The following is a 57,671-nucleotide window of genomic DNA, read 5'->3' on the forward strand; positions in this document are numbered from 1 at the left end:
GCTGCTACGGGAGCGATTACCCCAAGCACGAGTACGGCAGGTACGTATACGGTAACGTACACGATTCCGGCCAGTGGCGGTTGTGCGGCAGTTCCTGTAACGACCAGTGTGACGATTTACCAGGTTCCGAATGCAATAGCAACTCCAGCTTCACAGACGATTTGTTCAGCTACGGCTACCAATATTGCCTTGTCAAGTGCGGTAAGTGGTACCACTTATGCCTGGACAGTAGTTCAAACAGGGGTGAGCGGAGCATCAAACGGCAACGGAAATTCAATTATTCAGACATTAACTGCAACCGGATTTGTTTCAGGTACAGCGGTTTATACGATAACGCCAACGGCTAACGGATGTGCCGGAACCCCAATAACGGTTACCATAACGGTTAATCCTACGCCAAATGCGATAGCAACTCCAGCTTCACAAACGATTTGTTCAGCTACGGCTACCAATATTGCCTTGTCAAGTGCGGTAAGCGGTACCACTTATGCCTGGACAGTAGTTCAGACGGGAGTAAGCGGAGCATCAAATGGTAGCGGAAATACAATTGTACAGACATTAACCGCAACCGGATCTGTTTCAGGAACCGCAGTTTATACGGTTACTCCAACGGCCAACGGTTGTACTGGAACTCCGATGACGGTTACAATAACAGTTACTCCGATTCCGAATGCCATAGCAACTCCTTCTTCACAGACGATTTGTTCGGGAACGGCAAATAATATTGCTTTGTCAAGTGCTGTAGCCGGGACAACCTATACTTGGACGGTAGTTCAGACAGGTGTTACAGGAGCTGCAAATGGGGGTGGCGCTGCCATTTCGCAAACACTAACCACAACAGGGATTACACCGGGAACCGCAGTGTATACTGTTACACCGGTTGCCAACGGATGTATCGGATCTCCAATAGACGTGACAATAACAGTTAATCCTGCCCCGGTTGTTACCGCAACACCGGCTTCGGAAATGATTTGTTCGGGACAGTCTACAGGAATAACATTAAGCAGTACTATCACAGGGACCACTTATTCTTGGACAGTGGTTCAGACAGGGGTGACGGGAGCTTCAAACGGTAGTGGTAACATGATTTCTCAGTTATTGACTACAACAGGTGCCGCTATAGGAACCGTTGTTTATACGGTAACTCCTATGTATAACGGATGTGCGGGAGCGCCGCTTACCATTCAGGTAACTGTAACTCCAAAAGTAACAATGACGGCAACGGCTGTTTCCTCTAATATCTGTTCCGGAGAAACGGCTACTATTACTTTTGCCAGCAGTTTGCCTAACACGGTGTATAACTGGAATGTTGTTCAAACGTATGCCACAGGAGCCAGTAACGGAACGGGAACATCGATTTCCCAGATGTTAACGGCTACCGGTAATGTTCAGGGGCAGGCGGTATACACCATTACACCGGTTGTTAACGGATGTGAGGGAATACCGGTAACGGTAATTGTGAATGTGAATCCGATTCCGGTTGTAACCGCGAATCCTTCAAGTTCAACAATCTGTTCAGGAACCGCTACCAATATTGTGTTGACCGGTAATTTACCGAACACCACATTTACCTGGTCGGTGATTCATACTGGTGTTTTCGGAGCGGTTTCCGGCAGTGGTTCGGTAATCAACCAGACGTTAACGATAACAGGCTCGGTTCCGCAAACGGCAACCTATATTATTACGCCATCGGCAAACGGATGTACGGGTACTCCGATAACGGTAACAGTTACCGTGAATCCGACACCGGAAGTATTCGGTACGCCTTTAAGAACGGTAATCTGTAGCGGCGATAATGCGGAGTTCTCACTGACACCTAATATTCCTGGTACCACATTTACCTGGACGGTGAATCAACAAGGGGTGAGTGGTGCTTTTGACGGCAGTGGTAACGGTAATCCGCAAACGGTAAGTCAGCAATTGCAAACCACCGGTAATGCCATAGGAACAGTAACCTATACTGTTACGCCATCGGCTAACGGGTGTGACGGAACTCCGATTACAATTACCTTTACGGTTCATCCGCTACCTACCGCTGATATTCCTGACGGAATGGTATGTGTTGATGCGGGAACAGGCAGTTTGATTTACGGATATCCTATGAATACCGGTTTAAGCGACGCGACTCATGACTTCCAATGGTATTTCGGAACGGATCTGACAACGGTTATCGGTACGGGCAGTTCGTATACGGCTACCCAAGCGGGTCAGTATACGGTTTCGATTGTGAGTACGACCGCGCCGGGATGTTCCAATGTGATCATCGTTGATGTAACGGAGTCGAATCCGGCAAGCGCCTTAAACTTATATGTAAATGAAGCCTTCAGTAACAATCCGACCATTACGGCTATCGTAACAGGAGGATCGGGTAACTATCAATACCAACTGGATGGTGGGGCTTATCAGACTTCGAATGAGTTTACGGGAATCTTACCGGGCTTGCATGAGGTTCATGTGATTGATCTTGACGGCTGTACCGATTTGACACAAACGATATACGTGATTGGGTATCCGCATTTCTTCACACCAAACGGAGACGGATACAACGAAACATGGAATATTTGGGATTTACAAGACCAGCCTAATGCAGAGATCATGATCTTTGACCGTTATGGTAAGTTTATCAAACAGATCAGTCCTGTGGGAGAAGGGTGGAACGGAACCTATAACGGAGAACTTTTACCATCAACCGATTACTGGTTTACCGTTAAATTCAAAGACGGTGTAAACAAAGAGGAGCGAATTTTCAAAGCGCATTTCTCGATGAAACGTTAAGAATTAACACAATCATATTATTAAAAAGTCGCCTTTGGGCGGCTTTTTTTGTATAAATAACAAATTAATTGAAATTTGTTTGACGTTTAGTGGTATAAAATTTAATTTTAATACTAAGATGTGCTATTTTTGCGTTTTATGGTTTAAATTTCAAAAGATGAAAAATAATTACCTTTTTCTTTTATTTTTAGGGTTAGTACTGTTTGTTTTTGATGGAAGGGCCCAGGTGAACTTAGGGGTGACGGCAGGAGGGACTTCTGAAATCTGTCAGGCAGGAACAGCGGTTACATTGAATTGTACCTATGTGAATGCTTTTAATACAAACGGATATACCGTTTCTTCGATACCTCCTAATAGCCCCTTCAGTACCAATCCTCCCTTTTCGACTTCACTTGTTACAGACGATACTTGGTCGCAGGTAATTGATTTGAAAGGAGCTGGGACGACACCATTTAATTTTTGTTTTTTTGGGAATACCTATTCTAAGTGTTTACTTAATACGAATGGAGTAATAAGTTTCAGTATAGGTTCGGGTCCGTTTGCTGTTCCCGGTGGGGTTTATACACCCGGAAGTGGTGCGGGTTATACCCTTTCTCAGCCAATTCCATTTAATCCTGGTGCATCCAATGCTCCTTATCTGAATGCGATTCATGGAGTGTTTCAGGATACTGATCCAAGTAATTCACCCATACCTGCGACTAATATTAATTATTATGTTGACGGTACTTATCCTAATAGAGCATTTATATTCAGTATGAATGAGGTTCCGAATTTTTCATGTTCTACTGTGAGACAATCCAGTCAGATAGTGATGTATGAAGGAACTAATATCATTGATGTTTATGTTATTAAAAGAAATAATACCTGTTCATGGCAAGGCGGTAGAGCGGTCTTAGGTATTCAAAATAATGCCGGTTCGGTTGGGTTTACTCCTCCAGGACGAAATACAGGATCGTGGGCAGTTCCGGCTACATCACCGGAAGCATGGCGATTTACACCAACAGCCGGTGCTCCAGTTCCAGTAACTTTTGTTTGGAAAGACCCATTAGGGAATATTGTGGGTACAGGCCAAAGTCCGACGGTATACCCAACAGCGACCACTACTTATACGGTAGAGGCAACATATACTATTTGTGGTTTGAATTATACGGTATCGGATGATGTAACGGTTACCATAACCGATATCCAAACCGGTACACCTTCTAATATAACGGATTCTGATTGTGATAATTTCTTTGATTTAACACAAAATACGCCTACAGTTATGGCTTCGCTGAATCCTTCTCAGTACGTTATCAGTTATCACACTACAGAGGCAAGTGCAAATGGCCTTAATGATGCTGAAATACCTGCCGGGATGCTTTCTAACTATTTTAGTTTGGGACAACCGATTTGGGTTGCTGTGGAAGATTTTTTCAGTTCTTTTGCCTGTAGAAAAGTTCAATTATTTAATTTGATTCCGTGTGGGGCAACACCTTCGGTTACTGTTAACAGTCCGGAAGTTTGTCAGGGCACATCAGCAACTGTAACGGCCACTCCTCTAATACCGGGTACTTATACCTACACGTGGACCGTTCCTGCAGGATTTCCTGACCCAGGCAGCGTTCCTTCTTTTTCAACAACAGTGGCGGGCACATATAGTGTAATCATAACCGATACGGTTAGTGGTTTGTCAAGTAGTAGTGCTTCAGGGGTTGTGACGATAAATCCTTTGCCTACAGTAACTGTTGATAGCCCTACTGTTTGTGCAGGAAATAATGCCACAATTACAGCCACACCAGGTTCCGCGGGAGCATACGTATATTCATGGACGGTTCCTTCTGGAGCAACAGATCCTGGAAACACACCAAGTTTTTCAACCGCAACTGCAGGTACTTATAGCGTAATAATTACAGATACGGGAACCAATTGTTCGAGTGCTTCAGCTAGTGGGATCGTTACTATTAATGCCTTACCAACAATTAGTGGAACGTTGTCAGCGTGTCAAAACGCTACGTCACAATTGACGGGTAGCGGAACACCTGCGACTTCAAATCCTTGGACTTCATCTACAACGGCAGTTGCTACAGTTGATGCAAGTGGATTGGTTACGGCAGTTTCAGCAGGTACAACAACCATTACTTATACTGATAATAACGGATGTTTTATTACAGCTACATTTACCGTTAATCCGTTGCCAACAATCAGTGGAGTCCTATCTGCTTGTCAGAATGCAACGTCGTTATTAACTGCTACCGGAACTCCTGCAGCAGCAAATGCCTGGACGTCTTCCAATACAGGAGTGGCAACAATTAATGCTGCAACAGGATTGGTTACCGGAGTTTCAGCGGGAACAACAACAATAACTTATACAGATGTGAACGGATGTTCGCGTGCCGTAGTATTCACTGTAAATGCGTTACCAACGGTTTCTGGACCAAATGTTATTTGTGTTAATGGTACTACTTCTTTAACGGGTACAGGAACACCGGCGGCGGTTAATGCATGGACATCATCCAATACAGCAGTTGCTACCGTGAACGGAAGTGGTGTGGTAACCGGTGTTTCAGCAGGTGCCGCTACAATCACTTTTACGGATGTTAACGGATGTGCAAATACAATAAATGTTACGGTTAATGCATTACCAACAATTAGCGGAACGTTATCTGGATGTATTGGGACAACCACTCAATTAACAGGTTCAGGAACTCCGGCTGCACTTAATCCATGGACATCATCAAATGCTGCAGTTGCAACTGTTAACGCATCTGGATTGGTGACTTTCACAGGTGCCGGATCTTCAGTAATCACTTATACGGACATCAATGGATGTTCTGCAACTGCAACTGTTACAACAACTCCGAGTGGAAGTCTTTTAAATTTATATTGCGGACCTTATAATAATAATCCGACTTATCCTAATGCGATTTATATGGACTGGTCGAATATTGTCGATTCCTCTGGTAATACGATTGTAATGACTTTCAATTACAGTTATTCCATTAACGGAGGTCCAACCATCACTGGAAGTCAAGTCAGTCCGAGTTCACTTTATGTAGTTACCAATGGATTACCTATAACATTTACAGTATCGGCAGTTGGACCGGTGTGCGTACAGACGGAAACAGTTACATGTAGTTGTCCGACTCCAAACGTAACCGGAACCTTGTCTGCTTGTGTAGGATCTACAACATTATTGACAGGAGCGGGAACGCCTCATCCGGTTAATCCATGGGTATCTTCAAATACAGCTGTGGCAACTGTAAATGCTTCAGGATTAGTTACCGGAGTTTCAGTAGGAACCGCGAATATTACATATACCAATGACGATGGTTGTTTTAGAACAGTAACCGTAACCATAAATGCTTTACCTACAATTTCAGGAATTAACGTTATTTGTGCCAATGGTTCAACTACATTAACAGGTACCGGTACACCAGCTGCAACAAATGCTTGGACTTCTTCGAATACTGCGGTAGCTACCGTTAACGGCAGTGGTGTTGTAAGCGGAGTTTCAGCAGGAACAACAACAATTACATATACTAACAATCTTGGATGTACAGCTACGGTTGTAGTAACTGTTAACGCATTACCAACAATTAGCGGAACCTTATCTGCTTGCCCAGCAGGAACAAGTACTTTGACTGGTTCAGCTACCCCTGCAGCTACAAATGCTTGGACATCTTCCAATACAGCAGTGGCTACAATTAATGCAACAACGGGTGTGGTTACCGGAGTTGCTTCAGGTACAACAACAATCACGTATACAAATGCAAACGGATGTTCGATTACGGCTGTGTTTACAGTAAATACATTGCCAACAATATCAGGAACGCTGTCTGCTTGTATCAATGGAACTTCGCTTTTATCAGGTACAGGAACTCCGGCAGCAGTTAATGCCTGGACATCATCGAATACCGCTGTGGCAACAATTAATGCTGCAACAGGATTGGTTACCGGCATTTCAGCAGGAACAACAACTATAACCTATACCAATACAAACGGATGTTCTGGTTCGGTAACATTTACCGTAAATGCATTACCTACGGTATCCGGCCCTAATGCTATATGTATTAACGGGACAACACAGTTATCAGGTACGGGAACACCAGCAGCTACAAATGCGTGGAGTTCCTCAAATACAGCGATAGCTACCGTGAATGGTAGTGGACTTGTAACAGGGGTTTCAGCAGGAATTGCTACAATCACTTTTACTGATGCTAACGGATGTTCCAATACAAGAGCCGTTACTGTTAATGCATTGCCAACTATCAGCGGCACTTTATCGGCTTGTATCGGCGCCACAAGACAATTAACCGGCTCGCCTTCACCGGCAGCAGCAAATGCTTGGACTTCTTCAAATACAGCTGTAGCTACAATAAGTGCGGCAGGCTTGGTTACCGGTGTTTCGGCAGGTACAACAACCATCACTTATACGAATAATAACGGATGTCAGATTACGGCAGTATTTACCGTAAACGCTTCGCCAACCATATCGGGAACGTTATCGGCTTGTGTGGGTGGTACTACGCAACTGTCAGGTTCAGGAACTCCTGCGGCAGCAAATGCATGGACTTCATCCAATACTGCAGTGGCTACAGTAAATGCAACAGGATTAGTAACAGGAGTAGCGGTTGGAGCAACAACTATTACTTTTACAGATGCAAACGGATGTTCAGGTACTGCGATTTTAAACGTTTTACCGACACCGACAGCAACAATCGCAATTACAGGACCGTCAACAATCTGTAGCGGAACAACAGCTAATATTACTATTACAGGAACTCCAAATACTACGGTTAACTATACCGTGAACGGAGCTTCGTCTTCTGTTAATTTACCAGCGTCTGGAACTGTAACATTTGCTACGGCTAGCTTATCGGTGCAAACAACATATCAATTGGTAAGTGTATCTACCGGCTCGGGATGTACCGGAACATTATCTCAATCGGTGGTTGTGAATATTGCTCCTCAGCCTACAGCATTGATCTCAGGTACCACTACAATTTGTAATAATTCCTCAACAACGATTACCTTCTCGGGTACTCCGGGAGCAACAGTTGAATATACCGTTAACGGAGGAGGAATTCAGACAGTAGTAATCGGTGCGGGAGGAAGTACTCCGGTTAATACGGGGGCTTTAAACGCAGATACTACGTATGCATTGGTTAACGTTATTGCCGGTACCGCTCCAAACTGTACACAGTCTTTAAGCGGTTCAGCTATAGTGACGGTAGTACAAACACCTACAGTTACTGCTCCTGCAACGGTTTCTTTATGTTCAGGGCTATCAACAGGCATTCAATTAACAGGAACAGTTCCTAATACCACTTTCACTTGGACTTATACTCAAACGGGTGGTGTAACGGGCGCTTCCAATGGCTCAGGAAATATAATATCACAGGTGCTTACAGCCGGAACTACAACCGGAACAGTAACTTATACCATAACACCGTCAGTTGGTTCTTGCGTTGGCACACCAACTACCGTGACAGTAACTGTTACTCCGATTCCAGTTGTAAATACCAACCCTCTCGCGCAATCGATTTGTTCAGGAGAGACAACAAACATTCTGTTATCAAGTAATAATGCGGCTACAACATTTAGCTGGAACGTTGTTCAGACAGGTGGTGTAACAGGTGGAACAAGCGGAACAGGAAATGTCATTGCAGATGTTTTGGTTGCTTCCGGAAATACCGTAGGACAGTTAGTGTATGCTATTACACCAATGAATAACGGATGTCAGGGAATTACGAAAACGGTTACGGTATCGGTTTATCCGAAGCCAATAGTAACAGCAACTCCTCCATCAGAAACAATTTGTTCGGGAACGAATACGAATATAGTGTTGAGCAGTAATGTTGCAGGAACCACATTCAGTTGGACGGTTGTTCCTAACGGTGTTTTTGGTGCAGCTTCCGGAAATGGAGCTCTGATTAACCAGACGTTATCAATAACAGGATCAACACCTCGTACGGCAATCTATACGATTACGCCTGTAGTGAACGGATGTGTCGGCGATCCAATTACTGTACCGGTAACCGTGAATCCGACACCGGAAGTATTTGGTAGTCCGGGTACTACCGTAATTTGCAGTGGTGCTAATGCAGAGTTCTCACTGACACCTAATATTCCCGGCACCACATTTACCTGGACGGTGAATCAACAAGGGGTGAGTGGTGCTTTTGACGGCAGTGGTAACGGGAATCCGCAAACGGTAAGTCAGCAATTGCAAACTACCGGTAATGCCATAGGAACAGTAACCTATACAGTTACACCATCGGCTAACGGATGTAACGGAACTCCGATTACAATTACCTTTACGGTTCATCCGCTACCTACCGCTGATATTCCTGACGGAATGGTATGTATTGATGCGGGAACAGGCAGTTTGATTTACGGATATCCGATGAACACCGGTTTAAGCGAAGCGACTCATGACTTCCAATGGTATTTCGGAACGGATCTGACAACGGTTATCGGTACGGGGAGTTCGTATACGGCTACCCAAGCGGGTCAGTATACGGTTTCTATCGTGAGTACGATAACACCGGGTTGTTCCAATGTATTGATTATTGATGTGGTGGAATCGAATCCGGCGCAAAGCGCAACGGCTTATGTTAGTAATTATTTTGAAGACAGCCAGTCCATCACGGTAAGTGTGGTTGGAAACGGAAGTTATCAGTACAGTTTGGACGGAGGTCCGTTCCAGACCAGTAACGTGTTCCCTAATGTTTTACCGGGAGAGCACACTGTAACGGTTCAGGATATCAATGGTTGTACGGATATAGTGATTACCAATATTTTAACAATTGGTTATCCGCACTTCTTTACACCAAACGGTGATGGGTATAACGATACCTGGAACATCTGGTCTTTAGAGGGAATTCAGCCAAATGCCGAGATTCATATTTATGACCGCTACGGTAAATTAATCAAACAGATGGTGCCGGCAGGTACAGGATGGGATGGAACGTATAACGGACAGTTATTACCATCTACGGATTACTGGTTCACGGTTAAATATTTGGAGAATGGTGTGGAGAAATTATTCAAAGCCCACTTCTCAATGAAACGATAATCAGAAAAATTTCAATAAAAAAATATCCCGTTATAACAACGGGATGTTTTTTTTTAAGGTGTTTCCAAAAAAGAGGGGTTAAGGCAGCGGCATTTGTTTTATAGCCCTGATGGGAGCGGCATCTTTTTGTTCCGATAGCTATCGGAACAAAAAATACAGCGGACAGCAGGTAGAGGGTTGTTATGAAACACCAAACGTGTAGCTCCTTAAAATAAAAAAGCCTCTTTTAACAGAGGCTTTCTTTTTAGTTGTTGTAAGCTTTTAAGGCTTCTTTTAATATCTGAACGGATTTGATTAAATCTTCCTTTTTCAAAACGTAAGCGATTCGTACTTCGTCCAATCCAACGCCTTTGGTGGAATAGAATCCGGCGGCCGGTGCAACCATAACCGTTTCTCCGTTAAAATCATACGACTCCAATAACCACTGTGCGAAGTCATCGGCATTTTTTACCGGAAGTTTTGCTATGCAGTAGAAAGCGCCTTTTGGAGTAGCCACTTTTACACCTTCAATTTTATTCAACTCGGCGATTAAGGTATCGCGACGGTCTTTGTATTCGGTAATCACATCATCAAAATAGCTTTGAGGTGTGTCTAAAGCCGCTTCACTGGCAATTTGTGCGTAGGTTGGCGGGCTCAATCGGGCCTGTGCAAATTTCATGGCCGTTGCCATTACTTCTTTGTTCTTGGAAACTATACATCCGATACGGGCACCACACATACTGAAACGTTTGGAAACCGAATCAATCATGATAGCGTGTTCTTCCAGTCCGGGAACGTTCATCACCGAATGGTGTACAAAACCGTCATAAGCGAATTCACGGTATACTTCGTCTGCGATTAAAAACAAATCGTGTTTTTTTACCAATTCGGCCAATTGCATGATTTCTTCCTGTGAATACAAATAACCGGTTGGATTTCCCGGATTACAGATTAGAATCGCTTTTGTTTTTGGCGTGATCAGTTTTTCGAAATCGGCAATAGGAGGTAAGGCGAATCCGGTATCGATTGTTGAAATTACCGGTACCACTTTTACTCCCGATGCAGTTGAAAAACCATTGTAGTTCGCATAGAAAGGCTCCGGAATGATGATTTCATCGTCGGCGTCCATCGTACTTCCCATGGCGAAAAGTAAGGCTTCGGATCCTCCGGTTGTGATAATGATATCCGCAGTATTTATTGGCAGTCCTTGTTTCTGATAGTAAGCCGCCAATTTGGTTCTGTAGCTTTCAAAACCTGCGGAATGGCTGTATTCCAAAACCGTAATATCGGCATTTTTTACAGCATTTAAAGCTACTTCCGGTGTTTTGATATCGGGCTGACCGATATTCAAATGATATACTTTATGACCTTTCTTTTTTGCGATTTCTGCGTAAGGAACCAATTTACGAATTGGTGATTCAGGCATTTGTTGGCCTTTTAACGAAATTTTAGGCATGGTTTGTTTATTTTGAGATACAAATTTGCAATATTTTTTAGAAACTATGTAATTCGATTTGTTATTAATTTTTTAAAGTTTTAGGAAATTAAATATTTATGTAGTAATTTTCACAAAATAACTATTTTATGAGATTAATTTATTTAGTCTTTTTGCTTTTTGTCAGTCTTAACTACTATGGACAAACTGGTTTTCAATGGGAATCGGACAAAGAGAAAATTACGGTTCCTTTTACGTTTGTAGACAATCTGATTATCATTCCGGTTGAAATAAACAACACGAAATTAAACATGCTTTTGGATTCGGGTTCCGAACCCTCTCTTATTTTCAGTTTTCCTGAAAACGACACCATTCAGCTTTACAATACCAAAAAGATAAAAATTTCCGGACTGGGGAATGAAGAAATGGCAGAAGGCATTTTTTCGGATAAAAACACCGCCAATGTGAGTGGGTATGTCAATAAAGGGTTTGATTTACTGGTTATTTTGGATGAGAGTCTGAATTTTTCTTCCCGTATCGGTATCCCGGTAAACGGAATTTTAGGCTATTCATTTTTTAAGAACAACATCATCGAAATCGATTATCAGAAAAAAAAGGTAACCATTTACAAGGACAGAAAAATTCTGAATAAAAGCAGGATAAAATCGTTTACTCCTTTGCCTATAAGCGTGGTAAATGACAGGGCCTACCTGAATGTCCGTGCCAGGCTGGACGATAAGGAGCTGGATTTGAAACTGTTGGTGGATACGGGTTTGGGTGACGGTTTGTGGTTGTTTGAAAATGACAAGATTAAATCCAATTCCAATTATTTTGAAGACGTTTTGGGTGAAGGAATCGGAGGAACCGTCTTTGGGAAAAAATCACGACTGGATGAAATTGCGTTTTCCAAGTTCCGATTCAAATCGCCTTTGGTTTCCTATCCGGACACCGCTTCGTACAAGCAGTTACGGTTAATCAAAAACAGAAACGGTTCTCTGGGAGGCGCGATGCTTAAACGGTTTTCCATGATTATGGATTATAAAGGAGAACAATTGTTTTTAAAAAAGAGTATTTTTTACGACGATCCGTTTAATTACAATATGAGCGGAATTGAAGTCCAACATGGCGGTATCGAATGGGTGAAGGAAGAGTTAGTAAGGGACTCTAAACCAGGAAATATGCTTAATGTGAATGACTTGATATTTGAGAACAGTAATCTGAAATATAAATTCACTTTAAAGCCGGTTTATGTAATTGCTTCGGTTCGTAAAAATTCGCCTGCGGAAATGGCCGGACTGTTAACCGGCGATAAGCTTTTGAGAATCGACAGGAAAAACGTCAGTAACCTTAACAAGCAAAAAATAGATGAAATGCTTCAGGCAGAAGACGGCAAATCAATAGAAATTGAGATTGAAAGAAAAGGCGTTCGAAAGAAAATGGAATTCAAACTTAAAAAGTTATTATAAAAAAAGTCCCCGCTTTCACGGGGACTTCCTATTTTATGTAAAGTTGGTTACGATTGCGGTCCTACTTTTTGTTTTTCAAGTACATTTTTCTCTTCTTTCACAATTACTTCTCCTTTGATACGTAACGCTACTTTACCACCTTCATAGTTTACCGCATTCGACTCCACGGTGATTGTTTTAGAAATTCTACCGGGATTCATGTTGTATTTCACATCAATTTTTCCTGTTTTGCCAGGCATAATCGGCTCAGTTGGTTTAGATGGAACCGTACATCCACAAGTAGACTGTACATTGGTAATGATCAGAGGAGCATCACCCGTATTGGTGAACTCGAAAGTTCTCATTCCATTGTCCGAATCTTTAGAAACAGTTCCGTAATCAATAGTGTTGTCTTTTGCTTTGAACTCTATCTTCGGTCCTTTTTGGGCATACGATGCAACGCTAAATGCTAAAATTGCAACTAATCCTAATAATTTTTTCATCTTTTTAAGTTTTAATAGTTATCGTAAAATTACATTGTTTTAATAAATGAACAAATAATTTAACGCTCTTTTTTTATTTGCTCAGTTATAGCTATTTTTGCAGATATAATTACAAAAAGCATACCAAAGTTGTCATTGCGAGAAAACGTGGCAATCAGGAGCGAAAGTTTCGGGTTTTTCCGTAAACCATTTTCCCGCTGTACGTTACAATCTTTCCTTTCGTTAAGAGTAACGAAAGGAAAGGATTTCCACTGCCATCGGGGCTAGTAAGGAAACTATTCGCATTTTTGTAAACTTAAACTAAGAAAATCATTGCGGGACAACTCGATTGAATCCGTATAACCAAATAACCGAAATAAACGAATATGACAATTCCGGCGCAATTTGAAGCGAAAGCAGCAGAACAAAAGTGGTACGATTACTGGATGAAGAACAACTATTTTCATTCCAAACCCGACCACAGAACCCCATACACCATAGTAATCCCGCCACCCAATGTGACCGGAGTACTGCATATGGGGCACATGCTGAACAATACGATTCAGGATGTATTAATCCGTCGTGCCCGTTTAAAAGGGTTTAATGCCTGTTGGGTTCCGGGAACGGATCACGCCTCAATCGCAACCGAAGCGAAAGTGGTCGCCAAATTAAAAGCAGAAGGCATCAATAAAAACGATTTGTCCCGTGAAGAGTTCTTAAAACATGCGTGGGAGTGGACCGAGAAATACGGAGGCACCATTTTGGAGCAGTTAAAGCAATTGGGTTGTTCCTGCGACTGGGACAGAACGAAATTTACCATGGATCCGGACATGTCGGCATCCGTAATCCGTTCCTTCGTGGATTTGTACAATAAAGGATTGATTTACCGTGGGTACCGAATGGTAAACTGGGATCCGGAAGCAAAAACAACCTTGTCGGACGAAGAAGTGATTTTCGAGGAAAGACAAGGAAAATTATATTTCATCAAGTATCAAATTGAAGGAAGTCAGGAATTCTTAACAGTGGCAACGACACGTCCGGAAACGATTTTCGGGGATACTGCCATCTGTATCAATCCAAACGACGAACGTTTCGCCCATCTGAAAGGTAAAAAAGCCATTGTTCCAATTTGCGGCAGAGTAATCCCAATCATCGAAGACGAATATGTAGACGTAGAATTCGGAACCGGATGTTTGAAAGTAACACCGGCACACGATATGAATGATAAGGAATTGGGTAACAAGCACCATCTGGAAATCATCGATATTTTCAATGAAGATGCAACGTTAAATTCTTTCGGATTGCATTATGCCGGAAAAGACCGTTTCGTGGTGCGTGAAGAAATTTCCAAAGAACTGGAAACTATCGGCGCTTTAGCTAAAACGGAAAACTATTTAAACAAAGTGGGTACTTCCGAAAGAACCAAAGCGGTAATCGAACCAAGATTATCCGATCAGTGGTTCTTAAGCATGGAAGAGTTGGTAAAACCGGCCATCAAAGCCGTTTTGGAAACCGAAGAAGTGAAATTGTATCCGTCCCGTTTCAATAATACCTACCGTCATTGGATGGAAAACATCCGCGACTGGAACATTTCCCGTCAGTTATGGTGGGGGCAACAGATTCCGGCGTATTTCTACGGCGAAGGAAAAGAGGATTTCGTGGTTGCGGAAACGCCTGCGGAAGCTTTGGAATTGGCAAAACAAAAAACAGGAAACGCTTCGTTACAGATTTCCGATTTAAAACAAGACGCCGATGCGTTGGATACCTGGTTCTCGTCATGGTTATGGCCAATGGCTGTTTTCGGCGGCATCATGGATCCGGAGAACGAAGATTTCAAATACTATTACCCGACGAATGATTTGGTAACCGGTCCGGATATCTTATTCTTCTGGGTAGCCCGTATGATTATCGCCGGTTACGAATACGCCGGTGAAAAGCCATTCAATAACGTGTATCTGACCGGTTTGGTTCGTGACAAACAAGGTCGTAAAATGTCAAAATCACTTGGAAATTCTCCGGAACCGTTAGGCTTAATCGAGAAATTCGGTGCTGATGGGGTTCGTTGCGGATTACTATTAAGTGCTTCGGCAGGAAATGATATTTTATTCGATGAAGAATTGTGCAACCAAGGTAAAGGATTCGCCAATAAAATCTGGAATGCGTTCCGATTGATAAAAGGGTGGGAGGTTGCCGATATCGCGCAACCGGAATCTTCGAAAGTGGCCATCGAATGGTACGAAGCGAAATTGCAAAGAACCTTAGCGGAAATTGAAGATAACTTCGAAAAATACAGAATTTCAGATGCTTTAATGGCAACATACAAATTGGTTTGGGACGATTTCTGTTCGTGGTTCCTGGAAATGATTAAACCGGGTTACCAACAACCGATTGACCGTGCCACTTTCGACAAGGCAATTGAAATGCTGGAAACGAATCTGAAATTGTTGCATCCTTTCATGCCGTTCTTAACGGAAGAAATCTGGCAGCACATCGCCGAAAGAACTCCGGAACAGGCTTTAATCGTAGCGGAATGGCCAAAAGCAAAATCGTATAACGAAGTCTTAATTGCCGATTTTGATTTTGCTACGGAAGTGATTTCAGGAGTGCGTACGATCAGAAAAGACAAAAACATTCCGTTCAAGGACACTATTGAATTGAAAGTGGTGAATAACGAAAAAGCGTCTGCTTATTTTGATTCGGTAATTACCAAATTAGGAAATATCACGTCATTGGAATACGTTTCCGAAAAAGTGGATGGTGCTTTGTCATATCGTGTGAAATCCAACGAGTACTTTATTCCGATTACCGGAAATATCGATATCGATGCTGAAATTGCGAAGTTAACCGAAGAGTTGAATTACAACAAAGGTTTCCTGAAATCGGTTCAGGCAAAACTGTCTAACGAGAAATTCGTAGCCGGTGCACCGGAGAAAGTAATCGAAATGGAACGCAAAAAAGAAGCCGATGCTTTGGCAAAAATCGCCACGATTGAACAGAGCTTAATGAGTTTGAAATAAAAAATAAAAGCCCCGAATTTCGGGGCTTTTTTATTATATGAAGAAGGTTAATTGTTATTTTTTTTCAATAACTTTTTTCAGTGTTTTGCCTGAAGCGGTTACCGTTACATTATAAATCTCTTTGCCTTTTTTTACTTTCACTTTATAAACGGTTCCATTATTTGAGGTTTCGGCCATATTGGCTTTCTCAACGCTAAAACCTGCAAATTCTTTTGCGATGGTTTGACTAACTTCTTTTGGTAATTCCGCAATTTTGATTTCGGTTTCGGTTTCCATCCATTTTCCGGATTTGGTAAACTTAGCGGAATGTTTTGTTCTGTCAATCATGAATTCGGCTTCATATTCGCTTTTGTTTTCCATTTCCCAAGTTGTTTTTGTTGCAGCCGGGAATTTGGTTTTAAAACTTACTAAGACAGCGGTAGGAATTTTATTTTCTGTTATTTTTTGTGCGAATGCGGTGGTGTTAAGCATTGCAGTAGCTATGAATATTAGAATTGATTTCATGTTTTATGTTTTATAGTTAAATATAATCTTTTTAGTTTGAATACAAAAAATCCGTTCTGCAAAAGCAGAACGGATTCTCGTTTGATTATGATGTCAAGGATTATTGCTTCACCACGCGTTTCATGGCTTCCAGATACTTTTTCTCCACAGCGGTCCAATTTACCACATTGAAGAAAGCTGAGATGTATTCCCCTCGTTTGTTTTGGTATTTTAAATAATAGGCATGTTCCCAAACATCAAGTGCCAGGATCGGCATTCCTGAAATGGGCATGTCCGGCATTAACGGGTTGTCTTGGTTAGGCGTACTTCCAACCATCAATTTACCCGTTTTATCCACAACCAGCCAAGCCCATCCGGAGCCAAACTGTTTTCCTGCCGCGTCAACAAATTGTGCTTTAAAGGTGTCATAATTACCAAAATCACGATTGATGGCTGCTGCCAGACTGTCTTTAGGTTGACCGCCGGCTTTAGGAGCCATTACTTCCCAATATAGATTATGATTGTAATAGCCTCCGGCATTGTTACGAATCGCCATATTGTTCGGATCCGATTTTTTTAAGATGTCTTCCAGGCTCCATTGCTCCAAATCGGAACCGGCAATGGCTTTGTTTAAATTGTTACAGTAACTCAAATGATGACGCGAATAGTGAATTTCCATGGTTCGTGCATCCATATAGGGTTCTAAAGCGTTGTAGGCATAAGTTAAGCCACGCATTTTGAATTTACCTTTTTCGGCTTTCACATCGGCCGGATTTCCGTAAACCGATTGGGTTTCCTGTGCTTCCGGTTCGGGAATCTGAATCACTTCTTCCAGATTGTTTTTTTGTCGGCACGCAATTAACGTTAAGAATGCAAAACTGAGTAAGGCGAACTTTTGAATTTTCATGGTAATTAGTTTAAAAGAAAAAACGAAACCTTTTTACAAATTTCGTTCTTTCATGAGTTTATTAATAATCTCGATATATTGTTTTTTTGCTTCTTCCGGTGAAATGTGATTTACCTGCATCCAGGCGTTGAGTTTAAAAGCACTTCGTAGATTTTGCGATTCCTGTCGGAAATAAAAACGATCCGAATTATTGGAAGTGGCTTGTTTGTAAAGGCCGTACAATATCAACTGCAAATCTATCGGAACGGAAGACTGCGGGATCAATTGCGCATTTTCAAACGCTTCATCAAATAAGGTGTCTAAATCTTTCTCCATTGTTTATTTAATGGCAATGATGGTTTTTCCGCCAACGGCTTTCTGGTTAAGTTTTACATTAACTTGGGTACCTAAAGGTAAGTATAAATCTACTCTCGAACCAAATTTAATGAAACCGGCATCCGTTCCCTGAACAACCTGCATCCCTTCTTGTGCATAGTTTACAATGCGTCGTGCCAAAGCACCGGCAATCTGGCGGTATAAAATTTCACCGAAAACACGGTTTTCAACAACTACTGTTGTTCTTTCGTTTTCTTCGCTGGCTTTTGGATGCCATGCCACTAAATATTTTCCAGGATGGTATTTGCTGTATTTTACCAACCCGTTTACGGCATAACGTGTAACGTGAACATTAATTGGTGACATGAAAATTGACACCATCAAACGTTTCTCTTTGAAATATTCCGGTTCGAACACTTCTTCAATTACCACTACTTTTCCGTCCACGGGAGCAATAACATGATTGTCATTTATGGCTACTACACGTTTTGGATTTCGGAAAAACTGCAATACCATGATTAACATGAATAATGCAAAAATCTGAACTGCTTTTTTCAGCCAGAAAACCGGAATGAAAGCATCCGCTAAAAATACAACCGCTACTACAGCAATTGTTGTTCCTAAAATAATTTTAGCTCCCTCTTTATGAAATTGTATGAACATAGTTTAAGATTTGATAAAACAAATAAAGAAATGGTATTGCAAATATAACACTATCCAACCGATCTAGAATACCTCCATGGCCCGGCATGATTTTTCCGCTGTCTTTTACTCCTGCTGTACGTTTGAATTTCGATTCGATTAAATCACCTATAGTCCCGAAGAACCCAACAATCAAACCGGTGCAAATCCAAACCATGGGGGAAAAGAAAGTAAAATACATGCTTAAAACGTAACTGCCAAGCATGGTGAAAATCAATCCGCCAATAAAACCCTCGATGGTTTTTTTGGGTGAAATGCGCTCGAAAAGTTTATGTTTCCCAATGGATTTTCCAACAATATAAGCAAAGGTATCGTTCACCCAAATAAGAATAAAAATACCGATTATGATTTTCGGATTAAAATGTGGTCCGATATTCGGGATCTTCATCAATAAGACAAATGGCAGAATGATGTAACCAAACAAGGTAACGTATTTTGAGTTGCGATCCGACTTGGGTTTCAGTTTTTCAGTGAACAGATCAACAATCAGATTGACAGACACAAAAAGGGCTGCCAGGTTAAGTAAAATGTCTGTTGTGAAGTTGTTTTTATTAAAAAAGACAAAAAGGATATAACTTCCCAATGCTAAGAGAACGGGAAGGTTTTGGTTTAGGTGAGTCAGTTTACAGAATTCGGATACCGTGATAAACATGAAAATGCCAAAAAGCAGCGAGAAACTGTATTCAGAATATAATGTTGCTGAAACAAGAAGTAAAATATAAAGTAAACCCGAGAGGGTTCTTGTTACACTTTCATGCATACTATAAGTCTTCTAAAAGAAGCAAATATAAGTTTTTAGGACAACTTCCGTACTGTAAAAAGTCCTCTTCTTTTGCCTTTTCAAAATATTTGAAAGTAGTGATGTTGGTAGGGTATTCTTTGTCGTATCGTTTTTTGATTTCGCGCAAACCATCACTTTTGTTGCCGATAATCTGACTGGTTGTGGCAAGAATTACGATATGGGAAGGTAAATCATTGGGTTTGTTTTGTCTGATTTGGTTTGAAGAGAATAGAATAGAACCTTCATCGGCAATCAGATTTTCACAGGAAGCCAGTAAAAATGTTGGGTTTTTAGGATTTGTGTAGTTTAATTTATTTTCATCCAACAGGCTGAAAAGTTTTGGTTCCAGACACATCACTTCTTTTTCAAACCAATCATTTTCTTCTAAAATGCTTTCGAAATTATCGTGCACTTCGTTTAAGTTTTCGCAATACAAAAACTTACCCCCGTTTTTTTTGAAGTTGAATGTAAAAAGTTCGTCTATGGGCATTTGAGGCTCCGGATGATAAGGGCTTAATTCACCTTCTTTATCATCATGAGAACCTTCTGAAGCGGCACCAAAAAATTTTCTGAAAAGATTCATAAATTATATAAAATCTCGAAATTTTGCGTTTGAAAACACTCAAAGATAAAAAAATCTTAATTCAATCGTACAATTGCCTTAAGATTTTTCTAAATTTTTATTAAAATAAAATATTACATTTCTGTAATTGCTTCACTCTCTGATTTTTCGAAAGGACGCTTCCCAAAAATAGTTTCAAGGTCATCTTTGAAAATCACTTCTTTTTCAATCAAAATGTCCGCCAATTGCATTAATTTATCGCGGTTTTCATTTAGAATCTGAATCGCTCTCTGATACTCGTTTTCAATCAAACCGGAGATTTCCTTATCAATTACCTGAGCCGTTTCTTCCGAATACGGTTTAGAGAAATTGTAATCACTCTGACCCGAAGAATCGTAGTAGGTAATGTTTCCTAATTTATCGTTCAAACCGTAAATTGTTACCATTGCACGGGCTTGTTTGGTTACTTTTTCCAAATCACTCAATGCTCCGGTTGAAATTTTATTGAACACCACTTTCTCTGCGGCACGACCACCCATAGTAGCACACATTTCATCCAGCATTTGTTCCGGACGAACAATCAAGCGCTCTTCCGGTAAATACCAGGCAGCTCCTAAACTCTGGCCACGTGGCACAATGGTTACTTTTACCAGTGGAGCAGCATGTTCCAGCATCCAACTAACGGTGGCATGGCCGGCTTCGTGAATCGCAATAGCGCGTTTTTCTTCCGGTGTAACGATTTTGTTTTTCTTTTCCAATCCGCCTACAATTCGGTCAACGGCATCAAGAAAATCTTGTTTGTCCACCGCTTTTTTGCCTTTTCTTGCTGCAATTAAAGCCGATTCGTTACAAACGTTGGCAATATCCGCACCCGAGAATCCCGGTGTTTGTTTTGCTAAGAATTCGGTATCAAGTTCCTCTGATTTTTTCAAAGGTTTCAGGTGTACTTCAAAAATTTCTTTACGCTCACGGATGTCCGGTAAGTCGACATAAATCTGTCTGTCAAAACGTCCGGCACGCATTAACGCCTTGTCTAAAACATCGGCACGGTTGGTGGCTGCCAATACAATTACGTGTGTATTGGTTCCGAAACCATCCATTTCCGTTAATAACTGATTCAACGTATTTTCACGTTCGTCGTTCGATCCTGACATGTTGTTTTTACCACGAGCACGACCTACGGCATCAATCTCATCAATGAAAATGATAGATGGTGATTTTTCTTTAGCCTGTTTGAATAAGTCACGTACACGGGAAGCTCCGACACCTACGAACATTTCCACGAAATCCGATCCGGATAGGGAGAAGAAAGGTACTTGTGCTTCACCCGCAACGGCTTTCGCTAATAAGGTTTTACCGGTTCCCGGAGGACCAACCAATAATGCACCTTTTGGAATCTTACCTCCAATTTCGGTATATTTTTCAGGGTGTTTTAAGAATTCAACGATTTCCTGAATCTCTTCTTTGGCACCTTCTAATCCGGCAACATCTTTAAACGTGGTTTTAACATCGGTCTTTTCGTCAAATAATTTGGCTTTCGATTTTCCGATAGAAAAAATTTGTCCGCCACCGCCACCGGCACCACCACCTGACATTCTGCGCATCATGAAAATCCAGAATCCGATAATGATGATCAGCGGAAGGAAATTGATTAGGATATCGCCCCAATTGCTTTCGGGTTCCGATGAATAATCACTTAATTTTCCGCCAGTACGGGCTTCATCCAACTTCTTTTGGAACAGTTCGGGATTTCCGATATCCAAAGAATAGTGAGGACCTACATTTTCTTTTCCTAAAATGGTTTGTTTTTCAACCTTGTCATGTGTTTTACTTTTTAAAGCTTCCTTTTTCAGATAAACTTTAGCAGTCGTTTTATTAAAAACCACTTTGCTTACCTGACCGGAATCTAAATATTGGTAAAATTTGGACAATGAAGTAGGGCGGACTTCCTGAAAATTGGAACCGCTTGAAACTAATTGTATCGTAACTAAAATTAGAAGTACCGCACCATAGATAATCCATGGACTTACCTTAATTTTGGTAGGATTTGGTTTTTTATCTTTTGACATGTAATATGACTATTAGTATTTGTTTTCGATTGTGGTGATTTTCGCATCACCCCACAAACTCTCGATGTTGTAGTACTCACGGATGTGTTTCTGAAAAACATGAACTACAATGTTCACATAATCCATCAAAACCCATTCGCCGTTTTCGTTGCCTTCAACATGCCAGGGTTTGTCCTTTAATTCTTTTGAAACTACTTTTTGAATAGAGCTAACTATTGCGTTAACCTGTGTATTGGAGTTACCGTTACATATTACGAAATAATCGCACACGGTATTATCGATTGCTCTTAAATCCAGTATATCTATATCGTTACCTTTTACTTCTTCAATTCCTTTAATGATGTTTGCCAACAGCTCATCATTGTTAATCTCCTTTTTCGCCATCTATTATTTAATATGTTTTTCGCAAAGTTACCAATTTTTGTCTTTATTTTTGAACCTTAACATAAGATTAAACTTCATAAAGCAAAAATAGTTACATGAATATCATCAAACTCGATGCCACACCTTCAACGAATGACTTTTTAAAAGCGTTACTGACAAACCAGTTTGTTGAAAACTTCACAGTTGTCACTGCGGAAAACCAAACTTCCGGCAGGGGGCAAATGGGTGCGAAGTGGGAAGTGGAATCCGGTAAGAACCTGACTTTTAGCGTACTGGTTAAGGATGTATTGGTCGAAATCACTTCGATTTTTCATTTGAATGTCTTGGTTGCAGTCAGTATTACAGAAGCCTTACAGCGCTTTACTATTTCTAATTTGGCGATTAAATGGCCTAACGACATTTTGGCAGAGAATAAGAAAATTGCCGGTGTTTTAATTGAAAACAGTTTGAAGAGCAATGGCGAAATTTTTTCTGTGGTGGGAATCGGTCTGAATGTCAATCAAAAAAACTTTGATGATTTGCCCAAAGCGACATCGCTGAGTTGTATTTTGAATCACGATTTAGACAAAGAAGCGGTTTTGGTTTCGATAATCCAAAACCTGAAACGCAATGTAGCCTTACTCCAAATTGGCGATTATGATAAATTTTGGGAAGCTTACAATCAGAAATTATTCAAAAAAGGGATTCCGATGCCGTTTGAAGATAAAAACGGTGTTCGTTTTATGGGGATTATCCAAGGAGTAACCGCAAACGGAAAACTGGAAGTACTGCTTGACAATGATTCTTTGAAAACCTTTGACATTAAAGAAGTTCAAATGTTGTACTAAATAAAAACGACTTTCAGATAACTGAAAGCCGTTTTCGCATTCCGAAGTTCGGAATTATAATTTATTCATGTTGGCTGCCAAAGTTTCAATGAACTTGCTGATTGGTCCTTTAATCATCATAGCCATCATAGGGTTGAAATCGCCATCAAAAAGCAATTGTACTTCCGAAGTGTTTGGCGTCAGTGAATTGATGTTGGCCGTTAACGTAAACGGTAATTTATCACTCGCAGCTCCCAAAACCACTTTGTTTGGCGCTACTTTGTCTTTCATTTTCAATTTGATTTCCGGCATACCTTTCAATCCGAAGATAAAAGCATTTTCATCCAATACCTCAAATTTAGCAATGGAATCCGGCATTAATTTTTCAAAATTCTTAACGTCTGTCAGAGAAGTAAACAAATATTCGGCTGATTTTTCGACGTTAACTTTTGGGCTTTCTAAATTCATATTCTTATATGTAAATTTTGTATGTTCTATTCAACTTCCACACCCCAGGTTGACGGACTTTTACGCCATTCTTTCAGTGTGTCATACTCGTCTTCGGTAATGTATTGTCTGGCAACAGCTTCTTTTAAAAGCATGTCGTAATTGCCAAGCGTGTACACTTCGATATTGGCATCTTTGAAGTTTTTTTCTGCGATATCAAATCCGTAAGTGAAAATGGCTACCATTCCTTTAACGTTCGCACCGGCTGCTTTTAAAGCTTCGATTGCCTGCAGGCTGCTTTTTCCGGTACTGATCAAATCTTCCACTACCAATACGTTTTGCCCTTTCTGTAAAAAGCCTTCCACCTGATTCTCGCGTCCGTGTTTTTTGGGTTCCGGACGAACATATACGAACGGAAGTCCCATAATTTCGGCTACAAGCATCCCGATTCCGATGGCCCCGGTGGCCACACCGGCAATTACATCGGGTTTGCCAAATTGTTTTTCGATGTTTTTGGCAAATTCCTCACGAAGGTAATTTCTAATCGGTGGAAATGAGAGGGTTATACGATTATCGCAGTAAATAGGCGATTTCCATCCAGAAGCCCATGTAAAAGGATTTTTTGGATTTAATTTAATTGCGTTTATTTGTAAAAGCAATTCGGCAGTTTTTTTAGCTGTGTCTGTGTTAAAAATCATACTACAAATGTATAAAGTTTTTGTAAACGATAAGCCTCTTTTCTTAACAAATCAAGTTGTTAAAGAAACCGATTTTCAACTTTTTCTTTTGGAAACCGTTGATATCAAGCAAATTATTGTGAAAATGTTTCAGAATAAAATTCAAAAAGCATTTTTATACCATCCCGATGAAAAAGAGATTCTTACCAAATTAAAAGAAAAAATTCCAGCTGTAAAAGCCGGTGGCGGTTTGGTTTTCAATAAAAACGGTGAAGCTTTATTCATCTTTCGCAACGGAAAATGGGATTTGCCAAAGGGCGGAACCGAAAAAGGGGAAGTGATCGAAGAAACGGCCATTCGTGAAGTGGAAGAAGAAACCGGCGTTACCGGATTAAAAATCACCCAAAAACTGCAAAAAACCTATCACGTTTTCAAACGCAACGGACGCTATAAACTGAAAATCACGCATTGGTTTGAAATGAAAACCGATTTTGACGGAATTCCGGTTGGTCAGCAAGACGAAGGAATTGAAAAAGTAGCCTGGCTGAAACCAGAGGAAATTAAGGAAGCGCTTGGCAATTCGTATGAAAACATAAAATTACTGTTTCAGGAAGAAAAAGTGGTTTAATGGCTTTTGTTTTTTTTCTGGCAGGTTAGTTTAACCGCAAAGCGCGCAAAATTTTACGTGAAGAACACGAAGATTTTTTTAATTTAACCGCGGATTAGTTAGTTGATTGAGATTTTAATCTGCGAATCTGCGTTGCAAAGAATGTGTTGCTTTTTTCCAACCATCCAGAAGGTTTTAAAGCCGGCTTGATAGCCCTGATGAGAGTGGAAATCCTGGCGTTGTGAGATTGCTTCGCGAGCTCGCAATGACAGATTGTAACGTACAGCAGGAACAGGGAATCCAAAGAAGCCCGAACCTCCCGATAGCTATCGGGACGCTCCCAAAATCTTAAGAATATTGATTTTCAAAATACACTACCCGCAAACCGCGACTGACCGCTGAAAACTTTTTCCTTACCTTTGCCGCATGTATAAAAATCCCCGTTCCAATAATATTCTTCTCAATTTAGGAATTGAAAGTCTTAACGAAATGCAGGAAATGGCACAGGATGCTATTTTGAATGACCCTAATGTTTTACTGCTTTCGCCAACAGGTTCCGGAAAAACACTGGCTTTTTTATTGCCTATTTTCGAAATGTTGCAGCCCGAAATCCATACGGTGCAATGCTTGATTATTGTACCTTCAAGAGAATTGGGTTTGCAGATACAGCAAGTCTGGAAACAAATGACCGTCGATTACAAAGTCAATGTGTGTTATGGCGGACATAATATCGAAACCGAAATTAAGAACTTAAGCAATCCACCTGCGATTTTAATCGGAACGCCGGGACGTATTGCCGACCATATCGACCGTGAGACGTTTAAGATCGATACGATTCAGACGTTGGTTTTGGACGAATTCGACAAATCCCTGCAATTGGGTTTCCACGAGCAGATGTCGTATATCATTGGCAGATTACCGAAACTGAGCAAGCGTATTTTGGTATCGGCAACTTCCGATATTGAAATTCCGAAATACACTCGCGTGGTGAATCCGACGGTTTTGGATTTTGTTCCGACCGAAAAGGAAAACGAAAATCTTTCGATGAAAATGATCGTTTCCAAGGAGAAAGACAAAATCGGAAGTCTGTTCCAATTGCTTTGTTCGTTGCAATCGGAATCGGCGATTATTTTCTGTAACCATCGTGATGCAGCGGAACGTATCAGCGAAACGTTAAACGAAAAAGGAATTTACGCCACCTATTATCACGGAGGCATGGATCAGGACGAACGCGAACGCGCTTTAATTCAGTTTCGTAACGGCAGTGTGAGTTATCTGGTGACGACCGATTTGGCAGCGCGTGGTTTGGATATTCCGGAAATGAATCACGTTATTCATTATCATTTACCTTTGAAGGAAGATGAGTTTACGCACCGAAACGGTAGAACAGCCAGAATGTTGGCTTCGGGAACGGCTTATATTATTGTTCACGAAAGCGAGAAAAAATTGGAGTATATCGATTATCAGATGCCGGTTTTAAATGTGGACAATGCCAAATCCTTACCGAAACCACCCGAATTCCAAACCATTTATATCAGCGGCGGAAAGAAAAACAAGCTGAATAAGATTGATATCGTGGGCTTCTTTTCGCAAAAAGGAAAACTGGAAAAAGGCGATTTGGGACTGATTGAAGTCAAAGATTTCGTTTCGTTTGCGGCAGTGAAATTCAAAAAAGTAAATGAATTGCTACGTAACATTAAAGACGAAAAAATGAAGGGCAAGAAATTCAAAATTGAAGTCGCCCGTAATGTAATCAAGAAGGAAGAAGAGAAATAGTTTCGACTATCGGAATAAAAAAAGGTCACAAGGAAAATTTTCGTTGTGACCTTTTTTAGTTATTGGACGATTAATAACGCATTACTTTGTAAACCGGATATTGCAAATGCTCTTTTTCATAGTATTTGGAATGTTTATACACCCAGTCCAATTGTGCATCGCCATTTTCGGCAAACTTTTTGTCTTCCTGACGTTTCTTTTCCAGTTCGGCTTTTAATTGTGGATTTTCATCCAGAATCTTTTTGGCCAGATCTTCAAAAACATAGGCAGAATAATATTCTTTCTGTTGTAAAATCGTATCGAAGAAATTCCAGTTAAAAAACGAATCGGTAGCTTCCGGTTCTAAGGTTTCTAAAAGATATTTTACGTTTTTCTGATTGGTTTTTATCACAAAATCGCCCTGACTGAATTTTACTTTCTCACGCGTGGTAGTTACCGAAGTGTTGTAATGTCCGTAATGTCCCTCAAAGGCTTCTTTGGAAGTTTTATACTCCGTGATTTTATAACTGTCAACGCTAAGAATGGTGTCTTTTTTTAGCGGCGTCATTTCAATTCGGTTTAATTTCAACAAGTCGATTACTTCCCAGTGCTGTTTCGGGACAATGTACGATTCCGGAATGAGGATTTCCTTTTTTGCTTTATAGACTTCGTAATACGGAATCATTTTGCTGAACGGCTTCGTACGGTCATAATACAAACGTTGTTTTCCAGAAACCTCGCTGGTTTTGTATTTTCCTTCATAACCTAAAAACGGAATCTGTTTCACTTTTGCAGAGTCAATTTCCCATTGAACGGTATAGCGACTGTGCGGATAGTAACCCGTTGCATTTTCCTGACGCAGTTTCTTGATTTCAGCGGTATTTTGATCGGTATAATTTAAAGTGGACAACATGTATTCGTAAGTCACTTTAACTCTGTCGCTGTATTTTTTCAACATGTGTGTTTCCACCATAGTTCCCAAAGTATTGAACATGGAAGCATATCCGGTGGAAAAACGAGGCGTTTCCATACTCTTTGCAAATCCTTTTTCCGGAAGATTATTGTGAACGTTTACGTAAGGAACCGATTCGATTTTCTTCGCTTTCAGATCTTTCAGGATGGTAGGCATCATCTTTTCGTTAAAAAATGTTCCTAAATTTCCGCCTAATTTCTGATAATGCGTGGCAATGTAAGTTAGCGTATATTGGTAATCCGCGCCATTACTTACATGGTTGTCGATAAAAACATCCGGATTTACCACATTGAAAATTACCTGAAAGCTTCTCGAGTTTCTGGTGTCTGATTTGATAAAGTCACGGTTTAGGTCGAAATTTCTTGAATTGCCTCTGAAACCATAAGCTTCCGGTCCGTTCTGATTCGCGCGGGAAGTCGAATTCCGGTTCATAGCTCCACCGATATTATATACGGGAATGGCAACAATCACCGTGTTTTTCGGAGCCGCAATTTTTCCGCTGGCCAAATCTCTCATAAGTAACATGGTTGCATCAATTCCGTCAGTTTCTCCGGGATGGATACCGTTGTTGATCAGAAGTACAGCTTTGTTCTGCGCGTTGATTTTATTGAAATCAAAAACTTTGTCCGCGTTGAAAGTCACAATATGCAGCGGTTCTCCGTTATCGGTTAATCCCATAGTTTTCATCGCAATCGTTTCGAAACTTTTATCAAGAAGCTGATAATAATTGATGGACTCCTGATAGGTTGCCGATTGGTTTCCGTTTCCTTTTTCAAAAGGCGTTTTTAAATCGGGTTGCTGTGCAAAAAGCATGGAAGTGCTTAAGAGAAATAAGTTAAGTATGTTTTTCATTGTTATTTTATTTTTACAGATTGGGGAACAAGAATGGTATAATCGCCGCCGTTTCGAATAACATCACGAACAATGCTCGAACTGATATGTGAGGTGTCTATGGACGTTAATAAAAATACGGTTTCAATGTCTGAAAGTTGACGGTTGGTGTGCGCAATCGCTTTTTCAAATTCGAAATCGGCCGGGTTTCGTAGTCCGCGCAGGATGAATTTAGCGTCCAATTTGTGGCACAAATCGATGGTTAACCCTTCATAGGTTACCACGGATACTTTGGGATCGTCTTTAAACGAGGCTTCGATGAATTTTTTACGGTCTTCCAGAGAAAACATGTATTTTTTTTCGGCATTGATACCGATGGCTACCACGATTTCATCAAACAAGGGCAACGCTCTTTTGATGATGTCAAAATGACCTAAGGTGATGGGGTCAAAAGATCCGGGAAATATGGCTTTTCTCATAATGTTGCGTATTATACTAATGCCAATTGAATAGCATTATCAAACAATTCAGTTAATGAAATTCCGGCTTCTTTAGCCTGTTGCGGTAAAATACTCTCGGTGGTCATTCCGGGAATCGTATTCATTTCCAGCATGTACGGTTCTCCGTTTACGATGATGAATTCGCTTCTTGAAAAACCTTTCATTTTTAAGACTTCATAGACTTTTTTGGAAACCGCTTCCACTTTCTGACGGATGTCATCTGAAATTCGGGCCGGTGTGATTTCCTGTGATTTCCCTAAATATTTCGCTTCATAGTCGAAGAAATCATTTTCCGATACAATTTCCGTAATCGGTAAAACCGTAGTTTCTCCTTTGTAATTGATGACGCCAACCGACACTTCTGTTCCGTCAAGGAAACTTTCAATAATGATCTCGTTATCTTCTTTGTAAGCGTTTTCAATGGCCGGAAGCAATTCTTCTTTCGATTTCACTTTCGAAATTCCGAAACTCGAACCGGATTTGTTAGGTTTAACGAACATCGGCAACCCAACGGTTTTGATGATTTCGTCCTCGTTGATTGCATCACCTTTATCCAAATAGAAAGAAGTCGCTGTTTTGATGCCGTAGGGTTTTAAAACCGAAAGCATGTCACGCTTGTTAAATGTCAAGGCTGCCTGGTAATAATCACAAGATGTTTGTGGAATACCCAACAATTCAAAATAAGCCTGCATCAGTCCGTCTTCTCCTGGTGTGCCGTGAATGGCATTGAAAACCACATCAAATTCAAGTTTGATTCCGGCATAATTCACCGAAAAGTCGTGACGGTTTACCGGAAATTCATTTTCATTGTCGTCCACCATTACCCATTTTTCTTTGAAAATATGAATTCGGTAGGCGTTATATTTTGATTTATCCAAGAAGTTATACACTACATTTCCGCTTTTTAAGGAAATTTGATATTCGCTGGAATAGCCTCCCATAATAATGGCAACATTTTTCATAAATCGTGCGTTATTTGATAAGTAATAGTTCTTACAAAATTATCACTATTTGTTGAAACCCACATCAAAAAATATTTTTCTTCCGATAAAAATGAAAAAGTGGGTTCCTGATGACATAGGCAAACAATTACTTTTTCGGAAGAAACGAAAAATCTTTAGTATTTTATATCTTTGTCCAAAACCAAAACTATGAGTTGGAAAAAATTTTTAACAAGCCCTTCCTTTTTTAAAAACTTCGCATTAGCGTTACTTATTGTTGTCGCCGCTGTTTTTGGCGTGATGAAATTTTTAAGCGTGGCAACCAACCACGGCGAAGAAATTCCTGTGCCGAATCTCTCCAAAATGTCGCTTGAAAAAGCAGAAGAACGTCTAAATGATATCGATTTGGAGTTACACTTGTTAGATACCGTAGATTATAATCCTGCTTTTCCTGCTTATTCTATTGTAGAACAAGATCCGCTTCCGGCGGTTACTGTGAAAGACGGACGTAAAGTTTATGTAAAAATTAATGCGGGAGGATATACAAAAGTTGCCTTACCGGAATTGGTTCAGAAGACATACAGACAAGCGCTGTCAACGTTACGTGCTTTAGGTTTAGAGGAAGGCGACGTGAAGTATGTGGAATATATGGCGAAAGATGTGGTTTTGGAAGTGAAACAGAACGGTAAAAAACTCAAAGCAGGCGATAGAATATTAAAATCGTCTAAAATTGATTTTGTTTTGGGAGACGGGAAAACCGGATTCCAGGACCAGGAAATGGATAGTATTAATGCGAGTGAAAAATTAGAGCCGGTTCCGGCAGAAGAAAATGCAGAATAATCAGAATACCGATCAGGAAGAACTGGAAGACGAGTTGTATGAACATCATCGTTTTGAAGCTTCAAAAGGCCAGGCGCCGTTGCGTGTGGATAAATTTTTAATGAATTTAGTGGAAAACGCCACACGAAATAAAATTCAACAGGCAGCAGCTAACGGAAATATTTTCGTGAATAACATTCCGGTGAAATCCAATTATAAAGTAAAAGCAAATGATGTGGTGCGTGTGTTGTTAGAACATCCGCCCTTCGAAAATATTATTATCCCGGAGAACATTCCGTTGGATATCGTTTATGAGGATGACCAATTATTGGTCATAAACAAACCCGCAGGTTTAGTGGTGCATCCGGGTCACGGAAATTATACAGGGACTTTAGTGAATGCGTTGGCGTATCATTTTGAAAATCTGCCAATGAACAGCAGCGAACGTCCCGGATTGGTGCATCGCATCGATAAGGACACTTCCGGATTGCTGGTAGTGGCGAAAACCGATCAGGCGATGGCCTTTTTAGCCAAACAGTTTGAAGAGAAAACTTCCGAAAGAGAATATGTTGCCCTTGTTTGGGGAAATGTAGCGGAAGAGGAAGGAACCGTTACCGGATATATCGGACGTCATATGAAAGACCGCATGCAAATGTCGTGTTATGATAATGAAGAATACGGAAAATGGGCGGTAACGCATTATAAAGTATTGGAACGATTGGGGTATGTGACGTTGGTTTCGTGTAAATTGGAAACCGGTCGTACGCACCAAATCCGTGTGCACATGAAACATATCGGACATACGTTATTTAACGACGAACGGTATGGTGGGCACTTGATTCTGAAAGGAACCACGTTTACCAAATACAAACAGTTTATCGATAATTGTTTCAAAACATTACCGAGACAGGCGTTACATGCCAAAACATTAGGATTCCAGCATCCAACAACCAAAGAATTCCTGCGTTTTGATACCGAAATCCCTCAGGATATGATGGAATGTGTTGAAAAATGGCGCGTGTATTCCAAGTCACACACGGTTGAAGAAGAAAATTAATATTAAAAAAGCCTCCAAATCCGGAGGCTTTTTTAATATAATCAATTCAAAACAATATCTCTTTTCCCCATCCATACATTGCCAACTTTCTTGACATCCACAATCCCCGAGCCGCCCTGAAGAGAATACTTGTTTTGCATGTTTTTGGGAAGGTTGGGGTCGTCCTTAAACATGAAATCGGTAATGTAAAAGGGTTCATTGCCTGGAATTTTTATTGCCGAGTGAATATGTTGTGGCGCTGTTGTTTTGGGATAGGAAGCGGGGCGAATGGTTTCAATGCGATAGTAGCCTTTCTTATCGGTTTTGCACCAGCCGTGATGCGAACCATGCCATTTCTGATATCCGGTTTCGGTTCCTTTTTTGGAATATTCACCTTTTGAATCGGTATGATACGCATATATGATAACGTTAGGATAAGGTGTTTTGTCTTTTCTGTAAACGGTCCCGCTGATGATTAATTTCTCACTCTTACTGTCATCGTCCGGAATCACCATGGTGGAAGTCAGTTGTTTGGGCATGTTGGCAAAACAGCATTCGATAGCCGCATCGGGATCATCACAAATATCCGTTTGAAGTGTTGCTGTTGGTTCGTTCAGGCTCATTTCACTATTAGTTTCCTGATTTCTGCAAAAGGTCATCAGCAAAGAGCATAACAATACGGCGATAACTTTGGAAGAAGGTTTCATGATGTAATATTTTGAAAATCAATGATATATCAAATTTACAAAATGAATTTCGTTTTTTACTTACAAAAAGTTAAGAAATACTTAATGGAGGTATTCGTCTCGCAACAACGAAAACACAAGTGAATCTTCCATAATGTTGTTCTTGCAGTAATGCTTACGCAAATGCCCTTCCTTAGTGAAGTTCAGTTTCTGAACCAGTCGCAAGGAAGGCTCATTCTTCGGTCCGATGAAAGCTTCAATGCGGTTGAGGTCCATTTCTCTAAAACCATAATCGATAACCGCTTTCAATGCTTCCGACATGATTCCTTTGCCTTTGTGAACGTCACTGTTTAAAGCATAACCGATTTCGGCACGACGGTGTTCCGTGTACCAGGTGTGGAAACCGCAGGCACCCATGACAGTGTTGGTTTGTTTGTCAATCAGCTGAAAATTCACGAATGATTTATTATAGGTCGCGATTCCTTTACGGAATTTATCTTTCTCCTTTTCAAGTTCTTCCTCGGTAACAAGACCTAAGAATGCTTTCAGCTCGTTGTCGTTATACTGCTGAAATAGGTAATCGTAGGTTTCGGGTGTCAGCTTTCTCAAAATAAGCTGTTGCGTTTCCAATAGCTCAAAAATCATTTTTTCGATTTAAATACTTAGATGTAATTCTTTTTGCTCGGGCAATGTCTATTGTAAAGATACCTGATTTCAATCGGATGGTTATTCAAAAAAAAGAGATAATGTAGGATTATCTCTTGAAGTGCTAACAGCATTCAGGCAATCTGTTTCAGGATTTCCCTTTCGGAATGATGAACAAAAGGTTTGAATTTCTCGTACCATTCCTTCCAGGCTGTAGCGTTCATTTCTTTGGCTAAATCGGTTTCAAAATCGGCAAGGGATTTATACGGCGATTCAAATATCAAACGATAACCGGCTCCTGTAAAATCGGTTAGGATTCTTCCGCCGGAAGGTTGAGTCATTACCCCAAGACCAACGGCTTCGTCGCACAATGCTTTAGCTTCTTTAAACCGGCCAAATTGCAGATAGAATATTTCTCGGACTATATACATGATACTGCTATTTAAATTAAACAAAAAAGACTAACAAAGTTAAGAATTTTAAAAATCAGAAGGAATTGAAAGCCAGTAATTTAAAACGGTGTGCCTTGCTTTCTGAAAATTGACAAATAAAACATTCTGTGTGATAATCTCTGAATTCTGAATTCAAATTTCTATTTTTGCATTACAACACAATTACTACCATGTACAAACAAATTATTCGTCCGATACTTTTTTGTTTCGATCCTGAGGCCGTACATCATTTTACATTTTCGCTGGTCCGATTTGTAAATAAAATACCCGGGATTTCCTCATTGATTAAATCTCTTTATACAGTAAACGACAAACGTTTGGAACGTGAAGTTTTCGGGTTGAAATTCAAAAATCCGGTTGGACTTGCGGCTGGTTTCGATAAAGATGCCAAATTGTACAAAGAGCTTTCCAATTTCGGATTCGGATTTATAGAAATCGGCACTCTTACCCCAAAAGCACAGGAGGGCAACGCGAAAAAAAGATTGTTTCGTTTGCGGGAAGATTCGGCGATTGTTAACCGAATGGGTTTCAATAATGGAGGAGTGGACGAAGCGGTGAAACGTCTGAATGTAAACAACGGGGTTCTGATTGGTGGAAACATCGGAAAAAATAAAATCACCCCTAACGAAGAAGCGGTAAAGGATTATGAAATCTGTTTCGATGCCTTGTACGATTATGTGGATTATTTTGTAGTGAATGTGAGTTCGCCCAATACGCCCAATCTTCGTGCTCTTCAGGATAAAGAACCGTTAACACAATTACTGCAAACGTTGCAGGATAAAAATAAAACGAAGCAAAAAGAGAAACCAATTCTCTTGAAAATTGCGCCCGATTTAACCAACGACCAATTGCTGGACATCATTGATATCGTAAAAGAAACCAAAATTGCTGGCGTAATTGCGACCAATACAACCATTTCACGTGACGGATTACAATCGGTAAACCGAATTGAAATGGGCGGACTTTCCGGAAAACCATTAACCAAACGTTCCACGGAAGTGATTCGTTTTCTTTCCGAAAAAAGCAATAAAGCCTTCCCTATTATTGGGGTAGGCGGAATTCACACCGCCGAAGATGCCATCGAAAAACTGGAAGCAGGAGCAAGTTTAGTGCAATTATACACCGGGTTTATTTATGAAGGTCCGGCCCTGGTGAAAGCCATCAATAAAAAGATTTTAGAAAAAGCATAAAACATAGTATCTTAGCCACTCAGAACCACGAAACCTTCAATGGAAAAAGTCAAAATTATCGAATGTCCGCGCGATGCCATGCAAGGCATTAAAGAATTTATTCCCACGGATAAAAAAGTGCAGTACATCCAATCGTTATTGCGTGTAGGTTTTGATACCATTGATTTCGGAAGTTTCGTTTCGGCGAAGGCCATACCGCAAATGCAGGATACGGCCGAAGTTTTGGCGAAACTGGATTTGTCGCAAACCCAAAGTAAATTACTGGCCATTATTGCCAATACACAAGGTGCCGAAAATGCCTCCATCCATACTGAAATTCAGTATTTGGGTTTTCCTTTTTCGATTTCCGAGAATTTTCAGATGCGTAATACCCATAAAACCATCGCCGAATCACTGGTAACGCTGCAGGAAATTTTAAACATTGCCGACAGAACCAATAAAGAAGTGGTAACCTATATTTCCATGGGCTTCGGGAATCCGTATGGCGATCCCTGGAATGTGGAAATCGTAGGGGAATGGACCGAGAAACTGGCCAATATGGGTGTGAAAATCCTGTCACTTTCTGATACCGTGGGAAGTTCCACACCGGAAGTTATTGATTACCTGTTCTCCAATCTGATTCCGAAATACCCGAATGTCGAATTCGGCGCTCATTTGCATACCACACCGGAGAAATGGTTCGAAAAAGTAGATGCGGCTTATAAAGCAGGCTGTCGTCGTTTTGATGGAGCGATTCAGGGCTTTGGCGGTTGTCCGATGGCCAAAGACGATTTAACCGGAAACATGCCAACCGAAAAGATGCTTTCGTACTTTACCACCGTAAAAGCGGATTCCAATCTGAGTCCGATGAGTTTTGAAAGTGCTTACAATGAAGCTTTGAAAATTTTTACGATTTACCACTAAATAATCCTGTTAAAATTATTTAAAAATAATCTAAATAAAATTTGTCTTATTTAGAATGAGTAAATATATTTGCAATTCAAAATTATTTTAACTCAATCTAAATAAAAGAATATGACATTTAGAAACGTACTTTTAGCTTCATTGCCTGTTGTAGCATTATTTTCGGTTTCTTGTTCTGACGATGATTCGATTCAAGAACCCGGATTTGATTATACCGTACCCTCAACGTATACATTTGAAAGAAACGGAACGTCAACAGTTGAATATGGTGGACAGACCAACAGGATTTTAATGTTGGATGCAATGGGGAATTATATCAAAAACCAGGCAGCCGCCGATGCTTCGGTAGATGTTGCAAAGTTGTATAATATGTATTCGAATAGTAATACACCTTTTGATGAAGCTTCTTTAAATGCAGCTACCGATAAACAGTTAAAAAATAAAACAGCTGCTTCGAGAGATTTCTTTGTGAATTTTCAAGGGGGAGGTTCAACGACTGAGCAAGTTTCGGTTCGTAATTTCTTTGAAACCCAATTGACAAACGCAGGCTCTGCAAGTGGAGGGGTTTTAGCTTCTGAAGGAGTTGCGGGTGTATATCAGGACGGTTCTTCCAAAAGATTGTTTGCTGCCGATGGTTTAGAGCCACAACAAGTACTTTTAAAAGGAATGATGGGAGCTTGTTTCTTAGATCAAGTTGTAAATAATTACCTGAGTACAGCGGTTCTTGATGAAGGAAGCAACCGGGATAATAATACCAACAAGGTGTTGGAAACAGGTAAGAACTATACGAAAATGGAGCATTTGTGGGATGAGGCTTACGGATATGTTTATGGTGCCGACGACCTAACCGCAGCTATTCCGGTATATAAATTCTGGAGCAGTTACATCAATCAGGTTGATGCGGATTCGGATTTCGGAACTCTGAAAGAAGATCTTGAATTGGCTTTCCGTAAAGGCAGAGCGGCTATTGTGGCCGGAGATTATGCGACCCGTGATGCACAAATAGCAATTATCAAACAAAAATTAGCGCTTGTTTCGGCTGTAAGAGCTGTATTTTATTTAAAAGAAGGGAAAGCAAAACTGGTTACGGATTCCGGAAAAAAAGCGTTCCATGCTTTATCGGAGGGATACGGTTTTATCATGAGTTTACGTTATACTAATAAACCTGCTACCAATGCACCTTATATGTCAAAAGCAGAAGTAGATGCGGTTTTAAGCGAATTGATGGGTGGTACTAACGGTTTGTATGATGTAGATTATTTGAATGTGCATATCGATGATTTGGCAGCGGATATTGCAACCCGTTTCGGATTTACTGTTGAACAGGCACAAACTGTTAATTAAGAATAAAAAAATAAAAGCAGAAGAGTCGACTTTTCTGCTTTTTTGTACCTTTGCAAAAAATTTTCAAGATGAAAAAAATACTTGTTTTATTATGTTTTTCGGTTTTTTTTGCTGCTTGTTCTTCCAGTGATAGTGGTTCTGATTCTTCAGGGGACGGTTATGACAGAACAGCGCTTTTAACCAATTGGGCAGATAATATTATTATTCCTTCTTTTGAAGATTATCAGTCGAAAGTAACTGTTCTTCAGTCGGAAGTTGTGAACTTTAATGCGACACCATCAGAAGAGAATTTAGTTGCAGTTAGGACGGCATGGTTAGATGCATACAAAGCATTCCAATACGTTTCCATGTTTGAAATAGGTAAGGCGGAAGAAGTGGCTTTGGTGAATTGCACAAACATTTATCCTACCAATGCCACGGGCATTGAAAATAATGTGACTACAGGAACTTACGACTTAATGCTATTGTCGCAATACGATAAACAAGGGTTTCCTGCAATCGATTACATGATTAACGGTTTGGGTACTGATGATGCAACAATTGTTACTTTTTATACCTCAAATGGGAATGCTGCCAATTACAAACAATATTTAACAGATTTGACCGGACGGCTTAAATCCAATGCGGATTTAATTGTGAATGACTGGACCGGTTCTTACAGAAATACGTTCATAAATAACAATGGTAATGCAGTGAGCAGTTCTGTAAATCGAATGGTCAATATTGTTGTTAAGAATTACGAGAAAAATATCCGTGCCGGAAAAGTTGGAATTCCTGCGGGAGTTTTTTCAACAGGAACCACCTATACCAATAAAGTGGAGGCATATTACAAAAATGATGTTTCAAAAGTATTGTTAAACGAGGCTGTAAAGGCAACTCAGGATTTTTTTAACGGAAAGCATTTTAGTTCTTCAATAAATGGAGAAGGGTTGAAGGCGTATCTAAATTATTTAAATGTAATTAAAGACGGACAATCACTAAGTACTATTATTAATAATCAGTTCACGACAATTTTTGGTGCCACTGCTTTGTTAAGTGATAGTTTTTCGGAACAGATTTTTAACGATAACAGTAAAATGATTACAGCATACGACGAATTGCAACGTAACGTTACTTTCTTTAAAACCGATATGATGCCTGCCTTAAACATTACGGTGGATTATGTAGATGCAGATGGTGATTAATCATGATTGAAGCTTTTAAAGACTATTTTAATAGAACAACAGAAACTGTAACGCTGGCTTTTTTTAGGCTGGCGTTTGGTTTAATGATGCTTTTCAGTATTGTCCGTTTTTTGAGTTACGGATGGGTGGAGAAGATGTACATTAAGCCACAATTCCATTTTACCTTTTACGGTTTTGAATGGGTTAGGCCTTTAGGGGATTTCACGTATGTGTTGTTTTTAATTTGTGGGCTTTCGGCGCTTATGGTTGCCATTGGGTACAAATACAGAATTGCAATTCTAGTGTTTTTCCTGAGTTTTACTTATATCGAACTGATGGATAAAACCACGTATCTGAATCATTATTACTTTATTTCACTGGTAAGTTTCATCATGATTTTTCTGCCGGCCAACGCGGCTTATTCTGTTGATGCCTATAGAAATAATGCATTCGCATTTCAGAGAGTACCGGCCTGGACGGTAGACGTATTAAAACTAATGTTGGGAATCGTGTATTTCTACGCCGGTTTAGCCAAATTGAATTCCGATTGGCTGGAGGCACAACCTTTAAAAATGTGGCTTCCCATGAGTGGCGGCATGCCTGTGGTAGGTAGTTTCCTCCGTGAAAATTGGATACATTATTTTTTTAGCTGGAGTGGCGCTTTATACGATTTAACGATTCCGTTTTTATTGTTATACAGAAAAACCCGTTTTTTTGGTTTTATATTGGTGGTAGTTTTTCATGTATTTACTAAAATGTTGTTTCCAATTGGCGTTTTCCCTTATGTGATGATTATCAGTACTCTGATTTTTTTTGAATCCGGTTTCCATTATAAAGTTTTACAGTGGCTTTTCTCCAAGCTGAAGTTAGATACTTCACGATTTGAAAACAATAAAGTGAAAATTCAAGGATTTAAGTATACCAACCAAATCAAGTTAGGGTTTCTTGCCTTTTTTATGATGTTGCAACTGTTAATTCCCTTTCGTTATTTACTTTATCCAGGAGAACTTTTCTGGACTGAAGAAGGTTTCCGTTTTTCCTGGAGGGTAATGCTCATGGAAAAATCAGGTTACACTCAGTTTAAAGTAATCGATGCTAAAACCAAGGAAGCCATTCATGTGGATAACAGTTTGTTTTTAAGTCCTTTCCAGGAGAAGCAAATGTCGTTTCAACCCGATTTTATATTGGAGTACGCTCATTATCTGCATGATTATTATAAAAACTTAGGATACAATGAGCCCGAAGTGTACGTGGAAAGCTATGTCGCACTAAACGGTCGTTTAAGCCAAAAATATATCGACCCCAACGTAAATCTTGCCAAAGAAAATGAATCATTCAAACACAAAACCTGGATACTTCCGTTTACCGATGAAATCAAAGGATTATAAATTTTTACTTATTTTATTACTATCATTTAATGCGTTTTCCCAATTCAAGTTTTCGGGAAGCGTTTCGGATAGTAACGGGAAGCACCTTTCTGGTGTGGAAATAATTAATACAGTAAGCGGTAAAAGCATTTTTACCGATAAATCCGGGAATTTTACCATGCAGTTTTCCGCTAAAGGCAATTATGTAGTTTTGTTTTTTGCTGAAAATTATGCCATGCAGGAGAAGCAAATTTTGGTATCGGGTAGCGAGACCTATTTAAGAGTCATCCTTGAGCCTTTAGGGCAAATGCTTTCGGAAGTAGTCATTAATCAGCAGCGAGAGAAAATTTCTGCCATCCGAAAATTAAAAGATATTGAGGAAACAGCTATCTATGCAGGCAAGAAAACCGAAGTGGTTCAGATAAATAAAATTACGGCCAATAAAGCCACAAACAACGCCAGACAGATTTTTTCGCAGGTGGTTGGGTTAACCATTAACGAAAGTAACGATGGTGGATTGCAACTTTCTATTGGTGGTCGTGGTTTAGATCCTAATCGTACGTCCAATTTCAATACCCGTCAAAATGGCTATGATATCAGTGCAGACGTTTTGGGGTATCCGGAAAGTTATTATGCAACCCCAACTGAAGCCTTAGAAGAGATTCAAGTTATACGTGGCGCAGCATCATTACAGTACGGAACACAATTCGGCGGAATGATCAACTTCAAACTGAAATCACCAAGTAAAAAAGAAATGGAGTTAACGCAGCGTTTAACAGGCGGTTCCTATGATTTATTTACCAGTTTTACCAGTTTAAGCGGAACTAAAGGGAAATTCAGCTATTATTCGTTTTACAATTATAAACAAGGAAATGGATTTCGGCCAAACTCCGAATTTGATGCCAAGAACTTTTTCGCTAATTTGAACTATCAGTTTACGGATCATACTTCGTTACATTTCGATTACACCCATTTCAGTTATTTAGTAAAGCAACCCGGCGGATTGACGGATTTTATGTTTTATCAGGATCCAACACAAAGCAACAGGAGCCGAAACTGGTTTGCCGTAGATTGGAATTTATTTTCCTTACGTTTAAAGCATAAATTTCAGCATAATGCCGATTTTTCATTGCAATTGTTTGGTTTGGATGCTTCCAGAAAAGCTTTGGGGTATCGTTCCAATCGTGTTTCAAACTCCGATACCCCGGGAACAGAACGCGATTTAATACTAGGTGATTTTATAAATTGGGGAGCCGAAGCGCGTTACCTGAAAAAATACAAATTCTTTTCTAGCTCTAATGCTTTTTTAATAGGGGCAAAATATTATCAATCCAACAACACGGGAATTCAAGGGCCGGGAAGCTCCGGGAATGAAGCTGATTTTGATTTGGCTACTGATGAGTTTCCGCTATATGCCACGCAATCATCTTATACTTTTCCGAATTTGAACGTAGCCGTTTTCGGAGAGAATATTTTCAGAGTCACGCCAAGTTTTTCAGTTACCCCGGGGTTTCGTTATGAGAGTATCAAAACACAGGCAAATGGTTATTTCAGAAAAATTAATCGAGATTTAGCGGGAAATGTAATTTTAGATGAAACGGAGTTTGAAAACAATGTTAAAGAGCGGAGTTTTTTTCTGTTTGGTTTAGGACTAAGTTACAAACCTTTAAATGGAATTGAAATTTATGGAAACGTATCTCAAAATTACCGTTCAGTAACGTTTAATGATATTCGTACAGCCAGTCCTAGTCAGGCCATTGATGAGAATATCTCCGACGAAAAAGGCTATTCTTCCGATCTTGGAGTACGCGGGATAATCGCAAACAAATTAACTTTTGATATTAGTGGTTTTGCATTGTATTATAATGACAAAATTGGAGAATATGAAGCCCCAAACCCTAACGGTACCGGTACTGTAGTGCGATTTCGCGATAACGTTGGGACAGCGTTAACCTACGGATTTGAATCAATGTTGGATTGGAATTTAGTCCGTACTTTTTTGAAAGGCAATGAGAATTTGGTTTGGAAAGTATTTACCAATGTATCCGTGACTGAATCAGAATATTTAAAATCACACGTTCCTAATGTGAAAGGAAACAAAGTCGAGTTCGTACCCTTTATAAATCTGAAATCCGGAATGGGCTTCGGTTATAAAAATTTCCTGAGTCAGTTTCAGTATACTTATGTTTCGTCACAATTTACGGAAGCGAAAAACCTTCCAACTGATTCTAATGACAACATTTATGGTATTTTTGGAAAAATTCCTTCCTATGCAGTGATGGATTTTTCAACTTCTTACAAATGTAAGCGATTTAAGTTAGAAGCCGGAGTTAACAACTTAACCAATAATTGGTATTTTACAAGAAGAGCAACAGGTTACCCAGGGCCTGGTATTATTCCGTCAGAACCAAGAGTGTTTTATACTACTTTGGAATTTGTTTTTTAAAGATAAGTTAAAACCATTTTCGAAAACCGGATAATTGTGTTATATTTGCATGCAATTCAACTACAAATTGCAACATGAAAGCACACACAGCTAAAATTATCGGAGAAGGGCTAACCTACGATGATGTTCTCTTAGTTCCCAATTATTCTGAAATACTTCCGCGCGAAGTCAGCATCAAAACGAAATTTTCAAAAAACATTACTTTAAACGTTCCAATTGTCTCAGCTGCAATGGATACCGTTACCGAAAGTTCTATGGCAATCGCTATGGCACAGGAGGGAGGAATTGGTGTTTTACATAAAAATATGACCATCGAACAACAGGCGGCCAAAGTACGCAAAGTAAAACGTGCCGAAAGCGGAATGATTATCGATCCGGTTACTTTACCGCTAACCGCTACTGTGGGAGATGCCAAACAAGCGATGCGTGAATTTGGTATCGGAGGAATTCCCGTTGTGGACGACAATTTGATTTTAAAAGGAATCGTTACCAATCGTGATTTGCGTTTCGAGAAAAACAATACCCGTGACATTACCGAAGTAATGACTTCCAAAAACCTGGTTACTGCGGGTGAAGGTACCACTTTGGCTACGGCCGAAGAAATTCTGCAGGAAAATAAAATCGAGAAACTACCGGTGGTTAATGCTGATAACAAATTAATCGGTTTAATCACTTTCAGAGATATCACTAAACTTACTCAAAAACCTAACGCCAACAAGGATAAATTCGGACGTTTGCGTGTAGCTGCCGCTTTAGGAGTAACGGCTGATGCAGTAGAAAGAGCAACCGCTTTGGTAAATGCCGGAGTAGACGCTGTAATCATTGACACGGCGCACGGACATACCAAAGGCGTGGTAGATGTTTTGAAACAAGTAAAAGCAAAATTCCCTGATTTGGATGTGGTAGTTGGAAACATTGCGACTCCGGAAGCAGCTTTATATTTAGCACAAAACGGTGCTGATGCCGTGAAAGTCGGAATCGGACCGGGTTCAATCTGTACGACTCGTGTGGTTGCCGGAGTTGGATTCCCTCAGTTTTCAGCGGTATTGGAAGTGGCCGCGGCTTTAAAAGGCACAGGCGTTCCGGTAATTGCGGATGGCGGAATCCGTTATACAGGTGACATTCCGAAAGCGATTGCAGCCGGTGCGGATTGTGTAATGTTAGGGTCGTTATTAGCAGGAACAATGGAATCTCCGGGTGAAACGATTATCTTCGAAGGAAGAAAATTCAAATCGTATCGCGGAATGGGTTCTGTGGAAGCCATGAAAGAAGGTTCTAAAGACCGTTATTTCCAAGATGTGGAAGACGATGTGAAGAAACTGGTTCCGGAAGGAATTGTGGGTCGTGTACCTTACAAAGGCGAATTGAACGAAAGCATGCTGCAGTTCATAGGCGGACTTCGTGCCGGTATGGGGTATTGCGGTGCCAAGGATATTCAAACCTTACAGGAAACCGGTCGCTTCGTAAGAATCACTGCCAGCGGAATCGGAGAAAGTCACCCTCACAATGTGACGATTACTAAAGAGGCTCCGAATTATTCAAGATAATTTAGTGTTCAGATAATAAAAAAAGGGATAAGTTTTTGACTTATCCCTTTTTTCTTATTCATAGTTGAAATTAACTCTTACTCAAACTGGCTAGTAATTTCTTATCGCCTACAACCCACAAAATGTCTCCTTGTTCCAATATCAGATGGGAATCGGGATTAAGCATACGTCGGCCTTCGCGTTCGATACCCACAACCAGCCCGTTGGTTTTTTCCCGAATTTGGGATTCTCGAATACTTTTTCCGATAAACGATTCGTTCTTCAGTTCCAAATGTTGCAAAACGATGTTCGATTCGGTTATTTTTTCAGCCGGATCTATTTCGTTCTGGTCCAGGAATTTTTTGAATTTCTTTACCTGGAAATCGGTCCCGATAACACAAATCTCGTCACCCGGAAACAAACGTTCGGTTCTGCTGGGCACATTTATCATAATTTCACCTCGTTTAATAAAGGCAATGTTAATTCCTATTTTTTCCCGCATTCTTAGCTCCTCCAGTGTCTTTCCGATAAGATTGGATGCGGCAACAATATCAAACGTAGCCATGTGACCGTCCCAAGGCGTCAGGTCTTTCCGTGTTTTTTGTTCTTTGGCTATTTCCCGATCATTGAGGTTACTTAAAAAGTGACGTTCAATACGATGGTATCGGGCATGCAATTGTTTCGGAAACAGGAAATAGGCAGTCAGGGCAATAATTAAGGCAACAAAAGCAATTCCGGGAGAAAAGAAATTATTCAGGATGAATCCGATGAAAAACAATCCGAGCGCCATTCGGAAAAAAATCAACAAGACAATAGGGCCACGGTGTTTCCGGTTTTCGAATAATTCACTGACTTCCTCTACGGCAATTCGTCTCAGTGAAAGCGCCCAAAGGAAAGGAGAAAGCAGTACCAATGTGATTAAGGCGGCAATACCATGACCAAACTTGGAACCTTCCACCAAAGGCAAAATGTATTTGGAAGAAAGCAGTACGATGGCCATTATGATAATGGAGTGAATCACAATCTGAAAAACATACGCTTTTAAGGCAACCTGCCAGGTACTGACGGTTTTGATGGCTTCGGTATTGGCACTGTAATTGGCAATGGCTCTGACCCATTTTCGGGGTAGTTTTTTTTCAAGGAAAACGGCCGTAGGAGTGCCTAATTTTACCATGTAAGGAGTTGTAAATGCGGTAATTGCAGAAACGGCTACTATGGTTGGGTATAAGAAATCGCTGGTCACTTTTAACGACATGCCTAAAGTGGCTATGATAAAGGAAAACTCGCCAATCTGTGATAAACTCATTCCGGCCTGTACTGATTGTTTTAGCGGTTGCCCCGATAATAGCGAACCAATAGAGGAACTGATCGACTGTCCAAAAATCACCACCACGGTTAAGATGGCTACCGGTGCGGCATGTTCAATTAAGGTGTCGGGGTTGATTAACATTCCCACCGATACAAAGAAAACCGCCCCGAATAAATCTTTTACGGGTTTTACCAAATGTTCAATATGTTCTGCCTGAGTGGTTTCGGCAATGATGGAACCCATAATGAATGCGCCCAGTGCAGGAGAAAAACCAACATTTGCGGCTAAAATAACCATAACCAGGCACAATGCTATGGAGATGATAAGAAGCATTTCGTCGGTAAGGAGGTCCTTGGCTTTTTTCAGTAAAGTAGGAATGAAGAAAATTCCGCCAATGAACCAAATCGTCAGGAAGAACGCCAATTTTAAAACCGATTGCAGCAATTCGCCTCCGGAAACCTGCTGACTTACCGCTACGGTTGATAGCAACACCATCATTAAAATCGCAACGATATCCTGAACAATAAGGGCGCCGATAACATTTCCGGCAAATTTCTGTGATTTCACCCCTAATTCTTCGAATGCTTTAAGGATGATGGTCGTGGAAGAGACGGATAGGATTACACCCAAAAAAATACTGTCCATTTTTTTCCAACCCATCAGTTGCCCGACCAAAAAACCCAATGCGACCATCGTGACAATTTGTGTCAGAGCCGTTATGGAAGCCGTTCCGCCCACTTTTACCAGTTTCTTAAAGCTGAATTCCAATCCGAGGCTGAACAGTAAAAAGATTACGCCGATTTCTGCCCAGACTTCCACGCTGTGGGTGTCTTTTACCGATGGAAAAAAATCGAAATGATTTCCCGCCAGAAACCCGGCAATCAGATACCCTAATACTAAGGGTTGTTTCAGTTTTCGGAAAATAAGCACCGCTATTCCTGCAGTCATAAGGATTAACCCCAAATCACTGATTAAGGGTTGCAAATGAGTGGTAGTGGCTGGTGCAGCAATGGTTAAAAACATAGGCGTGTAAAAAAATGAATGTTGAAAATGTACTAAGGCGTAAAATAGTAAAAAAAGCCCTGTTTTTCAAGTTTTAACGTCGAAAGCGGACTTTTTTAAGATGAATTTATGAAAAATAGACCGTTTTGGTTGAAACGGCTATTTTGATTAAGGGTGATTTACCACATCCGGGACCAGTTTTACTACATTGGAATCGAAAATTGAATTGCATAAAAAATCCGCAACCATTTTAAGTTGCGGATTTTTAGTTTTTTTAATACTTTGTTGTTACCGCAAAGTCGGGAAATTTTATTTTAACAGTTTATAAGAATTGAATTCTTAGTGTTTCAAAGTTGTTTATATTTTGACCAATAATTTTAAAAGGGATTTCAACCGTTTTAAATTTATCAAAATGAGTTAGATTCCAAAACTCAAAAGTATCATTTAAAGATTCAGATATTTTATTGAGCGTTTTATTGTTTTCAAGATTCTCAGAAATAATAGTAGTTTCGATTTTTTTCTCTTTTATATGAATTTTAAGGGTTCCTTCGATTATTAAGTTGCCTTTTATTCTTCCTTTTAGAATCTTATTAATAGGCTCATATATGTTTGTTGATTGTGTAGGGGTGCAATATGTTGAGGCTACTATCACATCTTGACCCTCATATTTCATGATGTTTTCTTTTCTGGCATTATCTTGATTGATAAAATGATAGCGTTTTGCCCCGCTTTCAAATGAATCAGAAACAGTCAGAGAGTCTTGACTTATTTTTTCAATTATATATCCTGAATCGGAAACTCTACTTGTTTTTGCAAGTTTACCTTTCATTGTGAAAGGAATAGGAGTTTGTGAAACTTCAACAGTCGGATCAATATTTATATAGAGATTATTTCCTTTAAAAGTAAATTTCAAATAATTATAATTAATGTTTTGTGAAGTTTTATCACTTTTCAAAGTAGTCTTATAAGCTACCCAAGAACCCTGAAGCATATTGGTGTAGTTCTGAGAAGAAACTTCCTGATTTGAAAAACAGGCGAGTAAAACAATAGATAAGGTTGTAAATAATTTCATTATATTCCTAAATAATTACTAGGTGTAATCTGCATCAACTCCGCTTTAATGGCATCCGAAACGTTTAAGGTACCGATGAAATTATGGATCGCTTCTTTGTTGATAACCGTGTTGGTTCTCGTTAATTCTTTTAATGCTTCGTAAGGGTTCGGATAGGCTTCACGACGTAAAATCGTTTGGATCGCTTCGGCAACTACCGCCCAGTTTCTTTCCAAATCTTCGGCGAATTTGTCTTCGTTTAAAAGCAGTTTGTTCAATCCTTTCAATGTAGCTTCAAAAGCGATTAAGGTGTGTCCCATCGGAACGCCTATGTTACGCAAAACCGTACTGTCCGTCAAATCACGTTGCAATCTGGATACCGGTAATTTCGCCGATAAATGTTCGAAAATCGCATTGGCAATCCCTAAGTTTCCTTCCGAATTTTCAAAATCAATCGGGTTTACTTTATGTGGCATCGCCGAAGAACCGATTTCTCCCGCTTTGATTTTCTGTTTGAAATAGTCCATGGAAACATACGTCCAGATATCTCTGTCCAAATCAATTAAGATGGTGTTGATGCGTTTCAAAGCATCGAAAAAGGCGGCGAAATGATCGTAATGTTCGATTTGTGTGGTTGGGAAGGAGTGGTGTAAGCCCAAAACGTCTTCTACAAACTCATTCCCGAATTTTCTCCAGTCGTTGTTTGGATAAGCCACAACATGTGCATTGTAATTTCCTGTTGCACCACCAAATTTAGCGGCAAACGGTACGTTGAACAACAAACGCATCTGCTCTTCCAAACGCTCTACGAAAACCTGAATTTCTTTGCCTAAACGGGTAGGGGAAGCGGGTTGTCCGTGGGTACGGGCCAGCATCGGGATGTCTTTCCATTCGATGCTTAATTCTTTCAGTTTGGCCACCACGCTGATTAGGCCCGGCAGGTACACTTTTTCGAACGCTTCTTTGGTAGAAAGCGGAATCGCTGTATTGTTAATGTCCTGTGAAGTTAGTCCGAAGTGGATGAACTCTTTGTATTGTTGCAATCCTAACTTGTCGAAAGCCGCTTTGATGAAATATTCCACCGCTTTCACATCGTGATTGGTTGTTTTTTCCGTTTCTTTTATCCAAAGGGCATCTTCCGTGGAGAAGTTCTCATACATCTTGCGCAATTCGGTGTATACGTTTTTATCCACACCTGAAAGTTGCGGTAACGGCAATTCACAAAGGGCGATGAAATATTCCACTTCCACCAAAACACGGTAGCGGATTAAAGCTTCTTCGGAAAAATATGGGGATAAGGAAACAGTTTTATTTCTATAACGACCGTCAATGGGTGAAATAGCGTTCAATTCAGTTAGTTGCATGGTTGTAAGTGTTGTTTTTGAAGGGGCAAAGATACTTTTTTAAGTTGAAGTTACAAAGTTAAAAAGAGATAAGGGAAAAGGGATAAGTTACGAGTTGAAAAGGCAAAAGGCAAAAGTTACGAGTTGAAAGACGAAAAGTTGAAAAACAGAGCGGTAGAGGCAAGAAGCAAGAGACAAGAAGTTATTTTGAGTAGATAAAATGTTTTTACTCAACAATGTATTCGAAACTTAGCTGTTAAATCTTGTTTCTTGGCTCTTGCATTTTTTTTTATCTCAATTTTCCTTTCACGAATTCCATTCCCTCACTCGCGGTCATTGACAGTACTTCCAATGGATTAGGTAAATCGTAAATCGTGGCCGGTCTTAAATCGATGTAATAGACCGGAATGTGTTGTTTGGCGTAATTCATCAGACCGGCGGCGGGATATACCTGTAATGATGTTCCGATGACGATGAGGTAATCGGCGGTTTCCACGATGTCGATGGCTTCGTCAATGGCGGGAACAGCTTCGCCAAACCAAACGATGTGCGGGCGGAGTTGGTTGCCGTGTTTATCGGTGTCGCCTAGGTTTAAATCGGTTTTCCAGTCGAGGATGTGGTTTTCATTGGCTATGCTTCGTACTTTTAACAATTCGCCGTGGAGGTGTAACACTTTAGTGCTTCCGGCGCGTTCATGTAAGTCGTCTACGTTTTGGGTGATAACGTGAATGTCGAACAGGTTTTCCAGTTCGGCGATGATTTCGTGTCCGCGGTTGGGATGTACCTCGAAAAGTTGTGCGCGGCGTTTGTTGTAGAAATCCAACACCAATTCCGGATTTTTGTTCCAGCCGATGGGGGAGGCGACTTCCATGATGTCATGACCTTCCCAAAGGCCGTCGGCATCGCGGAAGGTTTTGATCCCGCTTTCGGCACTCATTCCGGCACCGGAAAGGATTACGAGTTTCTTTTTCATTTTTTGATTGCCACGAATGCACGAATTATATTGTTGGTTAAGGTACAAAAATGGAAACTCTAATAGCCCCGATAGGAGGGTAACGGATAGCGGGAATAGGGACTGCTGATAAAGCCCAAACCTCCCGATAGCTATCGGGACGCTCCTAACTATTTACACTTTTCCTAACGTATACAATTGTTCCATGGTTGGTGTTGCGCTTCCGCCTTCCGGTTCCAAAGTGATTCCGAATGCTTCCGCTTCCGTAGTATTGTCCACTTTATACATTTTGGTTGTGGCTGCGGTGGCTTTTTCCAATAAACCGATGCTGGTTGGGGTTAACGGATCCAGTTTTAGTGCCCACACCTGATAGACCATTCCCTGTGGTGCTTCCGGTAAACCTTCGGCATCGATGTAAACGGTTTGTGTGGCTTTGTTCCAATATACTTTCGCAACGGCGGTTGGTGCTACGGGTTGGCCGCCAAGGGTGACTACCGTGTTGTTTTTATCGCGAATGATGTTTAAAACGGTTTGTGTGGCTTTGTTTTGGTCTTCCAGTGTTACGATTGTTTTTTGCATTTTATCGAATTCCGATTTGCTTTTCTCGATTTCCTCGTTGATCACACCGTTCATCTGATCGTTCATTTGCAGGTACATAAACGCTGCTCCCAAAAGAATAACCACGGAGGCAGCCCAACCCAGGTATTGCGACCAATTGGTTTTGGATTTCATGGCGATTACTTTAGGGTCATCACCAAGTAATTCGGCACGGATTTTATCATAGGTTTCCGCCGAAATGTTAGGGGAAACACTGTGTGAAAGATTGATCACTGCTTGCTCTATTGCTGCAATTTCAGTACGGATTGCAGGGTTGTCTGCGGCCATTTGCTGTACTTCAAGCTTTTCTTCTTCCGAAAGTTTTCCGAAAACATAAAGCTCTAAAATACCACTCTCTATATATTCTCTGCTGTTCATTATACTTTCAATAGGTTTCTTAATTCGTTGATGCAGTTTCTGTTTTGCGTTTTTACGGTGCCCAGCGGAATTTCGAGTTCATCCGAAGCTTCCTGTTGCGTGTAGCCTTTAAAAAACAACAAATCGATTAACTGGATGCATTTGGGTTTTAATTTTTTGACAAACTCCTGAATACCAATCGTGTCGATTTTATTGTTGATCTTCGAAGGGTCGTCAAGGATATGTACGAAATTATCAGACGATAAGTTTTTCTGGTTGTTGTTAAAGTTTTTGGAACGCAATTTATCGATAGCGGTGTTGCGGGCGATATTGAGAATCCAGGTGAAAAACCGACCTTTACTTTCGTTATAGGAATCGATGTTTTTCCAGATTTTTACGAATGTGTCCTGAAGTACGTCTTCTGCTTCCTCTTTGTCCCTGATAAGGTTGAAAATAACACCAAAAAGGCTTTTGGCATACATATCATACAAAAGGGTGAAAGCTTTGTCGTCTTTTTTATAAATTTGCGGCAATAGTTCTTCTTGTGTCATGCGTAGGAATTAACTCCGACTAAAATACTAAACAATATTCAAAATCCCGCGTTTTTAATGGAAAACCTTTTATCTGACCCCGATTATCTGAATTATCTGGAAGATTTTATCACTCCAAACCGTAAAGAACGTTTTTTGGAAGTGCTTCAAAACCGAACCAAGCATTTTACGGTGGCTGTGGAAGATTTGTTCCAGTTGCACAATACCAGTGCGGTAATGCGCAGTTGTGAAGTGTTCGGGATTCAGGAGTTGCATGTGGTGGAACAGAAATACGGCAAAAAAATCGATAAGGAAATTGCGTTGGGTGCTGAAAAATGGGTGGATATTCACCGTTACAGTACGAATCAGGATTGTATTAACGATCTGAAAGCGAGAGGGTATCAGATTATTGCAACCACGCCTCATGAGGATGATTGTTTGCTGGAGGATTTTGATATTACCAAACCGTCAGCGTTGTTTTTCGGAACGGAGCGGTTGGGGTTGTCCGATGAGGTACTGCAACAGGCCGATGGTTTTCTGAAAATACCAATGGTCGGTTTTACGGAGAGTTTAAATATTTCGGTTTCGGCCGCGATTATATTGCAGCAGCTATCCTCGCGTTTGCGTCATTCGGAGATTGATTGGCAGCTTTCGGAAGCCGAATTGCTGGAAAAACGCATCGACTGGACCCGAAAATCGATTAAGGATATTGATTATATTACGAAGAAGTATTTGGAGAGGGTTCAGTAGTAAGTGTTCAGTAGTAAGTGTTCAGATGGCAGAAGGCAGAAATCAGTTTTTAGGGTAATGTTTTTGGAGCGATTGGTTTGGGCTTCTTTGGAATCCTTGTTCCTGCTGTACGCTTTATTTTTTGTTCCTCCCGATGAAAAATAGGGATCCACAAAAGGATGCCGCTGCCATCAGGGCTAGTCAGGAGATTTTAAAACCTTCTGAATGTCTGAGTGAAAACTTCATATCGCGTTCTTTGCGGAAACCTCTGCGTACTTAGTGGTTAATCCGCTTCCGAATTTAAAAATCAGTTGTATTTAAAAAGGAAAGTCTTAAGGTAGTTGTGTTGTACTCAAATCTGATTACTGCGTTCTGCCATCTGAATACTGGCCCTAGTTACTTGTTCTTCTTCAATAACTTATAATCCTCGTAACAGCCTTTGATGGCATCCATAATCTGCAAATCATTGGCGGTTTCGATAAAAGTATCGGAGTAATTACAACCTTTAAGGATGTCTTTGATTTCTTTTTTGTCGATGCCAAGAATGGCGGCTACGGTTTCGCGATCGTATTTGGAAGCCAATACATTTCGTACGGTTTCATCTTTTTTGAATTCACGCAGTTTTTTCATCTCTCTCGGTTTTTTTCCGAAAAGATTGTACAACGCATCGGTAGGATTGAATAGGGAGCCTAACATTTTACCGGCCTGAGAGGATGAACTTCCTCCTGACTCATACCCATAAGGTAAACCGGAAATGCTGTAACGTTGGGATTCGTTTAAGGCAATCAGTTTGGTATCTACTTCAATATAGCCTGTTAATAAGTATCGTGGAATGAAAACTTCTTCCAATGCATAGGCTTTTTCGGTAAGTTTTATTTTAAATCCGGTTTTGTTTTTAATCCAATCGGCAGAAACACGGATTTTTATCGATTGAAAACCGATATAGGATATGTGAAGGGTATCGTTTACTTTGGCATCGATTTCAAATTCGCCTCTTCCATTGGTAGCGGTTCCTTTTACGGTGGACAGATTGATGATGTTAACTTCGCTTTTGGGAAGTAAATTTGCCTCGTTAACGACGACTCCTGATATTTTGGTATACTCGCCCTCTTGAGCGAAAGTACTAAACGAACATAAGGCCAATAAAAAAACTACGAGATATTTCATACTGAATTTAGAAAGGTCTAAATGTAAGAGATATTTCGTAGTTTTTATTTCTATTAGAAGAAAATTAACAAAAAGAATTAGCTTCTTCTTGGTCTTCTAGGTGCCGAGCTATCGGATTGTCTTGGTGATGTACCTCCGGAACGACGCTCGTTACGTGGTGCTCTTTCCGATGATGAAGAATCGCTTCTTCTCTCCGGACGGTCAGACGATGAACGTCTTTCTCCGCCAAAACCGCCACGGTCACTTCTTTCGCCTCTTGGAGCTCTGTCGCGATCGCCTCCGAAACTTTTGCGTTCTCCTCCGAAACCGCCTCTGCGTTCACCGCCAAAGCCGCCTCTTCGTTCACCGCCTGAATTTCTTCCGTTATGGTCACGTCTTCCGCCACCGTCGTTTTTGGAAATCTCAACGTTGATACGTCTTCCCTCCAATTGAACGTTGTTTAAGACTTCCATTACTTTATCCGAATGTTCTGCATCGGTATTAAAGAAAGAGAATCCTTCTTTAACGTCTACTTTAAATACGTCATCACGACCTAAGTCTAATGTTTCTTTTAAGTAGTCTTTCAATGACATCCAATCGAAATTGTCTCTTGAACCGATGTTGATGAAATAACGAACCGCGTCACCTGCTTGAGGTGCTCTTGCTTCAGAACTTCTTTCACCACCCGGTTGGCTGGATAAATCTCTTTTCTTTTTGTAGTAGTTGATGAATCGGTTAAATTCTACCGATACCATTTTCTTGATTAGTTCTTCTTTAGATAAACCATCTAAAACGTCGTTAATTGCCGGTAAGTAGCTGTCGATTTCGTGATCAACTTCGGTGTCTTTAATCTTGTTTGCTAAGTGCAACAACTGAATTTCGCAGATTTCAATTCCGTTAGGAATCGTTTTCTCTTCGAATTTCTGTTTGATGATTCTTTCGATAGCCGAAATTTTACGCAATTCACTTTTCGTAATGATTACGATGGAAGTGCCTAATTTTCCTGCACGACCTGTACGACCTGAACGGTGGTTGTAGGTTTCGATTTCATCCGGTAACTGATAGTTCACTACGTGCGTAATGTTATCCACGTCGATTCCACGCGCCGCTACATCGGTAGCAACCAACATCTGAATCTGACGACCTCTAAACGATTTCATTACCCCGTCACGTTGTGCCTGAGATAAATCCCCGTGCAATGCCGCAGCGTTGTATCCGTCTTCGATTAATTTTTCTGCAACAGCCTGAGTGTCTCTTTTCGTACGACAGAAAACTACCGAGAAAATGTCCGGGTTAGCATCCGCCAAACGTTTTAGAGCCTCATAACGGTCACGTGCATTTACTAAGTAAAATTCGTGAGAAACCGTAGCCGATCCTGAGTTTTTATGTCCAACTGTAATTTCTACAGGGTTAGACATGAATTGTTTTCCAATACGTGCTACTTCAGCAGGCATTGTTGCAGAGAATAACCATGTGTTTTTCTCATCCGGTGTGTCCGATAATATGGAACAAATGTCGTCGTAGAATCCCATGTTTAACATCTCGTCTGCCTCATCCAAGATACAGAAATCGATGTTTTTAATGTTTACAAGACCTCTGTTAATCATGTCTTGCATTCTACCTGGTGTAGCCACAATAATCTGTGCGCCACGTTTTACCTCTCTAGCTTGTTCTGTAATGCTTGCACCACCATAAACAGCCACAGTATGTAACCCTTTTATGTACTTTGAGTATAGTTTAATCTCGTTGGTGATTTGTAAGCATAACTCACGTGTCGGCGACAAAATTAATGCCTGAGTGTTTCTGTTCTCAGCATCAATTTTCTGAATTAGCGGAAAACCAAAAGCGGCGGTTTTCCCTGTACCTGTTTGCGCTAGGGCAACTAAATCTGTGTTTTGTTCCAATAGTACTGGAATCGCTTTTTCTTGCACTTCTGACGGATTCTCAAATCCTAGATCTTTGATCGCCAGCAGTAGCGACTCATTCAATCCTAATTGTTCAAATTTATTCATAAAATATTTTAAATTGGGTGCAAAGGTATTGATTATTAATGGAATAAACTAATACAAAACTCAATATTAAAATTTTATTAACTATTGAAAATCAATTAGTTACTTTTTTAAAAAGGACGTTAGAAGGGCGACAGCCTTACCGCGATGGCTTACTTTAGCCTTCTCTTCGAGTGAAATTTGCGCGAAAGTATCGGAAAAACCATCGGCGATAAAGATGGGATCGTAGCCAAAACCATTCGTGCCACGGGGCTCTTTTATGATTTCACCGTTTACTATTCCGGTAAAAAGATGTTGTTTTCCTTCTAAATTAAGTGCAATAACGGTTTTAAAATTGGCCTTACGATTAGTTTCGTTTTCAAGGAGTTCAAGCACCTTGTTAATGTTGTCATTATCATTGCGTTGCGAACCTGCGAATCGTGCCGAATAGACTCCGGGCGCGCCGTTTAAGGCTTCCACTTCCAGTCCGCTGTCATCGGCAAAACAGTTGTAACCATAATTTTCAGTCACGTAATTGGCTTTTAAAATAGCATTGCCTTCAATCGTATCGGCCGTTTCGGGAATGTCCACATCGCAACCGATGTCTTCCAAAGATAAGATGGATATGCTTTCAGGAAGTAACTGTTGGATTTCTTTGATTTTATTCTTGTTGTTGGAGGCGAAAACGAGTTGCATTTGAAATTAATTAATCGAACAAATATATTGTTTTTTTAATTTGGTAGTTTTAGAGATTTTGTAAAAAATATAGGATATTTTTATTAATTCGCTTTCTTATAACTCCAAACCGCCAATCCGTTAACGGCAAAGGCAAAAAAAACAATAATGCCTAAATTGGGTAATACTTCCTGAAGTCCTGCGCCTTTTAGTAAAACCATGCGGATGAATTCCACAAAATAGCGGATAGGATTTAATAATGTCACGTTTTGTGCCCATTTTGGCATGCTTTCAATTGGGGTGAACAATCCACTCATTAAAATAAAGATGACCATAAAAAACCAAGCAATAAACATAGCTTGTTGTTGGGTTTCAGTATGATTGGAAATAAATAGACCAAAGCCCAAAATAAGTAGGAGATAAACGGCGGTGAAAAAGTAAACCAACAGGATATTGCCCAACATTGGCACATTAAAAACCACTTTAGCAATCAGCAATCCGATGGTTAAAATTATAAGCCCTAAAACCCAGAATGGAAATAGTTTTCCAATGATAAATTGGTGTTTTTTAATAGGGGTAACGTTAATTTGCTCTAAAGTTCCCAATTCTTTTTCCTTTACGATATTCATTGCAGAAAGGAATAAGGTTACCATCGTTACCAATAAAACTAAAATTCCCGGCACCATAAAGGTTTTATAATTAAGCGTAGCATTGTACCAAAATGATGGAATGGTTTCGATGCGATTTGGTAGTATTTGCTCGTTGACTACGTGTTTGTTTTCCACCTGAATGTTCTGATTGAAGAGTTGAACGATTTGAGTAATGTACACATTTTGTACGCCAGCTGTGGCGCCGTCTATGGCATTTATTAAGACTTGGATTTGGGTGGTGTTTCCGTTTTGCAATTGTTTTTCAAACTGGTTTGGAATTTCGATCACCACATCGGTTTTCCCGCGATTTAATTGCTCTATGCCTTCTTGTGTATGAGATACGCTTTGCACTTCCGAAAAGTAAGCATTGGCATTTAATTTATCTATCAAAGCACGAGATGATGAGGAATTGCTATAATCGGCAATGGTCACCCTTATGTTTTTTACATCAAAAGTAGCCGCATTGGAAAGGATTAAAAGTTGTAAAATTGGCAGAATAAATATCAAGCGAAGCATACTTTTATCTCTGAAAATTTGCTTGAATTCCTTTTGTATGATGAATAGAATTGTTTTCATGGTGGGTGTATTTATTCCAGACGGATTTTATAATTTTTGATGCTCAACCCAATGAACAGTAAAGTCATCCCCACTAAAATCAGGGTTTCTTTCAAAATATATTCCAATCCAACACCTTTTAACATAATCGATTTTACAATGATGATAAACCATTTGGCTGGAATGATGTTACTGATGACTTGCATGGGTAACGGCATAGAAGCAATAGGGAAGATGAACCCCGAAAGTATGATAACCGGCAACATCAATCCCATCAACGAAATCATCATGGCGGTTTGTTGTGTATTGGAAATTGTAGAAATTAATATGCCCAATGAAAGTGCGGTGATAATGAATAAAATACTTTCGAATGCTAATAAGACAATACTTCCGTTAATTGGCATTCCAAAAATAAAATAGCCCATAGCAACAATCACTATTGCATTAATAACCGATAGAAAAATATAGGGAAATACTTTGCCTAAAATCACCTGAAATGGTTTTAAAGGTGAAACCAATAAGATTTCCATCGTACCCAATTCTTTTTCTCTTGTAATGGAAATGGAAGTCATCATCGCGGAAACCAACATTAAAATTACGGTCATGACTCCAGGAACAAAGTTGAAGACGCTTTTCAATTCCGGATTGTACAACATGCGACTTTGAATGACTACGCCATTGCTCTTTGGAGTTGTATTTTTCTGGTTTTGATAGTTTTGTATTATCGATTGCGTGTAATTGGCAATGGTATTGGCTACATTGGGTTCGGTGGCATCGGTAATTACCTGAACAGTAGCTTTCTTTTCGGTTTGTAATTTTTTAGCGAAATCTTTTTCAAACAATACAACGGCTTTAACTTTTCCTTTTTTAAATTCGTTTTCAATGGCTTTTTCGTTGAAAATTTCATTTTCCACATGAAAATAAGGCGAGGCTTTTATCTTTTGGATTATTTTTTGCGATTCGGTGTCTCTGGCATAATCCAAAACCGCGATGTCCACATTGTTGATTTCATTGGTAATAGCGAATCCAAACAACAGAATTTGGGCAACAGGCATGCCAAAAAGGATAAACAACGAGCGTTTATCACGAAAAATATGATAAAATTCCTTTTTAATAAAACCTATGAATCGTTTCATTTATTTTTTTGTTTCAAGTTTCAAGTTTCAAGTTTCAAGTTTCAGGTTATTGTTACTCGATATTTCGGGCTAGTTTCAAGAAGACTTCGTTCATGGAATTGACCTGAAATTGCTCTTTTAATTTTTTTGGGGTGTCCAATG

General features: G+C 40.2%; 47 protein-coding genes (1 of these 47 running past the window's edge). 17 read left to right on the top strand and 30 right to left on the bottom strand.

The window, feature by feature from the left end:
• Both BLQ05_RS09910 and BLQ05_RS09915 read left to right on the top strand, forming a co-directional pair.
• On the top strand, positions 1–2,775 hold a 2,775-nt coding region (locus BLQ05_RS09910; protein WP_143000942.1), incomplete at its 5' end, for a PKD-like domain-containing protein.
• Between the two features lie 157 nt (positions 2,776–2,932).
• The gene (locus BLQ05_RS09915) at positions 2,933–9,835 is read left to right on the top strand and encodes an Ig-like domain-containing protein (RefSeq protein WP_023575722.1); all 6,903 of its coding nucleotides are present in this window, start codon (positions 2,933–2,935) and stop codon (positions 9,833–9,835) included.
• 244 nt (positions 9,836–10,079) lie between these two features.
• On the opposite strand, the gene BLQ05_RS09920 is transcribed toward BLQ05_RS09915, so the two are convergent.
• Positions 10,080–11,270 (bottom strand): pyridoxal phosphate-dependent aminotransferase, encoded by a 1,191-nt coding sequence (locus BLQ05_RS09920; RefSeq protein ID WP_023575723.1) that lies wholly within the window; start codon positions 11,268–11,270, stop codon positions 10,080–10,082.
• A gap of 128 nt (positions 11,271–11,398) precedes the next feature.
• Between BLQ05_RS09920 and BLQ05_RS09925 the strand changes: the two genes are divergently transcribed.
• On the top strand, positions 11,399–12,715 hold the full coding sequence (locus BLQ05_RS09925; RefSeq protein WP_023575724.1) for a PDZ domain-containing protein: 1,317 nt from the start codon (positions 11,399–11,401) through the stop codon (positions 12,713–12,715).
• 47 nt (positions 12,716–12,762) lie between these two features.
• Here BLQ05_RS09925 and BLQ05_RS09930 read toward each other — a convergent pair whose 3' ends face one another.
• On the bottom strand, positions 12,763–13,197 hold the full coding sequence (locus BLQ05_RS09930) for a DUF1573 domain-containing protein (RefSeq protein WP_023575725.1): 435 nt from the start codon (positions 13,195–13,197) through the stop codon (positions 12,763–12,765).
• A gap of 365 nt (positions 13,198–13,562) precedes the next feature.
• Between BLQ05_RS09930 and BLQ05_RS09935 the strand changes: the two genes are divergently transcribed.
• A complete protein-coding gene (locus BLQ05_RS09935) occupies positions 13,563–16,193 on the top strand; it encodes a valine--tRNA ligase (RefSeq protein WP_023575726.1) in 2,631 nt (876 codons plus the stop codon).
• A gap of 54 nt (positions 16,194–16,247) precedes the next feature.
• On the opposite strand, the gene BLQ05_RS09940 is transcribed toward BLQ05_RS09935, so the two are convergent.
• From BLQ05_RS09940 to rsfS, 8 genes are all read right to left on the bottom strand, one after another.
• Entirely contained in the window at positions 16,248–16,697 is a 450-nt protein-coding gene (locus tag BLQ05_RS09940; protein WP_023575727.1) for a PepSY-like domain-containing protein, read from the bottom strand.
• 100 nt (positions 16,698–16,797) lie between these two features.
• The gene (locus tag BLQ05_RS09945; protein ID WP_023575728.1) at positions 16,798–17,583 is read right to left on the bottom strand and encodes a superoxide dismutase; all 786 of its coding nucleotides are present in this window, start codon (positions 17,581–17,583) and stop codon (positions 16,798–16,800) included.
• Between the two features lie 33 nt (positions 17,584–17,616).
• Positions 17,617–17,898 (bottom strand): acyl-CoA-binding protein, encoded by a 282-nt coding sequence (locus tag BLQ05_RS09950; RefSeq protein WP_023575729.1) that lies wholly within the window; start codon positions 17,896–17,898, stop codon positions 17,617–17,619.
• A gap of 3 nt (positions 17,899–17,901) precedes the next feature.
• Positions 17,902–18,561 carry a phosphatidylserine decarboxylase family protein gene (locus BLQ05_RS09955; protein WP_035654116.1) on the bottom strand — a complete coding sequence of 220 codons (660 nt, stop codon included), beginning with the start codon at positions 18,559–18,561 and terminating at the stop codon, positions 17,902–17,904.
• Positions 18,542–19,360, bottom strand: a complete 819-nt coding sequence (locus BLQ05_RS09960; protein WP_023575731.1) for a phosphatidate cytidylyltransferase — start codon at positions 19,358–19,360, stop codon at positions 18,542–18,544. The genes BLQ05_RS09955 and BLQ05_RS09960 overlap by 20 nt, the downstream gene beginning before the upstream one ends.
• A gap of 1 nt (position 19,361) precedes the next feature.
• Positions 19,362–19,964: a hypothetical protein gene (locus tag BLQ05_RS09965; protein ID WP_023575732.1), complete on the bottom strand. Its 603-nt coding sequence runs from the start codon at positions 19,962–19,964 to the stop codon at positions 19,362–19,364.
• Positions 19,965–20,077: 113 nt separating this feature from the next.
• Positions 20,078–22,012 carry an ATP-dependent zinc metalloprotease FtsH gene (gene ftsH, locus BLQ05_RS09970; protein WP_023575733.1) on the bottom strand — a complete coding sequence of 645 codons (1,935 nt, stop codon included), beginning with the start codon at positions 22,010–22,012 and terminating at the stop codon, positions 20,078–20,080.
• Positions 22,013–22,024: 12 nt separating this feature from the next.
• Positions 22,025–22,396, bottom strand: a complete 372-nt coding sequence (rsfS, locus tag BLQ05_RS09975; protein ID WP_023575734.1) for a ribosome silencing factor — start codon at positions 22,394–22,396, stop codon at positions 22,025–22,027.
• A 95-nt stretch (positions 22,397–22,491) separates the two neighbouring features.
• Between rsfS and BLQ05_RS09980 the strand changes: the two genes are divergently transcribed.
• Positions 22,492–23,223, top strand: coding sequence for a biotin--[acetyl-CoA-carboxylase] ligase (locus tag BLQ05_RS09980; RefSeq protein ID WP_023575735.1), 732 nt, complete (start codon positions 22,492–22,494; stop codon positions 23,221–23,223).
• A gap of 54 nt (positions 23,224–23,277) precedes the next feature.
• On the opposite strand, the gene BLQ05_RS09985 is transcribed toward BLQ05_RS09980, so the two are convergent.
• Entirely contained in the window at positions 23,278–23,670 is a 393-nt protein-coding gene (locus BLQ05_RS09985) for a calponin homology domain-containing protein (RefSeq protein ID WP_023575736.1), read from the bottom strand.
• 26 nt (positions 23,671–23,696) lie between these two features.
• On the bottom strand, positions 23,697–24,347 hold the full coding sequence (gene pyrE / locus BLQ05_RS09990; protein WP_023575737.1) for an orotate phosphoribosyltransferase: 651 nt from the start codon (positions 24,345–24,347) through the stop codon (positions 23,697–23,699).
• 7 nt (positions 24,348–24,354) lie between these two features.
• Between pyrE and BLQ05_RS09995 the strand changes: the two genes are divergently transcribed.
• Together BLQ05_RS09995 and BLQ05_RS10000 are read left to right on the top strand one after the other, a co-directional pair.
• On the top strand, positions 24,355–24,954 hold the full coding sequence (locus BLQ05_RS09995) for an NUDIX hydrolase (protein WP_023575738.1): 600 nt from the start codon (positions 24,355–24,357) through the stop codon (positions 24,952–24,954).
• A gap of 405 nt (positions 24,955–25,359) precedes the next feature.
• Positions 25,360–26,709, top strand: a complete 1,350-nt coding sequence (locus BLQ05_RS10000; protein WP_023575739.1) for a DEAD/DEAH box helicase — start codon at positions 25,360–25,362, stop codon at positions 26,707–26,709.
• A 70-nt stretch (positions 26,710–26,779) separates the two neighbouring features.
• On the opposite strand, the gene BLQ05_RS10005 is transcribed toward BLQ05_RS10000, so the two are convergent.
• From BLQ05_RS10005 to BLQ05_RS10015, 3 genes are read right to left on the bottom strand one after another with little or no spacing between them, the layout of a single operon-like run.
• Positions 26,780–28,513 (bottom strand): M14 family metallopeptidase, encoded by a 1,734-nt coding sequence (locus tag BLQ05_RS10005; protein WP_023575740.1) that lies wholly within the window; start codon positions 28,511–28,513, stop codon positions 26,780–26,782.
• Positions 28,514–28,515: 2 nt separating this feature from the next.
• Complete coding sequence (gene coaD / locus BLQ05_RS10010; RefSeq protein ID WP_023575741.1) at positions 28,516–28,971, bottom strand: pantetheine-phosphate adenylyltransferase; 456 nt, start codon at positions 28,969–28,971, stop codon at positions 28,516–28,518.
• An 11-nt stretch (positions 28,972–28,982) separates the two neighbouring features.
• The gene (locus BLQ05_RS10015) at positions 28,983–29,954 is read right to left on the bottom strand and encodes a D-alanine--D-alanine ligase (RefSeq protein WP_023575742.1); all 972 of its coding nucleotides are present in this window, start codon (positions 29,952–29,954) and stop codon (positions 28,983–28,985) included.
• Between the two features lie 189 nt (positions 29,955–30,143).
• Here BLQ05_RS10015 and BLQ05_RS10020 point away from each other — a divergent pair, with 189 nt between their 5' ends.
• Complete coding sequence (locus BLQ05_RS10020) at positions 30,144–30,773, top strand: PASTA domain-containing protein (RefSeq protein ID WP_023575743.1); 630 nt, start codon at positions 30,144–30,146, stop codon at positions 30,771–30,773.
• Positions 30,763–31,809 carry an RluA family pseudouridine synthase gene (locus BLQ05_RS10025; protein ID WP_035654118.1) on the top strand — a complete coding sequence of 349 codons (1,047 nt, stop codon included), beginning with the start codon at positions 30,763–30,765 and terminating at the stop codon, positions 31,807–31,809. The genes BLQ05_RS10020 and BLQ05_RS10025 overlap by 11 nt, the downstream gene beginning before the upstream one ends.
• Positions 31,810–31,850: 41 nt before the next feature.
• Here BLQ05_RS10025 and BLQ05_RS10030 read toward each other — a convergent pair whose 3' ends face one another.
• From BLQ05_RS10030 to BLQ05_RS10040, 3 genes are all read right to left on the bottom strand, one after another.
• Positions 31,851–32,495 carry a dioxygenase family protein gene (locus tag BLQ05_RS10030; RefSeq protein ID WP_023575745.1) on the bottom strand — a complete coding sequence of 215 codons (645 nt, stop codon included), beginning with the start codon at positions 32,493–32,495 and terminating at the stop codon, positions 31,851–31,853.
• 81 nt (positions 32,496–32,576) lie between these two features.
• Positions 32,577–33,119, bottom strand: coding sequence for a GNAT family N-acetyltransferase (locus BLQ05_RS10035; RefSeq protein WP_023575746.1), 543 nt, complete (start codon positions 33,117–33,119; stop codon positions 32,577–32,579).
• Between the two features lie 134 nt (positions 33,120–33,253).
• Positions 33,254–33,550, bottom strand: coding sequence for a hypothetical protein (locus tag BLQ05_RS10040; protein ID WP_023575747.1), 297 nt, complete (start codon positions 33,548–33,550; stop codon positions 33,254–33,256).
• Between the two features lie 191 nt (positions 33,551–33,741).
• On the opposite strand from BLQ05_RS10040, the gene BLQ05_RS10045 reads away from it, so the two are divergent.
• From BLQ05_RS10045 to guaB, 7 genes are all read left to right on the top strand, one after another.
• Positions 33,742–34,761: a quinone-dependent dihydroorotate dehydrogenase gene (locus BLQ05_RS10045; RefSeq protein WP_023575748.1), complete on the top strand. Its 1,020-nt coding sequence runs from the start codon at positions 33,742–33,744 to the stop codon at positions 34,759–34,761.
• A gap of 39 nt (positions 34,762–34,800) precedes the next feature.
• Positions 34,801–35,664, top strand: a complete 864-nt coding sequence (locus BLQ05_RS10050; RefSeq protein WP_023575749.1) for a hydroxymethylglutaryl-CoA lyase — start codon at positions 34,801–34,803, stop codon at positions 35,662–35,664.
• A gap of 111 nt (positions 35,665–35,775) precedes the next feature.
• Entirely contained in the window at positions 35,776–37,008 is a 1,233-nt protein-coding gene (locus BLQ05_RS10055) for a DUF4856 domain-containing protein (protein WP_023575750.1), read from the top strand.
• Between the two features lie 68 nt (positions 37,009–37,076).
• On the top strand, positions 37,077–38,192 hold the full coding sequence (locus BLQ05_RS10060; RefSeq protein WP_023575751.1) for an imelysin family protein: 1,116 nt from the start codon (positions 37,077–37,079) through the stop codon (positions 38,190–38,192).
• 2 nt (positions 38,193–38,194) lie between these two features.
• Complete coding sequence (locus BLQ05_RS10065; protein WP_035654122.1) at positions 38,195–39,559, top strand: HTTM domain-containing protein; 1,365 nt, start codon at positions 38,195–38,197, stop codon at positions 39,557–39,559.
• On the top strand, positions 39,498–41,984 hold the full coding sequence (locus tag BLQ05_RS10070; RefSeq protein WP_316929277.1) for a TonB-dependent receptor: 2,487 nt from the start codon (positions 39,498–39,500) through the stop codon (positions 41,982–41,984). The genes BLQ05_RS10065 and BLQ05_RS10070 overlap by 62 nt, the downstream gene beginning before the upstream one ends.
• 74 nt (positions 41,985–42,058) lie before the next feature.
• On the top strand, positions 42,059–43,531 hold the full coding sequence (gene guaB, locus BLQ05_RS10075) for an IMP dehydrogenase (RefSeq protein ID WP_023575753.1): 1,473 nt from the start codon (positions 42,059–42,061) through the stop codon (positions 43,529–43,531).
• A 70-nt stretch (positions 43,532–43,601) separates the two neighbouring features.
• Here the strand turns inward: guaB and BLQ05_RS10080 are convergent, their stop codons facing one another.
• The 6 genes from BLQ05_RS10080 to BLQ05_RS10105 form a co-directional block, all read right to left on the bottom strand.
• Positions 43,602–45,842 (bottom strand): cation:proton antiporter domain-containing protein, encoded by a 2,241-nt coding sequence (locus BLQ05_RS10080; RefSeq protein ID WP_023575754.1) that lies wholly within the window; start codon positions 45,840–45,842, stop codon positions 43,602–43,604.
• 301 nt (positions 45,843–46,143) lie between these two features.
• Entirely contained in the window at positions 46,144–46,893 is a 750-nt protein-coding gene (locus BLQ05_RS10085) for a hypothetical protein (RefSeq protein WP_143000943.1), read from the bottom strand.
• Entirely contained in the window at positions 46,893–48,236 is a 1,344-nt protein-coding gene (gene purB, locus BLQ05_RS10090) for an adenylosuccinate lyase (RefSeq protein WP_023575757.1), read from the bottom strand. Before purB ends, BLQ05_RS10085 begins: the two co-directional genes overlap by 1 nt.
• Positions 48,237–48,504: 268 nt before the next feature.
• Positions 48,505–49,188 (bottom strand): SIR2 family NAD-dependent protein deacylase, encoded by a 684-nt coding sequence (locus tag BLQ05_RS10095; protein WP_023575758.1) that lies wholly within the window; start codon positions 49,186–49,188, stop codon positions 48,505–48,507.
• Positions 49,189–49,341: 153 nt separating this feature from the next.
• Positions 49,342–50,142 carry an anti-sigma factor gene (locus BLQ05_RS10100; RefSeq protein ID WP_035654124.1) on the bottom strand — a complete coding sequence of 267 codons (801 nt, stop codon included), beginning with the start codon at positions 50,140–50,142 and terminating at the stop codon, positions 49,342–49,344.
• Complete coding sequence (locus BLQ05_RS10105) at positions 50,142–50,672, bottom strand: RNA polymerase sigma factor (protein WP_023575759.1); 531 nt, start codon at positions 50,670–50,672, stop codon at positions 50,142–50,144. The genes BLQ05_RS10100 and BLQ05_RS10105 overlap by 1 nt, the downstream gene beginning before the upstream one ends.
• Before the next feature lie 57 nt (positions 50,673–50,729).
• Here BLQ05_RS10105 and BLQ05_RS10110 point away from each other — a divergent pair, with 57 nt between their 5' ends.
• Complete coding sequence (locus tag BLQ05_RS10110; RefSeq protein WP_023575760.1) at positions 50,730–51,401, top strand: TrmH family RNA methyltransferase; 672 nt, start codon at positions 50,730–50,732, stop codon at positions 51,399–51,401.
• A gap of 375 nt (positions 51,402–51,776) precedes the next feature.
• Here BLQ05_RS10110 and BLQ05_RS10115 read toward each other — a convergent pair whose 3' ends face one another.
• The 6 genes from BLQ05_RS10115 to BLQ05_RS10140 all read right to left on the bottom strand — a co-directional run.
• Positions 51,777–52,547, bottom strand: a complete 771-nt coding sequence (locus BLQ05_RS10115; protein WP_023575761.1) for a carboxypeptidase-like regulatory domain-containing protein — start codon at positions 52,545–52,547, stop codon at positions 51,777–51,779.
• A 77-nt stretch (positions 52,548–52,624) separates the two neighbouring features.
• Positions 52,625–54,538: a DEAD/DEAH box helicase gene (locus BLQ05_RS10120; RefSeq protein WP_023575762.1), complete on the bottom strand. Its 1,914-nt coding sequence runs from the start codon at positions 54,536–54,538 to the stop codon at positions 52,625–52,627.
• A 99-nt stretch (positions 54,539–54,637) separates the two neighbouring features.
• A complete protein-coding gene (locus BLQ05_RS10125; protein ID WP_023575763.1) occupies positions 54,638–55,210 on the bottom strand; it encodes a non-canonical purine NTP diphosphatase in 573 nt (190 codons plus the stop codon).
• 83 nt (positions 55,211–55,293) lie between these two features.
• Positions 55,294–56,415: an ABC transporter permease gene (locus BLQ05_RS10130; RefSeq protein WP_023575764.1), complete on the bottom strand. Its 1,122-nt coding sequence runs from the start codon at positions 56,413–56,415 to the stop codon at positions 55,294–55,296.
• An 11-nt stretch (positions 56,416–56,426) separates the two neighbouring features.
• Positions 56,427–57,530: an ABC transporter permease gene (locus tag BLQ05_RS10135; protein WP_023575765.1), complete on the bottom strand. Its 1,104-nt coding sequence runs from the start codon at positions 57,528–57,530 to the stop codon at positions 56,427–56,429.
• Positions 57,531–57,582: 52 nt separating this feature from the next.
• Positions 57,583–57,671, bottom strand: the 3' portion of a protein-coding gene (locus BLQ05_RS10140; RefSeq protein WP_074460131.1) for an ABC transporter ATP-binding protein. It continues 652 nt past the right edge of the window; only the last 89 of its 741 coding nucleotides appear in the window; the start codon falls outside the window, past its right edge — the gene reads right to left on this strand; the stop codon is at positions 57,583–57,585.

This window comes from Flavobacterium saliperosum (genome assembly GCF_900100625.1).
GTDB classification, from domain to species: Bacteria; Bacteroidota; Bacteroidia; order Flavobacteriales; family Flavobacteriaceae; genus Flavobacterium; species Flavobacterium saliperosum.

Bases quoted from the DNA above. Each gene is read 5' to 3' on its own strand.
- BLQ05_RS09995 (WP_023575738.1), top strand. From the start codon at position 24,355: ATGTATAAAGTTTTTGTAAACGATAAGCCTCTTTTCTTAACAAATCAA.
- BLQ05_RS09920 (WP_023575723.1), bottom strand. From the start codon at position 11,270: ATGCCTAAAATTTCGTTAAAAGGCCAACAAATGCCTGAATCACCAATT.
- BLQ05_RS10115 (WP_023575761.1), bottom strand. From the start codon at position 52,547: ATGAAATATCTCGTAGTTTTTTTATTGGCCTTATGTTCGTTTAGTACT.
- BLQ05_RS09915 (WP_023575722.1), top strand. From the start codon at position 2,933: ATGAAAAATAATTACCTTTTTCTTTTATTTTTAGGGTTAGTACTGTTT.
- BLQ05_RS10125 (WP_023575763.1), bottom strand. From the start codon at position 55,210: ATGCAACTCGTTTTCGCCTCCAACAACAAGAATAAAATCAAAGAAATC.
- BLQ05_RS10060 (WP_023575751.1), top strand. From the start codon at position 37,077: ATGAAAAAAATACTTGTTTTATTATGTTTTTCGGTTTTTTTTGCTGCT.
- BLQ05_RS10000 (WP_023575739.1), top strand. From the start codon at position 25,360: ATGTATAAAAATCCCCGTTCCAATAATATTCTTCTCAATTTAGGAATT.
- BLQ05_RS10040 (WP_023575747.1), bottom strand. From the start codon at position 33,550: ATGTATATAGTCCGAGAAATATTCTATCTGCAATTTGGCCGGTTTAAA.
- BLQ05_RS10005 (WP_023575740.1), bottom strand. From the start codon at position 28,513: ATGAAAAACATACTTAACTTATTTCTCTTAAGCACTTCCATGCTTTTT.
- BLQ05_RS10065 (WP_035654122.1), top strand. From the start codon at position 38,195: ATGATTGAAGCTTTTAAAGACTATTTTAATAGAACAACAGAAACTGTA.
- pyrE (WP_023575737.1), bottom strand. From the start codon at position 24,347: ATGATTTTTAACACAGACACAGCTAAAAAAACTGCCGAATTGCTTTTA.
- BLQ05_RS09980 (WP_023575735.1), top strand. From the start codon at position 22,492: ATGAATATCATCAAACTCGATGCCACACCTTCAACGAATGACTTTTTA.
- ftsH (WP_023575733.1), bottom strand. From the start codon at position 22,012: ATGTCAAAAGATAAAAAACCAAATCCTACCAAAATTAAGGTAAGTCCA.
- purB (WP_023575757.1), bottom strand. From the start codon at position 48,236: ATGCAACTAACTGAATTGAACGCTATTTCACCCATTGACGGTCGTTAT.
- BLQ05_RS10105 (WP_023575759.1), bottom strand. From the start codon at position 50,672: ATGACACAAGAAGAACTATTGCCGCAAATTTATAAAAAAGACGACAAA.
- BLQ05_RS10030 (WP_023575745.1), bottom strand. From the start codon at position 32,495: ATGAAACCTTCTTCCAAAGTTATCGCCGTATTGTTATGCTCTTTGCTG.
- BLQ05_RS10055 (WP_023575750.1), top strand. From the start codon at position 35,776: ATGACATTTAGAAACGTACTTTTAGCTTCATTGCCTGTTGTAGCATTA.
- BLQ05_RS10085 (WP_143000943.1), bottom strand. From the start codon at position 46,893: ATGAAATTATTTACAACCTTATCTATTGTTTTACTCGCCTGTTTTTCA.
- BLQ05_RS10050 (WP_023575749.1), top strand. From the start codon at position 34,801: ATGGAAAAAGTCAAAATTATCGAATGTCCGCGCGATGCCATGCAAGGC.
- BLQ05_RS09940 (WP_023575727.1), bottom strand. From the start codon at position 16,697: ATGAAATCAATTCTAATATTCATAGCTACTGCAATGCTTAACACCACC.
- rsfS (WP_023575734.1), bottom strand. From the start codon at position 22,396: ATGGCGAAAAAGGAGATTAACAATGATGAGCTGTTGGCAAACATCATT.
- BLQ05_RS10025 (WP_035654118.1), top strand. From the start codon at position 30,763: ATGCAGAATAATCAGAATACCGATCAGGAAGAACTGGAAGACGAGTTG.
- BLQ05_RS10015 (WP_023575742.1), bottom strand. From the start codon at position 29,954: ATGAAAAATGTTGCCATTATTATGGGAGGCTATTCCAGCGAATATCAA.
- BLQ05_RS09955 (WP_035654116.1), bottom strand. From the start codon at position 18,561: ATGTTCATACAATTTCATAAAGAGGGAGCTAAAATTATTTTAGGAACA.
- guaB (WP_023575753.1), top strand. From the start codon at position 42,059: ATGAAAGCACACACAGCTAAAATTATCGGAGAAGGGCTAACCTACGAT.
- BLQ05_RS10120 (WP_023575762.1), bottom strand. From the start codon at position 54,538: ATGAATAAATTTGAACAATTAGGATTGAATGAGTCGCTACTGCTGGCG.
- BLQ05_RS10100 (WP_035654124.1), bottom strand. From the start codon at position 50,142: ATGAACAGCAGAGAATATATAGAGAGTGGTATTTTAGAGCTTTATGTT.
- BLQ05_RS10095 (WP_023575758.1), bottom strand. From the start codon at position 49,188: ATGAAAAAGAAACTCGTAATCCTTTCCGGTGCCGGAATGAGTGCCGAA.
- BLQ05_RS10020 (WP_023575743.1), top strand. From the start codon at position 30,144: ATGAGTTGGAAAAAATTTTTAACAAGCCCTTCCTTTTTTAAAAACTTC.
- BLQ05_RS10035 (WP_023575746.1), bottom strand. From the start codon at position 33,119: ATGATTTTTGAGCTATTGGAAACGCAACAGCTTATTTTGAGAAAGCTG.
- BLQ05_RS09960 (WP_023575731.1), bottom strand. From the start codon at position 19,360: ATGCATGAAAGTGTAACAAGAACCCTCTCGGGTTTACTTTATATTTTA.
- BLQ05_RS09950 (WP_023575729.1), bottom strand. From the start codon at position 17,898: ATGGAGAAAGATTTAGACACCTTATTTGATGAAGCGTTTGAAAATGCG.
- BLQ05_RS10045 (WP_023575748.1), top strand. From the start codon at position 33,742: ATGTACAAACAAATTATTCGTCCGATACTTTTTTGTTTCGATCCTGAG.
- BLQ05_RS09930 (WP_023575725.1), bottom strand. From the start codon at position 13,197: ATGAAAAAATTATTAGGATTAGTTGCAATTTTAGCATTTAGCGTTGCA.
- BLQ05_RS10130 (WP_023575764.1), bottom strand. From the start codon at position 56,415: ATGAAAACAATTCTATTCATCATACAAAAGGAATTCAAGCAAATTTTC.
- BLQ05_RS10070 (WP_316929277.1), top strand. From the start codon at position 39,498: ATGAATCATTCAAACACAAAACCTGGATACTTCCGTTTACCGATGAAA.
- BLQ05_RS09985 (WP_023575736.1), bottom strand. From the start codon at position 23,670: ATGAATTTAGAAAGCCCAAAAGTTAACGTCGAAAAATCAGCCGAATAT.
- BLQ05_RS10135 (WP_023575765.1), bottom strand. From the start codon at position 57,530: ATGAAACGATTCATAGGTTTTATTAAAAAGGAATTTTATCATATTTTT.
- coaD (WP_023575741.1), bottom strand. From the start codon at position 28,971: ATGAGAAAAGCCATATTTCCCGGATCTTTTGACCCCATCACCTTAGGT.
- BLQ05_RS09925 (WP_023575724.1), top strand. From the start codon at position 11,399: ATGAGATTAATTTATTTAGTCTTTTTGCTTTTTGTCAGTCTTAACTAC.
- BLQ05_RS09935 (WP_023575726.1), top strand. From the start codon at position 13,563: ATGACAATTCCGGCGCAATTTGAAGCGAAAGCAGCAGAACAAAAGTGG.
- BLQ05_RS10080 (WP_023575754.1), bottom strand. From the start codon at position 45,842: ATGTTTTTAACCATTGCTGCACCAGCCACTACCACTCATTTGCAACCC.
- BLQ05_RS10110 (WP_023575760.1), top strand. From the start codon at position 50,730: ATGGAAAACCTTTTATCTGACCCCGATTATCTGAATTATCTGGAAGAT.
- BLQ05_RS09965 (WP_023575732.1), bottom strand. From the start codon at position 19,964: ATGAATCTTTTCAGAAAATTTTTTGGTGCCGCTTCAGAAGGTTCTCAT.
- BLQ05_RS09945 (WP_023575728.1), bottom strand. From the start codon at position 17,583: ATGAAAATTCAAAAGTTCGCCTTACTCAGTTTTGCATTCTTAACGTTA.